The sequence below is a fragment of the Streptomyces phaeoluteigriseus genome (assembly GCF_001896135.2).
In the GTDB taxonomy this organism is placed as follows: Bacteria; Actinomycetota; Actinomycetes; order Streptomycetales; family Streptomycetaceae; genus Streptomyces; species Streptomyces phaeoluteigriseus.
The window spans coordinates 205,753-263,423 of record NZ_MPOH02000009.1; the positions used below are offsets into that span (position 1 = coordinate 205,753).

The 57,671-nt window shown below is 70.9% G+C and carries 42 protein-coding genes, 7 pseudogenes and 1 riboswitch (1 of these 50 running past the window's edge); of the genes and pseudogenes, 17 read left to right on the forward strand and 32 right to left on the reverse strand.

The genetic code is table 11. The annotated features are described in order from the left end of the window. Positions 1-313 precede the first annotated feature (313 nt). Positions 314-985 (forward strand): potassium channel family protein, encoded by a 672-nt coding sequence (locus tag BM536_RS08715; protein WP_073492324.1) that lies wholly within the window; start codon positions 314-316, stop codon positions 983-985. Then, positions 982-1,650: a potassium channel family protein gene (locus BM536_RS08720; RefSeq protein ID WP_073492326.1), complete on the forward strand. Its 669-nt coding sequence runs from the start codon at positions 982-984 to the stop codon at positions 1,648-1,650. The genes BM536_RS08715 and BM536_RS08720 overlap by 4 nt, the downstream gene beginning before the upstream one ends. A gap of 143 nt (positions 1,651-1,793) precedes the next feature. On the opposite strand, the gene BM536_RS08725 is transcribed toward BM536_RS08720, so the two are convergent. The 7 genes from BM536_RS08725 to BM536_RS08755 form a co-directional block, all read right to left on the reverse strand. Beyond that, the gene (locus tag BM536_RS08725) at positions 1,794-2,576 is read right to left on the reverse strand and encodes a DUF3159 domain-containing protein (protein WP_073492328.1); all 783 of its coding nucleotides are present in this window, start codon (positions 2,574-2,576) and stop codon (positions 1,794-1,796) included. A 3-nt stretch (positions 2,577-2,579) separates the two neighbouring features. Beyond that, positions 2,580-2,978 (reverse strand): OB-fold nucleic acid binding domain-containing protein, encoded by a 399-nt coding sequence (locus BM536_RS08730; protein ID WP_073492330.1) that lies wholly within the window; start codon positions 2,976-2,978, stop codon positions 2,580-2,582. Between the two features lie 121 nt (positions 2,979-3,099). After that, the gene (locus tag BM536_RS08735; RefSeq protein ID WP_094102773.1) at positions 3,100-6,405 is read right to left on the reverse strand and encodes a response regulator; all 3,306 of its coding nucleotides are present in this window, start codon (positions 6,403-6,405) and stop codon (positions 3,100-3,102) included. A 280-nt stretch (positions 6,406-6,685) separates the two neighbouring features. After that, the gene (locus BM536_RS08740; protein ID WP_094102774.1) at positions 6,686-7,843 is read right to left on the reverse strand and encodes an alginate lyase family protein; all 1,158 of its coding nucleotides are present in this window, start codon (positions 7,841-7,843) and stop codon (positions 6,686-6,688) included. Between the two features lie 196 nt (positions 7,844-8,039). Beyond that, positions 8,040-8,813 carry a DUF3710 domain-containing protein gene (locus BM536_RS08745; RefSeq protein WP_073492337.1) on the reverse strand — a complete coding sequence of 258 codons (774 nt, stop codon included), beginning with the start codon at positions 8,811-8,813 and terminating at the stop codon, positions 8,040-8,042. 1 nt (position 8,814) lies between these two features. After that, entirely contained in the window at positions 8,815-9,366 is a 552-nt protein-coding gene (dut, locus tag BM536_RS08750; RefSeq protein WP_073492339.1) for a dUTP diphosphatase, read from the reverse strand. Continuing rightward, the gene (locus BM536_RS08755; protein ID WP_073492341.1) at positions 9,363-9,947 is read right to left on the reverse strand and encodes a PaaI family thioesterase; all 585 of its coding nucleotides are present in this window, start codon (positions 9,945-9,947) and stop codon (positions 9,363-9,365) included. The genes dut and BM536_RS08755 overlap by 4 nt, the downstream gene beginning before the upstream one ends. Before the next feature lie 112 nt (positions 9,948-10,059). Between BM536_RS08755 and BM536_RS08760 the strand changes: the two genes are divergently transcribed. Next, positions 10,060-10,524, forward strand: coding sequence for a DUF3093 domain-containing protein (locus BM536_RS08760; protein ID WP_073492343.1), 465 nt, complete (start codon positions 10,060-10,062; stop codon positions 10,522-10,524). Between the two features lie 78 nt (positions 10,525-10,602). On the opposite strand, the gene BM536_RS08765 is transcribed toward BM536_RS08760, so the two are convergent. The 4 genes from BM536_RS08765 to BM536_RS08780 all read right to left on the reverse strand — a co-directional run bounded on the left by BM536_RS08765 (position 10,603) and on the right by BM536_RS08780 (position 14,134). Continuing rightward, complete coding sequence (locus tag BM536_RS08765) at positions 10,603-11,538, reverse strand: hypothetical protein (protein ID WP_073492344.1); 936 nt, start codon at positions 11,536-11,538, stop codon at positions 10,603-10,605. A 13-nt stretch (positions 11,539-11,551) separates the two neighbouring features. Next, a complete protein-coding gene (locus BM536_RS08770; RefSeq protein ID WP_003993510.1) occupies positions 11,552-11,848 on the reverse strand; it encodes a DUF4193 domain-containing protein in 297 nt (98 codons plus the stop codon). A gap of 395 nt (positions 11,849-12,243) precedes the next feature. Beyond that, the gene (locus BM536_RS08775; RefSeq protein ID WP_073492346.1) at positions 12,244-13,476 is read right to left on the reverse strand and encodes a sensor histidine kinase; all 1,233 of its coding nucleotides are present in this window, start codon (positions 13,474-13,476) and stop codon (positions 12,244-12,246) included. Positions 13,477-13,480: 4 nt separating this feature from the next. Continuing rightward, positions 13,481-14,134, reverse strand: coding sequence for a response regulator transcription factor (locus BM536_RS08780; RefSeq protein WP_020125132.1), 654 nt, complete (start codon positions 14,132-14,134; stop codon positions 13,481-13,483). Positions 14,135-14,550: 416 nt separating this feature from the next. Between BM536_RS08780 and BM536_RS41155 the strand changes: the two genes are divergently transcribed. Then, positions 14,551-14,724, forward strand: coding sequence for a hypothetical protein (locus BM536_RS41155; RefSeq protein WP_170109890.1), 174 nt, complete (start codon positions 14,551-14,553; stop codon positions 14,722-14,724). 109 nt (positions 14,725-14,833) lie between these two features. On the opposite strand, the gene BM536_RS08785 is transcribed toward BM536_RS41155, so the two are convergent. Next, entirely contained in the window at positions 14,834-15,649 is an 816-nt protein-coding gene (locus BM536_RS08785; protein ID WP_073492348.1) for an inositol monophosphatase family protein, read from the reverse strand. Between the two features lie 8 nt (positions 15,650-15,657). Then, positions 15,658-16,785 carry a ferrochelatase gene (locus tag BM536_RS08790; RefSeq protein ID WP_073492350.1) on the reverse strand — a complete coding sequence of 376 codons (1,128 nt, stop codon included), beginning with the start codon at positions 16,783-16,785 and terminating at the stop codon, positions 15,658-15,660. A gap of 246 nt (positions 16,786-17,031) precedes the next feature. Between BM536_RS08790 and BM536_RS08795 the strand changes: the two genes are divergently transcribed. Together BM536_RS08795 and BM536_RS08800 are read left to right on the forward strand one after the other, a co-directional pair. Beyond that, complete coding sequence (locus BM536_RS08795; protein WP_073492352.1) at positions 17,032-18,270, forward strand: MFS transporter; 1,239 nt, start codon at positions 17,032-17,034, stop codon at positions 18,268-18,270. Then, positions 18,230-19,549 carry a D-arabinono-1,4-lactone oxidase gene (locus BM536_RS08800; protein ID WP_073492354.1) on the forward strand — a complete coding sequence of 440 codons (1,320 nt, stop codon included), beginning with the start codon at positions 18,230-18,232 and terminating at the stop codon, positions 19,547-19,549. The genes BM536_RS08795 and BM536_RS08800 overlap by 41 nt, the downstream gene beginning before the upstream one ends. On the opposite strand, the gene BM536_RS08805 is transcribed toward BM536_RS08800, so the two are convergent. After that, positions 19,473-20,258 (reverse strand): hypothetical protein, encoded by a 786-nt coding sequence (locus BM536_RS08805; protein ID WP_094102775.1) that lies wholly within the window; start codon positions 20,256-20,258, stop codon positions 19,473-19,475. The two genes, BM536_RS08800 and BM536_RS08805, sit on opposite strands and share 77 nt — an antisense overlap. A gap of 482 nt (positions 20,259-20,740) precedes the next feature. Between BM536_RS08805 and sepH the strand changes: the two genes are divergently transcribed. Then, positions 20,741-21,772, forward strand: a complete 1,032-nt coding sequence (gene sepH, locus BM536_RS08810) for a septation protein SepH (RefSeq protein ID WP_073492361.1) — start codon at positions 20,741-20,743, stop codon at positions 21,770-21,772. A 135-nt stretch (positions 21,773-21,907) separates the two neighbouring features. Here the strand turns inward: sepH and BM536_RS08815 are convergent, their stop codons facing one another. Further along, on the reverse strand, positions 21,908-22,756 hold the full coding sequence (locus BM536_RS08815) for a sulfurtransferase (RefSeq protein ID WP_094102776.1): 849 nt from the start codon (positions 22,754-22,756) through the stop codon (positions 21,908-21,910). 298 nt (positions 22,757-23,054) lie between these two features. Between BM536_RS08815 and BM536_RS08820 the strand changes: the two genes are divergently transcribed. Beyond that, positions 23,055-23,858 carry a VOC family protein gene (locus BM536_RS08820; protein ID WP_073492363.1) on the forward strand — a complete coding sequence of 268 codons (804 nt, stop codon included), beginning with the start codon at positions 23,055-23,057 and terminating at the stop codon, positions 23,856-23,858. A 54-nt stretch (positions 23,859-23,912) separates the two neighbouring features. Here BM536_RS08820 and BM536_RS08825 read toward each other — a convergent pair. The 4 genes and pseudogenes from BM536_RS08825 to BM536_RS08840 form a co-directional block, all read right to left on the reverse strand. Further along, positions 23,913-24,559, reverse strand: a pseudogene (locus BM536_RS08825) (thymidine kinase). Between the two features lie 55 nt (positions 24,560-24,614). Then, on the reverse strand, positions 24,615-25,805 hold the full coding sequence (locus BM536_RS08830; RefSeq protein WP_094102777.1) for an alkaline phosphatase family protein: 1,191 nt from the start codon (positions 25,803-25,805) through the stop codon (positions 24,615-24,617). Next, positions 25,805-26,392: a DUF5998 family protein gene (locus BM536_RS08835; protein WP_386709914.1), complete on the reverse strand. Its 588-nt coding sequence runs from the start codon at positions 26,390-26,392 to the stop codon at positions 25,805-25,807. Before BM536_RS08835 ends, BM536_RS08830 begins: the two co-directional genes overlap by 1 nt. A 52-nt stretch (positions 26,393-26,444) precedes the next feature. Further along, positions 26,445-29,337 (reverse strand): annotated as a pseudogene (locus BM536_RS08840) (bifunctional acetate--CoA ligase family protein/GNAT family N-acetyltransferase). Positions 29,338-29,515: 178 nt separating this feature from the next. On the opposite strand from BM536_RS08840, the gene BM536_RS08850 reads away from it, so the two are divergent. Beyond that, positions 29,516-29,797, forward strand: coding sequence for an HPr family phosphocarrier protein (locus BM536_RS08850; protein ID WP_073492738.1), 282 nt, complete (start codon positions 29,516-29,518; stop codon positions 29,795-29,797). A gap of 214 nt (positions 29,798-30,011) precedes the next feature. On the opposite strand, the gene BM536_RS08855 is transcribed toward BM536_RS08850, so the two are convergent. From BM536_RS08855 to BM536_RS08870, 4 genes and pseudogenes are all read right to left on the reverse strand, one after another. Continuing rightward, a complete protein-coding gene (locus BM536_RS08855; protein ID WP_073492740.1) occupies positions 30,012-30,704 on the reverse strand; it encodes a GntR family transcriptional regulator in 693 nt (230 codons plus the stop codon). Between the two features lie 188 nt (positions 30,705-30,892). Continuing rightward, on the reverse strand, positions 30,893-31,648 hold the full coding sequence (locus tag BM536_RS08860; RefSeq protein WP_094102778.1) for a M23 family metallopeptidase: 756 nt from the start codon (positions 31,646-31,648) through the stop codon (positions 30,893-30,895). 13 nt (positions 31,649-31,661) lie between these two features. Continuing rightward, positions 31,662-31,830: riboswitch (cyclic di-AMP (ydaO/yuaA leader) on the reverse strand. A gap of 296 nt (positions 31,831-32,126) precedes the next feature. Continuing rightward, positions 32,127-33,514, reverse strand: a pseudogene (locus tag BM536_RS08865) (M16 family metallopeptidase). After that, complete coding sequence (locus BM536_RS08870; RefSeq protein ID WP_073492746.1) at positions 33,511-34,866, reverse strand: M16 family metallopeptidase; 1,356 nt, start codon at positions 34,864-34,866, stop codon at positions 33,511-33,513. Before BM536_RS08870 ends, BM536_RS08865 begins: the two are co-directional and overlap by 4 nt. Positions 34,867-35,206: 340 nt before the next feature. Here BM536_RS08870 and BM536_RS08875 point away from each other — a divergent pair, with 340 nt between their 5' ends. Continuing rightward, positions 35,207-37,663 carry a DNA gyrase/topoisomerase IV subunit A gene (locus BM536_RS08875; protein WP_073492748.1) on the forward strand — a complete coding sequence of 819 codons (2,457 nt, stop codon included), beginning with the start codon at positions 35,207-35,209 and terminating at the stop codon, positions 37,661-37,663. Here the strand turns inward: BM536_RS08875 and BM536_RS08880 are convergent. Beyond that, a pseudogene (locus BM536_RS08880) lies at positions 37,660-38,827 on the reverse strand (CobW family GTP-binding protein). The gene BM536_RS08875 and the pseudogene BM536_RS08880 sit on opposite strands and share 4 nt — an antisense overlap. 351 nt (positions 38,828-39,178) lie before the next feature. Between BM536_RS08880 and BM536_RS08885 the strand changes: the two are divergent. Next, positions 39,179-39,700, forward strand: coding sequence for a DUF6082 family protein (locus tag BM536_RS08885; RefSeq protein WP_342748790.1), 522 nt, complete (start codon positions 39,179-39,181; stop codon positions 39,698-39,700). Positions 39,701-39,849: 149 nt separating this feature from the next. Then, entirely contained in the window at positions 39,850-40,086 is a 237-nt protein-coding gene (locus BM536_RS08890) for a hypothetical protein (RefSeq protein ID WP_086772214.1), read from the forward strand. A 221-nt stretch (positions 40,087-40,307) separates the two neighbouring features. Here BM536_RS08890 and BM536_RS08895 read toward each other — a convergent pair whose 3' ends face one another. Then, positions 40,308-41,471: a citrate synthase/methylcitrate synthase gene (locus BM536_RS08895; protein ID WP_073492752.1), complete on the reverse strand. Its 1,164-nt coding sequence runs from the start codon at positions 41,469-41,471 to the stop codon at positions 40,308-40,310. Positions 41,472-41,571: 100 nt separating this feature from the next. Between BM536_RS08895 and BM536_RS08900 the strand changes: the two genes are divergently transcribed. The 4 genes and pseudogenes from BM536_RS08900 to BM536_RS08915 all read left to right on the forward strand — a co-directional run bounded on the left by BM536_RS08900 (position 41,572) and on the right by BM536_RS08915 (position 46,379). Continuing rightward, a complete protein-coding gene (locus BM536_RS08900; protein ID WP_073492754.1) occupies positions 41,572-42,837 on the forward strand; it encodes a citrate synthase in 1,266 nt (421 codons plus the stop codon). A 126-nt stretch (positions 42,838-42,963) separates the two neighbouring features. Then, positions 42,964-43,905: a ferredoxin family protein gene (locus BM536_RS08905; RefSeq protein ID WP_094102779.1), complete on the forward strand. Its 942-nt coding sequence runs from the start codon at positions 42,964-42,966 to the stop codon at positions 43,903-43,905. A 127-nt stretch (positions 43,906-44,032) separates the two neighbouring features. Then, positions 44,033-45,702 (forward strand): annotated as a pseudogene (locus BM536_RS08910) (ATP-binding protein). Next, positions 45,699-46,379 (forward strand): response regulator, encoded by a 681-nt coding sequence (locus BM536_RS08915; protein WP_073492758.1) that lies wholly within the window; start codon positions 45,699-45,701, stop codon positions 46,377-46,379. Before BM536_RS08910 ends, BM536_RS08915 begins: the two are co-directional and overlap by 4 nt. 198 nt (positions 46,380-46,577) lie before the next feature. Here the strand turns inward: BM536_RS08915 and BM536_RS08920 are convergent, their stop codons facing one another. The 3 genes and pseudogenes from BM536_RS08920 to BM536_RS08930 all read right to left on the reverse strand — a co-directional run bounded on the left by BM536_RS08920 (position 46,578) and on the right by BM536_RS08930 (position 51,603). Beyond that, positions 46,578-48,170, reverse strand: a complete 1,593-nt coding sequence (locus BM536_RS08920; RefSeq protein WP_073492760.1) for a solute symporter family protein — start codon at positions 48,168-48,170, stop codon at positions 46,578-46,580. Further along, the gene (locus BM536_RS08925; protein WP_073492762.1) at positions 48,167-48,727 is read right to left on the reverse strand and encodes a DUF485 domain-containing protein; all 561 of its coding nucleotides are present in this window, start codon (positions 48,725-48,727) and stop codon (positions 48,167-48,169) included. The genes BM536_RS08920 and BM536_RS08925 overlap by 4 nt, the downstream gene beginning before the upstream one ends. A 753-nt stretch (positions 48,728-49,480) precedes the next feature. Beyond that, positions 49,481-51,603, reverse strand: a pseudogene (locus tag BM536_RS08930) (DNA gyrase/topoisomerase IV subunit B). Positions 51,604-52,046: 443 nt separating this feature from the next. Here BM536_RS08930 and BM536_RS08935 point away from each other — a divergent pair. Beyond that, positions 52,047-52,271 carry a DUF7455 domain-containing protein gene (locus BM536_RS08935; protein WP_073492764.1) on the forward strand — a complete coding sequence of 75 codons (225 nt, stop codon included), beginning with the start codon at positions 52,047-52,049 and terminating at the stop codon, positions 52,269-52,271. A gap of 99 nt (positions 52,272-52,370) precedes the next feature. Here BM536_RS08935 and BM536_RS08940 read toward each other — a convergent pair whose 3' ends face one another. From BM536_RS08940 to BM536_RS08955, 4 genes and pseudogenes are all read right to left on the reverse strand, one after another. Continuing rightward, positions 52,371-53,237, reverse strand: a complete 867-nt coding sequence (locus BM536_RS08940) for a S1 family peptidase (RefSeq protein WP_073492766.1) — start codon at positions 53,235-53,237, stop codon at positions 52,371-52,373. Positions 53,238-53,371: 134 nt separating this feature from the next. Further along, entirely contained in the window at positions 53,372-54,916 is a 1,545-nt protein-coding gene (locus BM536_RS08945; RefSeq protein ID WP_073492784.1) for an RNA polymerase sigma factor, read from the reverse strand. 426 nt (positions 54,917-55,342) lie between these two features. Next, on the reverse strand, positions 55,343-56,230 hold the full coding sequence (locus BM536_RS08950; protein ID WP_094102780.1) for a FadR/GntR family transcriptional regulator: 888 nt from the start codon (positions 56,228-56,230) through the stop codon (positions 55,343-55,345). A gap of 162 nt (positions 56,231-56,392) precedes the next feature. Next, positions 56,393-57,671: pseudogene (locus BM536_RS08955) on the reverse strand (ABC transporter ATP-binding protein) (it continues 993 nt past the right edge of the window).

Sequence of the window (57,671 nt, forward strand, 5' to 3'; positions counted from 1 at the left end):
TCACGGGTGAAATCAGCCACGGCGCGGCTGCGGATTCCGTGGCCGCGCCGATCGTCATGCCTATATGACGATTCCCGTACGCTGCCGCCCCGTCGGAGGTTCCATGCACACGACCGCCGAGCTGATCGGAGCCGTCGGCACCCTCGTCGGCCTCGGAATCCTCACCCTCCTCAGCCTCTGGAGCATCAGCCGTCGCTGACACCGTCGACCGTGCACAGGGGTGCCCTCCGCGGACCGCGCGTGTGTAGCTTGGTCGGCGGTCTGAGACCCTGTTACAGCCAAGTCAGCAACATTTGACCTCGGAAGGACGGTCGTGCACATCGTCATCATGGGCTGCGGCAGAGTGGGTTCCGCTCTCGCCCAGACCCTGGAGCAGCAGGGGCATACGGTCGCCGTGATCGACCAGGACCCCACCGCCTTCCGACGTCTTGGCTCCTCGTTCGGCGGCCGCCGGGTCACCGGGGTCGGCTTCGACCAGGACACCCTGCGCGAAGCGGGCATCGAGGAGGCCGGGGCCTTCGCCGCCGTCTCCAGCGGCGACAACTCGAACATCATCGCCGCCCGCGTGGCCCGGGAGATGTTCGGCATAGAGAACGTCGCCGCCCGCATCTACGACCCCCGCCGCGCCGAGGTCTACCAGCGCCTGGGTATCCCGACGGTGGCCACGGTCCGCTGGACGGCCGACCAGATGCTGCGCCGACTGCTTCCCTCGGGTTCCGAGCCGCTGTGGCGCGATCCCACCGGTGGCGTCCAGCTGGCCGAGGTACACGCCTCCGCCTCCTGGGTCGGACACAAGATCAGCAGACTTCAGGAGGAGACGGGCGTCCGCGTCGCGTTCCTCACCCGCCTCGGCGAGGCGATCCTGCCCAGCTCGCAGACGGTTCTGCAGGAGGGCGACCTGGTGCACGTCATGATGCGCGCCGACGACGTGGAGAAGGTCGAGGCCTCGTTCGCCGAGGGCCCGAAGGAGGACGGTCACCGATGAGGGTCGCCATTGCCGGAGCCGGCGCAGTCGGCCGCTCGATCGCGGGCGAGCTGCTGGAGAACGGCCACGAGATCCTGCTGATCGACAAGGCGCCGACCGCCATCTCGGTCGAGCGCGTCCCGCAGGCGGAGTGGCTGCTGGCCGACGCCTGCGAGATCACCTCCCTCGACGAGGCGGCCCTCCAGCGCTGCAACGTCGTGATCGCCGCCACGGGCGACGACAAGGTCAACCTCGTCGTGTCCCTGCTCGCGAAGACGGAGTACGGCGTCCCGCGCGTCGTCGCCCGGGTGAACAACCCGAAGAACGAGTGGCTGTTCAACGAGTCCTGGGGTGTCGACGTCGCCGTCTCCACGCCGCGCCTGATGTCGGCCCTGGTGGAGGAGGCGGTGAGCGTCGGCGACCTGGTCCGCCTGCTCCGCTTCAGTCACGGCGACGCCAACCTCGTCGAACTGACCCTCCCCGAGGAGTCGGCCCTGGCCGGCACCCAGGTGGGCGACGTGGAGTGGCCCGAGGACACCTCGCTGGTCACCATCATCCGCGGCACCCGGGTTCTCACCCCGTCCCGCGAGGATTCCCTGGAAGCAGGCGACGAGCTCCTCTTCGTGGCCGCCCAGGCCCGAGAGGAGCAACTGGAGGACCTGCTGTCGGTACGCCGCGAGGACTGAATCCCCAGCCCGTCCGGCTCTTGCGGACGAGGCCCCGCTGACGAGGCCCGTTCAGGGCCGAAGCGGGGGTCTGGGGGCGGCGGCCCCCAGGGACGGGAAGGGCAGGGAAGGGGCGGCGGGGGGCGAAGCGAACCCCGCCGAACCTACCCGTCCCGCCGATGCCGCGGACCGGAGTCCGCGGACTCCGTCGCCGCGACACCAGGCGACTGCGCACCCTTCGACTCCGCGGCCTTCAGCTCCGCAGCCTTCTCCTCCGCCTCCATCTCGGCGAAGACGTCGATGGGCGCGGGCGCCTTCGCCAGGAACACCCACGTCAGCCACACGGCCAGCAGGAACGGCGGAATCTTCAGCGCGATCAGCACCCACCCGAGCTGAGTGGTGTCGGCCCACCAGTACAGCGGAAAGAGAATCGCGCACTTGGCCAGCAGAATCAGCCCCCAGGCGTAGCTGGCCTTCGCGTACGCCTTCTTGCGGCCGGGGTTGCGGGTCCGCCAGGAGAGGTTCTCCTTGAACACCGGCCCGAGGATCAGCCCGAGCAGCGGCACCCCGCACAGGGTCGTGATGATGTACGCCAGCGACAGCCCCAGTGTGTAGAGCATGCCGGGCAGGTAGAAGTCCTTCGCGTTGCCCGTCATCATCGCGAACACGACACCGAAGGCGACACCGAAGACACCGCTGAAGGCGTGCTTCACGGTGTCCTTCATGGCCAGGCGGACCACGACCAGGACCAGCGACACCGCCAGCGCGGCGATCGCCGACATGTGCAGGTCTTTGTTGATCGTGTAGATCGTGACGAACAGCAGGCCGGGCACCACCGTCTCGACCATGCCCCGCACTCCGCCGAACGCCTCGAACAGCGCGGCTTCCGTCACCGCCCGGGGATCGTCCTGCTGAGCTTCTTCGGTCGGCTTGTCGAGCGACGTCACCGGCTACTCCCTACCAAGGGGTCTCAGTTCGTACTTGGGGTTGAACAGCACCCGGCGGCCTCGGCTGAGCGAGATCCGGCCCGATGCTATGAGCTTGCGTCCCGGCTCTATGCCGACTATGGAGCGTCTGCCCAGCCACACCACGTCCAGCGCGGCGGAGCCGTCGAACAGCTCGGCCTCCAGGGCCGGGACTCCGGCCCGCGGCCGCAGGGTGACCGTGCGCAAGGTACCAGTAACCGTCACGACCTGCCGGTCCTGGCAGTCTCCGATCCGCGTGCAGCCCGCGGTCTCGGCGTCCTCGCGCAGCTCCTCGGACTCCAGGTCCTCCTGCGAGGAGGAGAGCCGATCGAGCATGCGCCGGAACCGGCCGGCCGGCTTCTCGGAACGAGGAACACCACTCATACCTGAAGCGTACCGGGAGGCCCCTCCAGGCCCGAAGCCGCGTGCCGACGCCTGTCATCCGCCCGCCCCCCTCACCGCTCCAGCTCCTCTGCGGCTCACACCTCGTGGCTCACCTGCTGGCTCACTTCTCGAATCGATACCCCATCCCCGGCTCCGTGATGAAGTGCCGCGGATGCGACGGATCGACCTCAAGCTTCCTGCGCAGCTGCGCCATGTACACCCGCAGGTAGTTCGTCTCCGTCCCGTACGACGGCCCCCACACCTCTTGGAGCAGCTGCTTCTGGCCGACCAGGCGGCCGGTGTTGCGCACCAGCACCTCCAGCAGATGCCACTCGGTGGGGGTGAGCCGTACGTCCTTGCCGTCCCTGTTGACCTTCTTGGCGCCCAGGTCGACCGTGAACCCGTCGGTTTCGACCAGGGCCTCGTCCTCATCCCCGCCCGCGGGTTCGGCCCGGCGGACGGCGGCCCGCAGCCGGGCCAGCAGCTCGTCCATGCCGAAGGGCTTGGTGACGTAGTCGTCGGCGCCCGCGTCGAGCGCCTCGACCTTCTCGTCCGAGGAGTGCCGGGCGGACAGCACCAGGATCGGCACCCGGGTCCAGCCGCGCAGACCCTTGATCACCTCGACGCCGTCCATGTCGGGCAGTCCCAGGTCGAGCACGATCACGTCCGGGTGGCGGGCGGCGGCGACCCGGAGGGCGGTGGCCCCGTCGTGGGCCGCGTCGACCTCGTACTTGCGGGCCTGGAGGTTGATCACGAGGGCGCGCACGATCTGCGGTTCGTCATCGATCACGAGCACCCTCGTGGGGCTCTGCGGGGTCCCCCCGGTCGAGCTCATGAAGCCTGCCTTTCGGGTTGTGCGGGGTGTTTCGGGGACGGGCCGCCGGCGGTGGGGGGCGCGGGCCGGCGGACGGCCCCGGCGCGCAGTCCCGGTCCTCCGGCCGCGACGCACGGTGAGCACCATGGTCAGTCCCCCGCCCGGTGTGTCCTCGGCGTCGAGCGTCCCGCCCATCGCCTCGGCGAAGCCACGCGCGACCGCGAGGCCCAGGCCCACCCCGGCTCCCCGGGGAGCGTCACCGTACCGCTGGAAGGGCTCGAAGATCCGCTCCTTGGCCTCGTCGGGCACGCCCGGCCCACGGTCCACGACCCGGACCTCGACCCGGCCGGCGAGGGCACTGGCCGAGACGAGCACGGGGGTGCCGTCCGGGCTGTACTTCACCGCGTTCTCCACCAGGTTGGCGACCGACCGCTCCAGCAGTCCGGCGTCCACGGCGACCATCGGCAGCGTCTCCGGGATGTCCAGCGTCACGCTGTCCGCCGGAACCCCGCCCAGCGCCATCGGTACCACCTCGTCCAGGTCGGTCTCCCGGATGATCAGCGTGACCGTGCCGGTCTGGAGACGGGACATGTCCAGGAGGTTCCCGACCAGGTGGTCGAGCCGGTCGGCGCCGTCCTCGATGCCTTCGAGCAGTTCCGCCCGGTCCTCCTCGGACCAGGCCACGTCGTCGGATCTGAGGCTCGACACCGCCGCCTTGATCCCGGCCAGCGGAGTGCGCAGGTCATGGCTTACGGCGGCCAGCAGTGCCGTACGGATCCGGTTGCCCTCGGCGAGGGTGCGGGCCCGGTCGGCCTCCTCCTGAAGACGACGCCGGTCCAGCACGACGACCGCCTGCGCGGCGAAGGCGGCCAGCACCCGCCGGTCCGCCGCGGGCAGTACCCGTCCGGTGAGCGCCAGTGCCAGGCGGTCCCCGACGGGCACGTCCACATCAGCGTCCTCCGGCCGCTCGACGGGCGGCCCCACGCCGACCCGGCCCGCGCAGGTCCACGGCGCCTGGTGGTCCCCGCGCTCCAGCAGGGCCGCCGACTCCATGCCGAAGGTCTCCCGGACGCGCTCCAGCAGCGCCTCCAGGCTGGTCTCGCCGCGCAGCACATTGCCCGCCAGGTAGGAGAGGATCTCCGACTCCGCCCGGAGTCTGGCCGCCTGGTGGGTGCGCCGGGCGGCGAGGTCGACCACCGACGCCACGGACACCCCGACCCAGACGAAGATCACGATGGCCACGATGTTCTTCGGATCGGCGACGGTCCAGCGGTGCAGGGGCGCTGTGGAGAAGTAGTTCAGCAGCAGGGACCCGAGGGCCGCCGAGGCCAGCGCCGGCAGCAGGCCACCGAGCAGCGCCGCCGCGACCGTCACGGTGAGAAGCAGCAGCATGTCGTTGGCGAGGCCGAGGTGGACCGTGCCGAGCAGCACCGTCATCAGCGGGGGGCCGGCCAGCCCGACCGCCCAGCCCCAGATGATCCGGGCCCTCCCGAGCCGCGCGCCCCGGGCCACCGGCAGACCCCGCCCCTTGGCCGCCCCCTCATGGGTGACGATGTGCACGTCGAGGTCGGGTCCCGACTCGCGCGCGATCGTCGCGCCGACGCCGGGCCCGAAGACGTACTGCCAGGCCTTGCGGCGCGAGGAGCCGAGGACGATCTGGGTGGCGTTGGCGCCCCGGGCGAAGTCGAGGAGGGCGGCCGGGACGTCGTCGCCGACGACATGGTGGAAGGTACCGCCGAGGTCCTCCACGAGCGTGCGCTGGACCGCCAGTTCCTTGGGCGAGGCGGAGGTCAGGCCGTCCGTGCCCGCGACGTAGACGGCCAGTACTTCGCCACCGGCGCCCTTCTCCGCAAGCCGCGCCGCCCGCCGGATCAGTGTCCGCCCCTCCGGGCCGCCGGTCAGCCCGACCACGATCCGCTCCCGCGAACCCCAGATCGCCGACACCCGGTGCTCGCTGCGGTACTGCTTCAGGTACTCGTCGACCCGGTCGGCCACCCACAGCAGGGCCAGCTCCCGCAGGGCGGTGAGATTGCCCGGCCGGAAGTGGTTCGACAGGGCCGCGTCGACCTTGTCCGGTGCGTAGATGTTGCCGTGCGCCATGCGGCGGCGCAGGGCCTGCGGCGACATGTCGACCAGCTCGATCTGGTCGGCCCGGCGTACGAACTCGTCCGGGACCGTCTCCTGCTGCCGCACCCCAGTGATCGACTCCACCACGTCACCGAGGGACTCCAGGTGCTGGATGTTCACCGTGGAGATCACGTCGATGCCCGCGGCGAGCAGATCCTCCACGTCCTGCCAGCGCTTGGCGTTGCGCGAGCCCGGGACGTTCGTGTGGGCCAGCTCGTCCACCAGGGCGACCTGGGGGCGGCGGGCGAGCACCGCGTCCACGTCCATCTCGGTGCGGGCGGCACCCCGGTACTCCAGCCGCCGTCGGGGGACCTCCTCCAGGCCGTGCAGCATCGCCTCGGTACGCGGCCGGTCGTAGTGCTCGGCGAACGCCACCACGCAGTCCGTGCCCCGCTCGACGCGCCGATGGGCCTCGGACAGCATCGCGTACGTCTTGCCCACGCCCGGTGCCGCGCCGAGGTGGATCCGAAGCTTGCCGCGTGCCATGGCCTCATTGTCTTCCGCCGACTCCTGCCTGCGCAGCGTCGACCTTACGGCCGACGACACGGACAAAGGGGACGAGGGGGAGGGCGCGGGACTCCTTTGACGCAACCCTGACGCGGCGGACACCCCGCAGGTCGACCCGGTCATACGCCCTCCCCCTCGCTCCCTCGCCGCTTCCCCCTCACCCCTACATCGGACGGGACCCCCCGATCGGTTCACGTCGGAGGGTCCCGATTTCCGCCCGCCGTGCGGATGCCGTCTCCGGCACCCCGCGGCGCCACTCTCACACCGTGCTGTCCCCGTGCGTGAGCGTCTCCCAGGCGACGAAGAGGTTGTTGCTGCCCGCCGGGCGGTTCTGGAGGGTCAGCGTCTGGGTGTTCGTCATCGCGATGCCGAGCCGGTTGTGCAGCGCGTTGTAGCCGACCTCGGTGACCGGGCCGAGGCCCAGTTTCAGGGAGCCGCCGCACAGCCAGCCCGGTGCGGCGGTGCCGAGCTGGTAGGTGGCGTGCAGGCCGAGGGCGTGCCGCAGCCGTTCGCCGACGTCGGTGCCGTACAGGTCCTGGCCCTGGATGCGGCTGGTCTCGGCGATGTGCGCGATGGCTGAGATGCCGTACCCGGTGTGGGTGAAGTCGCGGCAGGTCTCCTGGCTGAGACCGTTGACGAAGGTGGACTGGCCCTGCCAGTAGGCGACGATCTTCGCCCGGGTGTCGAGGTTCTGGCTCGGGACGGTCCTCGGCAGGTCGCCGTCGGACGCGAGGTAGACGTAGGCGGCGGTGCGGGTGCGGAACTTCGCCATGGCCTTGTCGTACGACGTCTTGTCCTCCAGGAAGACGGAGATGCCGACGGCGGCCTCCATCATCGACAGTTCCCAGTTGCCGTTGGAGTTCGAGCCGTTGATGACCTCGGGGAGGTAGACGTCGCGCAGCATGCCGGCGAAGCGCCCGGAGCCGGCCCAGGTGCCGGAGTACGTGTGCTTGATGATCTCGGCCGCCTTGGGCCAGGACGAGCCCGCCCAGCCGGCCTGGAGGGGCGCGTTGCTGTTGGTGTGGTCCTTGATCACCGCGGACCAGGCGTCCATCAGCTCGATCGCCTTCCTCGCGTGCCGCTCATCGCGCGTCACGTACCAGGCCAGGGCCTGCGTGTAGGCGGCGATCGCGTCCTCGCGCTCGTCCGTACAGCCGTTGTTGGGATTGGAGTACGAGCCGCACTCGACGATCGCGCGCGGCTTGGGGACGCGGTTCAGGTCGGCGTACTTGCTCGCGAGCAGCCGGTCGAACGCGCCCTTCCAGGGCTGGGCACCGGCATCGACCTGTCGGCGGGCGAAGTCGAGCTGGGCCCGGGAGACGGTGACGCCGGGGTGGGCGAAGGCGGCGGGGGCGGCCTCGGCGCGGGTGACGGCGGGCGAGGCGAGGGCGCCCAGGAGCAGGGCGGCCACGGTCACAGGCAATGCGGGACTGCGCACAGCGACTCCGTTCTCGTACGTGAACAAGGAGCGCCCTTATGAACCAGGCGTTGAGCGGAGACCGTAGGTACAGACCAATGAGCCGTCAAGGGTGCGCGCATGCCGAAAGGGCCGCACCCCCGGGAGGGGATGCGGCCCTTTTCTCCGACTGTCTGCCGAGTGCGTCCGCTGCCGGCTAGCGGACTTCCGTGATCTCCGGCCCGCGCTGCAACTGGCCCATGCCGCCGGAGAAGCGGGAACCCGCGTCCTCCTGCTGCACCGTCTCGGGAACCATCTGGGCGTCGTTGGGCAGCTTCAGGACGATCGGGTCACGGGGCGCCATCGGGCCCTCACCGCGGACCACGACCGTGTCCCGGAAGATCTGCTCCAGCAGACCCGCGGCCTGCGGCTGCACCGCGCCCTGTCCCGAGATCACCCCACGCAGGAACCAGCGGGGACCGTCCACGCCGACGAACCGCACGACATGGAACCCGCTCGTGCCGTCCGGCAGCTGCACGGGCACCTGGGCCCGCAGTTCCCAGCCCAGCGGGCCCTCGACCTCGTCGATGATGCCGCCCTGCTGGGTGATGCCGGAGCCGATCTCCTCGCGCACCTCGCCCCAGATGCCCTCGCGCTTGGGAGCGGCGAAGGCCTGGAGCTGGATGGCGCTGTCGCGCAGCACGACGGTGGCCGCGACGATCGCGTCACCGGCGACCTCGACCCGCAGCTCCATGCCGTCGACCCCGGGCACGAAGAGGCCGCCCAGGTCCACGCGGCCCTCTGCGGGGTCGCGCACCTCCGAGCTGTCCCAGGGTCCGTCGGGCCGCGGCTCCGGCTCCAGCCGTACGCGCTCGCGTCCGCCCTCTGCCTCGTCCGTCTCGTCCGCCTCAGTGTCGACGCTGTCGACGACCTGCTCGGCCTCGCCGGCCGCGTCCTCGGCGGCACCCTTCTTCTTGCGACGTCCGAACACGTCACTGTCCTTCCCGGTCGGATACGACCGAAGCGTATCGATTCCCACCCGTCGCGCCGCCCACGGCGGCTTGACCGTTTGTGCCGCTTCCGCCGTCCACGGCGGCGTGGCCACCGGTGGACCCGAAGCCCCCCTCGGCCCGCACCGAATCGGGAAGCTCCGCGACCTCCTGGAAGCGGACCTTCTCGACCTGCTGGACAACCAGTTGGGCAATCCGGTCGAAGCGCTCGAACCGCACGGACTCGCGCGGGTCGAGATTCACCACGATCACCTTGATCTCCCCACGGTACCCGGCATCAACCGTCCCCGGGGCATTCACGAGGGCGACGCCGCATCGGGCGGCCAGCCCCGACCGGGGATGCACGAAGGCCGCGTACCCGTCGGGAAGCGCGATGGACACCCCCGTGGGCAGTACGACCCGCTCCCCCGGCGCCAGTTCACGGCTCTCGGTGGTCCGCAGATCGGCTCCCGCGTCACCGGGATGCGCGTACGTCGGGAGCGGTACGTCAGGGTCCACCCGCCGGATCAGCACGGGCACGGGCTCACGGCTCACGGGTTCACCTCGAAGGCGCGGGTGCGCCGGACCTGGTCCGGGTCGCTCATGGCGGCGTCGATCTCCGCCTGGCGGCCGTGCTCGACGAAGTGCTTCACGTCGACCTCGACGAAGAGCGCGTCCGCGCGGACGGCGACGGGCCCCTCGGGGCCGCCGATCCGACCGGTGGCGGTGGAGTAGATCTTCCGTCCGGCCACGGCGGTCACCTCGGCCTCGAGATGCAGGGTCGTGCCGACGGGCACGGGCCGCGCGAAGTCGGTCTCCAGCCGTCCGGTCACGGCGATCGTGCGCAGCAGCCAGTTCAGCGAACCGAGCGTCTCGTCGAGGGCGGTGGCCAGGACCCCGCCGTGCGCCAGACCGGGCGCCCCCTGGTGAGCGGCCTGGACGGTGAACTCCGCCGTGACGGTCACTCCCTCGCCGGCCCGAGCCTCCAGGTGCAGCCCGTGCGACTGCCCGCCACCACACCCGAAACAGTGTTCGTAGTGCGCGCCGAGCAGGTCGCCGGGCGCGGGCGCATGGGGGTGCCGAACCGGTTTCACGGCGCCGGCCGGAGGCTCAAGAGCTGAGGAAGTACCACTCACAGCCGCAGACCTTACCCGCCCGCCGGTCGCCCACCCGCACCCCGACCGGCAGCGCTGCGCGCGGGCCACCCTGGCCCGGGCGGGGTCCGGACACCGTGCCAAGCTTGGTTCCATGCAGCTCTCCGCCACCCCGTACGACGAACGCCTCACCGCTCCCCGCTCCTGGTGGTTCATCTCGTTCCTCGTGGGCGTCGCCTTCGCCCTGATCCTGCTGCCGTTCGGCACCCTGCCGTCGCTGGGCGGCCTGGTCGGCGGCACCGCGGTCGCCGCGGTCGCCGCCAGTTCCTACGGCTCGATGCGCATCCGCGTGGTCGGCGACTCCCTGATCGCGGGCGAGGCGAAGATCCCGGTCGCGGCGCTGGGTGAGGCACAGGTCCTGGACGCGGAGGAAGCGCGGGCCTGGCGCACGTACAAGGCGGACACCCGGGCGTTCCTGCTGCTGCGCGGGTACATCCCCACCGCGCTGCGCGTGGAGGTCACCGACCCGGCCGACCCGACGCCGTACCTGTACCTGTCGACGCGTGAACCCCAACGGCTCGCCGAGGCGCTGCGGGCGGCACGGGAGACCGCGGCGTAGGCGCACTTCGCGGGAACACGTCGGGCGGGCGACCGCGGCGCAGGCAGAAGTTCCGCCTCCGCCGCGTGAAGACCTCGCTCAGCCCTCGATCTCCCGATCGTCCCGCAGGGGCAGCGGGTTCTCCGGCTTCTCCAGAGGCGGCAGTTCGGGCAGCGCGTCCCACGGCACCTGCATCCTGCGCAGGTCGGCCCGGACCTTGACGGCCAGCTTCTTGGTGTCCCGGCGGTTCATGAGCGCGCCCACGGCGGCACCCACCAGGAAGGGCATGAGGTTCGGCAGGTCGCGGACCATGCGCTTCATGATCTGCTGCCGCAGTTCGCGCTTCATCTGGCCGCCCAGCGCGGAATTGAACGAGGCGGGCTTCAGTACGTCCACCCCGCGTTCGCCCGACCACGAGCGCAGATAGGCGGAGCTGCGTTCGACGAGGTTCCCGGCGGGTCGTACGCCGTAGACCTCATGCAGTTCGGCGATCAGTTTCAGCTCGATCGCCGCCACGCCGGTGATCTCCGCGGCGATCTCGGCCGGCATCGCCGGAGGTACGGGCAGCATGGCCGCCGCGCCGACGCCCGCGCCCACGGTGGAGGTGGCCTTCGCCGCGCCCGCCACGAGCTTGTCCGCGAGCTGCTCCGGCCCGAGCCCGGGGAACTGCCGACGGAGCGTCCGAAGATCCCGTACGGGGATCCGCGGGGCCATGTCGATGATCCGGTCCGCGAGGTGGGCGATGCCCGCCCTGGCGCGGCTGCCGCCCCTGCGGGCGCCTTCCTTGGCCAGGTCCACCGCCTTGTGGCGGATCGCCGCAGCCCGTCGCCTGGCGACGGGCGCGGCGCCCTGAGCCGGTGCCGGGACGTCACCCCGGTCACCCGCCACTTCGAGCGAGGCCGATCCCGCAGGGACAACTCCCCTGCCGGATGAGCCTCGCTCGTCGTCACGCACGCCGTGAGGGCCGTCGGACGGCCCCTTGTCCGCTCCCGACAGGAGGAAGCGGCGCTTCCGAGGAGGGGTCGAGCCAGTCACGGCCGACCCGCCCTCAGTCGCAGTCGCGGCAGATCGGCTGGCCGTTCTTCTCACGGGCCAGCTGGCTGCGGTGGTGCACCAGGAAGCAGCTCATGCAAGTGAACTCGTCCTGCTGCTTGGGCAGAACCCGGACAGCCAGCTCCTCGTTGGAGAGGTCTGCGCCGGGCAGCTCCAGGCCTTCTGCGGCCTCGAACTCGTCGACATCGACTGCGGAGGCGGACTTGTCGTTCCGCCGGGCCTTCAGTTCTTCAAGGCTGTCTGAGTCAACGTCGTCGTCGGTCTTGCGTGGGGTGTCGTAGTCGGTTGCCATTTCGCCTCTCCCCCTCTGGGTATCTGCGGTGTCTCCAGCGCACGTAACGCGTGAGAGGCCGGACTTGTGCCCGCCTCGAGGCGGAGATTTTGCCTCACATCAAGGTCTGTTACTCAATCGACACCCAACCGGACTCATCGAGAGTGATCGGCTTGGATGGCGATCGGGACCGTACACGGTCCGAACGCCGCACTTCAAAAGCGCCTCACCGTGTACTTCCCGTGATCAGGACCCCGGAAAACCCGGTGTTTCCGGGCTTTCCGGCAGCATTGATGATCACGGAGCGTAGAGGGCCGGAAATTCGCCCTTGTGATCGATCACACACGGGGAAGCCCGATCAAGGGCCCAAAAATTCCGCGTAAAGCGAACAAGCCCACGTAGGTAGCGGCATGTTCTCAGAGCGGCAGGCTGACTCGCATCACGAGCCCTCCTCCCTCGCGCGGCTGGGCCGCGATATGGCCGCCGTGCGCCCGTGCCACTGAGCGCGCGATCGACAGGCCGAGCCCGACGCCCTTGTCACTGCCCGTACGTTCCGTGCGCAACCGCCGGAAGGGCTCGAAAAGATTGTCGATCTCGTAAGCGGGGACCACCGGGCCCGTATTGGACACGACGAGGACCGCCTGGCCGTGCAGGACCTCAGTGGTCACCTCGACCCAGCCGTCCTCGGGGACGTTGTAGCGCACGGCGTTCTGCACCAGGTTAAGCGCGATCCGCTCCAGCAGGACGCCATTGCCCTGCACGACGGCGGAATCCCGCTTCCCGCGGATCTTCACGCCCTTCGCCTCCGCCTCGCCGTGCACCTGATCGATGGCCTGCCCTGCGACCTCCGCCAGGTCGACCGGCTTGCGCTCGACGATCTGGTTGTCGCTGCGGGCGAGCAGCAGCAGGCCCTCCACGAGCTGCTCGCTGCGTTCATTGGTGGCCAGCAGCGTCTTGCCGAGCTGCTGGAGCTCCACCGGCGCGTTCGGGTCCGAGAGGTGCACTTCGAGCAGCGTGCGGTTGATCGCCAGTGGCGTTCTCAGTTCGTGCGAGGCGTTCCCGACGAAACGCTGCTGCGCGGTGAACGCGCGCTGCAACCGCTCCAGCATGTCGTCGAAGGTGTCGGCCAGTTCCTTCAGCTCGTCGTCCGGCCCGTCCAGTTCGATACGGCGGGACAGGTCCGAGCCCGCCACGGAGCGCGCGGTACGAAGGATCCGGCCGAGCGGGGCGAGCACACGGCCGGCCATCGCGTAACCGAAGGCGAACGCGATCACGGCGAGTCCGAGAAGGGCCAGCAGGGAGCGGCTGAGCAGGTCGTCCAGGGCGTGCTGGCGCTGCTGATTGGCACACTCGTTCATCGCGCGGTTGAGTTCGCTGGCGGTCGGCTCGTTCGGGAAGTTGCAGATGTCGCTGGCGACCTGTCCGGCGAGGATCTTGAAGGGCAGATCACTGCCCACGTTCAGCGCGTTCGCCGCCAGCAGATAGATGATCGACAGCAGCAGGATGCCGGCGATCAGGAACATTCCGCCGTACAGCAGCGTGAGCCGTATCCGGATGGTGGGCCGCAGCCAGGGGAAGGGGGCCTGCGGCCGCCTCGGGTCCCAGGTGGGCTTGGGCGGCGCCTGGGGAGGCGCTGGAGTCGTGGCCACGGGCTCAGATCCGGTAGCCGGAACCGGGGACGGTGACGATCACCGGCGGTTCGCCGAGCTTGCGGCGCAGGGTCATGACGGTCACGCGCACGACGTTGGTGAACGGGTCGGTGTTCTCGTCCCACGCCTTCTCCAGCAGCTGCTCCGCGGAGACGACGGCACCCTCGCTGCGCATCAGCACCTCCAGGACGGCGAACTCCTTCGGGGCCAGCTGCACCTCCTTGCCGTCACGGAAGACCTCGCGGCGGTTCGGGTCGAGCTTGATGCCGGCGCGCTCCAGGACGGGCGGCAGCGGCAGGCTGGTGCGCCGGCCCAGGGCACGCACGCGTGCGATCAGCTCGCTGAAGGCGAAGGGCTTCGGGAGATAGTCGTCGGCGCCGATCTCCAGGCCCTCGACGCGGTCGCTGACGTCGCCGGAGGCAGTGAGCATCAGCACGCGGGTGGGCATGCCCAGCTCCACGATCTTGCGGCAGACGTCGTCGCCGTGCACGAGCGGGAGGTCACGGTCGAGGACGACCACGTCGTAGTCGTTCACGCCGATGCGCTCCAGGGCGGCCGCACCGTCGTACACGACGTCGACGGCCATGGCCTCCCGGCGCAGTCCGGTGGCCACCGCATCGGCGAGCAGCTGCTCGTCCTCGACGACGAGTACGCGCACGTCGCTTGTCCTTCCTGTGTCCACCCGCGTAGCGCTCCGAGGGCGCACGCGGGCAGGGGGTTCGGTGAGTGTGTGCTTCCATCCTGCCCTTTTCGGCCATAAGTCGGCGGTAAGACGGGTGGGAGGGCCCTGAAGGACGGGTGTGAGGCCCGGGAATGCCAGATTTTCTCGTCGGGTTGAGGTTTCTGCGAAAGGGAGCGGGGGGAGGACGGCTTTACACCCCGCGATCACGCTCTGCATGTGCCGCAGCACCATGCGGCATTCCGCGATCCGCTCGCCGCAGAGTGGGCGTGGGTGTCCGGCACCGTCGCCGCCCGGCTGGGCAGCGCTGGGCACCTATGGGAGACGTGATCGCCCCTTCCCAACCGGCACACCCCCGTGCCACAGACCCACGACCCAGGACGAGGGGGCGCAGCATGGACGCATTCACCGCAGGACTTCTGCAGCGCATAAGGGCAACCGAGTCCGACCTGACGCGGGCTCTCGACGAGGGCGACGACTTCCTCGTGGAGGTCGAGCAGGGCGAGCTCGACGACCTGCGCCGCCTCGCCGCCGAGCACGGTGTGCAGGTCGGTGTGACGGCGGCCTGAGCAGGTCGCCCGTACGACGGAGGGGCCCCGGCGAATCCAGCGCCGGGGCCCCTTCGTGTGTTCGCGCCGGACGCCCGGTCGAAAGCCCGGTCGCCGCGGTGCGGTGCGCTCAGTCGTGCCAGGCGCCGAAGTCCTCCAGGAGCCGCTGGAGGGGCTCGAAGACGCCAGGGGTGCCGGCGATCGCCAGCTCGTGTGAGGGCCCCTCTCCGGGGCGTCCACCGGTCAGGGCGCCCGCCTCCCGGGCGATCAGGTCGCCCGCCGCGAGGTCCCAGGGGTGCAGACCGCGCTCGTAGTACCCGTCGAGGCGCCCGACGGCCACGTCACACAGGTCGACGGCCGCGGAGCCGCTGCGCCGGATGTCGCGCAGCAGCGGGATCAGTCGCCGGGCGACCTCGGCCTGGTGGGCGCGGACCGAGGTGACGTAGTTGAAGCCGGTGGAGACCAGGGCCTGCTCGAGCGGTGCCGCCGGCCGGCAGGCGATGCTGCGTTCGCCCTCCCAGGCACCGGTCGCCCACGCGCCGCCACCGCGTACCGCGCGGTACGTCTCGCCGCGCATCGGGATCGCCACGACCCCGGCGACGGTCTCGCCGTCCTGCTCCGCGGCGATGGACACCGCCCAGGTGGGCAGCCCGTAGAGGTAGTTCACGGTGCCGTCGAGGGGGTCGATCACCCAGCGGATGCCACTGCTGCCCTCGCTCGAGGCGCCCTCCTCGCCCAGGAAGCCGTCGTCGGAGCGGTGCTCGGAGATCAGGCCGGTGATCAGCTTCTCGGCCGCGATGTCCATCTCGGTGACGACGTCGATGGGGCTCGACTTGGTGGCGGCGACCGCGAGGTCGGCCGGGCGCCCGTCCCGCAGCAGTTCGCCGGCCCGGCGGGCGGCTTCCGCGGCCAGTTCGAGCAGTTCGGTGTGCAGGGGGTCGGTCACGGGGCTCCTCACGCGTACGGGCTGTCGGCGCCCGCGGCGGCGGGCTTCGGGGCACGGGACGGACAGCAGCCGACGGGACAGAGGTGGTGGCTCGGGCCGAGGGCGCCCAGGGCGCACGGGGTGACGGACCGGCCGCTCTCGACGGCGGCGCGCTCCAGGACGAGTTCGCGGATCGCGGCGGCGAAGCGCGGGTCGGCGCCGACGGTGGCCGAGCGGCGCACCGGCAGGCCCAGTTCCCCGGCCTTGGCCGTGGCCTCCGTGTCGAGGTCGTAGAGGACCTCCATGTGGTCGGAGACGAAGCCGATGGGGGCCATCACGACGGCCGGCGCCCCGGCGGCGTGCCGCTCCTCCAGGTGGTCGCAGATGTCGGGCTCCAGCCACGGGATGTGCGGGGCGCCGGAGCGGGACTGGTAGACGAGCTGCCAGGGGTGGTCGACGCCGGTGCGCTCGCGGACGGCGTCGGCGACGAGCCGGGCCACCTCCAGGTGCTCCGCGACGTACGCCCCACCGTCGCCGTGGCTCTCGACGGGGCCGGAGGTGTCCGCGGCGGCCGTCGGGATGGAGTGGGTCGTGAAGGCGATGTGGGCGCGGTCCCGAACGTCCTCGGGGAGGTCGGCGAGGGAGCGGAGCACGCCGTCGATCATGGGCTCCACGAAGCCCGGGTGGTTGAAGTAGTGCCGCAGTTTGTCGATCTTCGGCGGCTCCAGCCCTTCGGCCTCCAGCGCGGCCAGCGAGTCGGCGAGGTTCTCGCGGTACTGACGGCAGCCCGAGTACGAGGCGTACGCGCTGGTGGCGAGGACGAGGATGCGGCGGCGGCCGTCGGCGACCATCTCGCGCAGGGTGTCCGTCAGGTACGGGGCCCAGTTGCGGTTGCCCCAGTAGACCGGCAGGTCGAGCCCGTGGTCCGCGAAGTCCTTGCGCAGAGCGTCCAGCAGGGCTCGGTTCTGGCCGTTGATGGGGCTGATCCCGCCGAACAGGAAGTAGTGCTGCCCGACCTCCTTGAGGCGTTCCTTGGGGATGCCGCGACCGCGCGTCACGTTCTCCAGGAACGGGACCACGTCGTCCGGGCCTTCCGGTCCGCCGAAGGAGAGCAGGAGCAGGGCGTCGTAGGGGGTGGCGTCGAGCGCGTCTCGCATGTCTCGATCCTGCCACCCGTCACCGACAGCCCGGAAACGCCGGGTGGCGTGGCGGGCGGCTCCCGCGCGAAGAGGCGAACGGGAGGTGCGTTAGGGTTGCCTAACTCGTAAGCTGTATCAGCTGCGTACACGCCTTACCGGGCCCGCAGCACGCGTCGCATGCCTTACCGAGCCCCGCAGAGCCACCTCTTCCTCGCGCCGTGCCGAGCCGAAACGCACGCGTGACCGGACCCGACGGAGACTTCCGTGCCCAGCCCCTACCGCGCCCTGTTCGCCGCCCCCGGCTCCAGGAGTTTCTCCGCCGCGGGGTTCCTCGGTCGGATGCCGCTGTCGATGATGGGCATCGGCGTGGTCACGATGGTCTCCCAGCTCACCGGGCGCTACGGCCTCGCGGGCGCCCTCTCGGCGACCATCGCGCTGTCGGCGGCGGCGATCGGGCCGCAGATCTCGCGCATGGTGGACCGGCACGGGCAGCGCAGGGTGCTGCGGCCGGCCACGCTGGTGGCGCTCGTCGCGTCGGCGGGGCTGCTGCTGGCCGCGCACTTCGAGTGGCCGGACTGGGTGCTGTTCGTGTGCGCCGCCGCGATCGGTTCGGTGCCCTCGCTCGGCGCGATGATCCGGGCCCGCTGGGCGGCCGTGTACCGGGGGACTCCGCAGTTGCACACCGCGTACTCCTTCGAGTCCGTGGTGGACGAGGTCTGCTTCATCTTCGGCCCCATCATCTCCATCGGCCTCTCCACGGCCTGGTTCCCCGAGGCCGGCCCGCTGCTGGCGGCCTGCTTCCTCGCCGTCGGCGTCTTCTGGCTGACCGCGCAGCGGGCCACCGAGCCCGAGCCCCACCCGCAGGATCGGAAGGGCGGCGGTACGGCGATGCGCTCGCCCGGTCTGCAGGTGCTGGTGGCGACGTTCGTGGCGACGGGGACGATCTTCGGGGCGGTCGACGTGGTCACCGTCGCCTTCGCCGACGAGCAGGGGCACAAGGCCGCGGCGAGCCTGGTCCTGGCCCTGTACGCGGCCGGTTCCTGTGCGGCGGGCCTGGTCTTCGGTCTGCTGCGTCTCCGAGGAGCCCCGGAGCGACGCTGGTTGCTGGGCGTGTTCATGATGGGCGTGAGTATGATCCCCCTCCTACTGGTCGGGAACTTGCCGTTTCTGGCCGTGGCGCTCTTCGTCGCGGGCCTCGCCATCGCTCCCACGATGATCACGACGATGTCCCTCATCGAAGAGCACGTACCACGCGCGCAGCTGACCGAGGGCATGACCTGGGTGAGTACCGGGCTCGCGGTCGGGGTCGCGCTGGGCTCCGCGATCGCCGGCTGGGTCATCGACTCGGCGGGTGCGCGGGCCGGGTACGGGGTTCCGGCGGTGTCCGGGGCCGTCGCGGTCGCGGTCGGTTTCCTCGGGTACCGCCGGCTCAGCAGGCCGGCGCCGGGTCGTGGAGGCACCGTTGAGCAGCACAGCGAGCGGGAAGAGCGGCACGTGGCGTAACTGGGGCGGCAATGTCGCCTCCCGGCCGGCGCGGGAGGTCACGCCCGCGTCCGTCGACGAACTGACCGCGGCCGTGCGCCGGGCGGCCGAGGACGGGCTGACGGTCAAGGCGGTCGGCACGGGCCATTCCTTCACGTCGATCGCCGCGACGGACGGTGTGTTGATACGCCCTCAACTGTTGACCGGCATCCGCGACATTGATCGCGACGCCCTGACCGTCACCGTCGAGGCGGGCACCCCGCTGCGGAGACTCAACCTGGCGCTGGCGCGCGAGGGGCTGTCGCTCACCAACATGGGCGACATCATGGAGCAGACCGTCTCCGGAGCCGTCAGTACGGGCACCCACGGCACGGGCCGCGAGTCGGCCTCCATCGCCGCGCAGATCAAGGGACTGGAACTGGTCACGGCGGACGGCTCGGTCCTGACCTGCTCGGAGAAGGAGAACCCGGAGGTCTTCGCGGCGGCCCGGATCGGTCTCGGCGCCCTCGGTATCGTCACCGCGATCACCTTCGCCGTGGAGCCGATCTTCCTGCTCACCGCGCGCGAGGAGCCGATGCCGCTCGACAGGGTCCTCGCCGACTTCGACGAACTGTGGGCGGAAAACGAGCACTTCGAGTTCTACTGGTTCCCGCACACCGGCAGCACCAACACCAAGCGCAACAACCGCAGCGCGGGCCCGCGCAGGCCGGTGGGGCAGCTGGCCGGCTGGTTCGAGGACGAGTTCCTCTCCAACGGCGTCTTCCAGGCGGCCCAGTGGGTCGGCCGGGCGGTACCCGCCACCATCCCGGCGATAGCCCAGGTGTCCAGCAAGGCGCTCTCCGCGCGCACCTACACGGACATCCCCTACAGGGTCTTCACGTCGCCGCGCCGGGTCCGGTTCGTGGAGATGGAGTACGCCGTGCCGCGCGAGGCGGTGACCGAGACGCTGCGCGAGCTGAAGGCCATGGTCGAGCGCTCCCCCCTGCGGATCAGCTTCCCCGTCGAGGTGCGCACGGCGCCGGCCGATGACATCACCCTGTCCACCGCCTCCGGCCGCGACAGCGCGTACATCGCCGTCCACATGGTCAAGGGTGCTCCGTACCAGGGCTACTTCACCGCGGCCGAGCGCATCCTCACCGCGCACGAGGGCCGGCCGCACTGGGGCAAGATCCACACGCGGGACGCGGAGTACTTCGCCGGGGTCTACCCGCGGTTCGGCGAGTTCACGGCGTTGCGGGACCGGCTGGATCCTGACCGGCGGTTCCAGAACGACTACTTGCGGAGGGTTCTGGGGCAGTAGCGGCCCCCGTGGGCGTGGGCGTCGCCTCCGCTCCGGTTTCCGTCTCCCGGGTCGCACTCGCGCTCGGCGTGGGCTCCGGCGAGGCCGTACCGCCGTCGTCGTCCTGCGGGGACTCCGAGGCCGTGCCGTCGGCGGAGGGGGTGGCGGCTCCGGTGGCCGCGCTCTCCGGGGAGGTGGGTGCGGTGCCGGTGCCGTCGGTGGCCGGGGCGTCGTCCGGGTCGGGGTCGGTACCCGAGGACGAGGCGGTGGTGCCGGAGAGGGCGTCGCCGACGGTCGTACCGCCGTCGCCGCCGGCGGTCAGTTCGTAGGCGGTGATGCCGCCCATGGTGACGCCGAAGACCAGCGCCGCCGCGACGACCGGCCGTCTCCAGCTCCGCACGCGCGCGCGGTGGACCGTCCCCGCGGAGTACTCGCCGGGTGCGAGGGCGTTCGCCCCGCTGGGCCGGGGAACCACGGCCGCTTCCCGGAACTGCTCGCCGGTGCGGCTGAAGAAGTGCTGGAAGACGGTGCCGCCGCAGGTGGCGACGACACTCACGACGCCCACGCCGAGGATCGTGCCGTAGACACCGAAGTACGAGGCGAGCTCGGCGGCCACCACGGCGGCGACGGCGCTGCCCGCGACCTGGGGGACGCTCAGGTCGATCCGCTTCTTCCCCTTCACCTCCTCCTCGACACTCGACTCCTGGTCGGCAACGGACTGTTCACGCATTCCTGGACCTTGCCTGCCTTTCCCGTACTTGATCGACCTTCCCTACTTGATCAACCAACTGCACGAGAAAAGGGACGTACGAACGAAACCGATAGTTCCGTTTCTGGCGTTCGCGTGAAGTACGCCACGTCCAAGATCACGGAAAGCGCTTGCCAAGTCGCCAAGTCGCACCCCTTGCCTGAAGTTGGGCGGCGAGCCAATCCACGCACGTGGCCCGAATGGAGTACTGTTGCGAGCCCTGGGTCCGGTCTCCCACCAGGATGTCCGGAGCCTTGACAGGAGGGGGCCGGTTGCACAGGGTTACCGAGTTGGTCACTCAGCGTGGCGAATTGATAACCGTGCCATAACGGCGATCAAGGACCCTCGCGCGACACGCCGGGCAACTCGGCAAGGTTGTGGCAGGCTGCACCCGGGCAGGCCACACTCGACTAGCGGAAGCAGCGACGCACGTGACGTCGGCAGGCACCACCCGGGAGGTCCCCATGCCCGAACTGCGTGTCGTGGCCGTCTCGAATGACGGCACACGGCTGGTGCTGAAGGCTGCGGACAGCACGGAGTACACGCTTCCGATCGACGAGCGTCTGCGCGCCGCGGTCCGCGGCGACCGTCCCCGCCTCGGCCAGATCGAGATCGAGGTGGAGAGCCATCTCCGCCCCCGCGACATCCAGGCGCGTATACGTGCCGGCGCGACCGCGGAAGAAGTCGCGCAGATGGCAGGCATCCCCGTCGACCGCGTACGCCGTTTCGAAGGCCCCGTGCTGGCCGAGCGCGCGTTCATGGCCGAGCGGGCCCGCAAGACTCCGGTCCGCCGGCCCGGAGAGAACGCCGGGCCGCAGCTCGGTGAGTCCGTGCAGGAGCGGCTGACCCTGCGCGGAGCCGAGAAGGACACCGTCCAGTGGGACTCCTGGCGCCGCGACGACGGCACCTGGGAGGTCCTGCTCGTCTACCTGGTCGCGGGCGAACCGCACTCGGCGAGCTGGACGTACGACCCGCCCCGGCGGCTCGTCCAGGCCGTCGACGACGAGGCGCGCTCGCTGATCGGCGAGTCCGACGACCTCGCCGCGCCGGAGCCCAGCTTTCCCTTCGTCCCACGCATCGCCCGGCTGCCCCGCGACCGCACGATGGACCGTGCGCTCGATCGGCAGAGTCTGCCCGCGCCGCCCTCCGAGCCGGCCGAGGAGACCACCGGCGAGCGGGAGCGGGACTCGCTGACCAGCCTGCTGGAGGCGGTACCGAGCTTCCGGGGCGACATGGTGGTCCCGGAGATCCCCTCGGAGGAACCGGAGGAGCCCGCGGAGGAACCGGCCGTCGAGGAGCCGCCCGCGCCTGCCGCGTCCGCCGGTTCCGCCTACGCGGACGTCCTCATGCCCCGTTCCGTTGGCAGTCACCGCGACCGTCTCATCGGCTCCACCGACCGCCAGGCCGAGGCCGACGGTGTCCGCCCCGGCCGCCGCGCCGCGGTGCCCAGCTGGGACGAGATCGTGTTCGGCACCCGGCGCAAGAAGCAGGAGTGACGGGAGCGGGCAGCCGTACGGCAACCCGCCCCCCGCAGCCGCCGGTTCGCATAAGTCGGTTCGCATACAGCTTCATACGTGAGAAGGGGCCGCACCTGTTCGGTGCGGCCCCTTTTCGTGTCGCACGCGACAGGGTCACCGGGGGTCCGGGCCCACGGCGACCGGACGGGACGGGTCCGAGGACCACTCCGACCACGAACCGACGTACAGGGCCGCCGGAATCCCCGCCACCGCGAGCGCCAGCACCTCATGGGCGCCCGAGACGCCGGAGCCGCAGTACACGCCCACCTCCCTGCCGTCGGACGCCCCCAGCGACCTGAAGCGGTCCCTCAGGTCCTCGGCGGGCAGGAAGCGGCCGTCCGGGCCGACGTTGTCCGTCGTCGGCGCCGACACCGCACCGGGAACGTGTCCACCGATCCGGTCGATCGGCTCCACCTCGCCGCGGTACCGCTCGCCCGCGCGCGCGTCGAACAGCACTCCCGAGCGGGCCAGCGCCGCCGCCGCGTCCGCGTCGAGCAGTCCCGCGCCCGGGCGCGGCTCGAAGTCGCCCTCCGTGCGCACCGGAACGTCGACCGACAGCTCCCCCTGCCACGCCGTCAACCCGCCGTCGAGGACTCGCACATCCGGGTGACCCGTCCAACGCAGCAGCCACCACGCGCGGGCCGCCGCCCAGCCCTGACCGCCGTCGTACGCGACCACCGGGCGGGCGGCCGACACGCCCGCCCGGCGCATCGCGGCCCCGAAATCCGCCAGGTCCGGCAGCGGGTGACGGCCGCCCGCGCCGGACGCCCCGGCCAGTTCCCGGTCCAGGTCGACGTACACGGCGCCCGGTACGTGGCCCGACGCGTAGGCGGCCCGGCCGTCGAACGACGGCTCGCCGGCCGCCTTCGCCACGCTGAGCTGCCAGCGGACGTCCAGTACGACCGGCGGATTCTCCCCCGCCAGGGCGCTCGCGAGTTCGGATGCGGAGATGATGGCGTTCATGGCCCCCATCCTCGCGCACGTGGTGGCCAGGCCCTCCAGGTCCGGCTACTCTGCTCGGCCGGACAGGCTCGATCACGAGGCGTACGGGATCGGGCACATGCTGTTCAGCCGATCAACATCCTTCGGCAATCGCACAGAAACGGATGAGGATCCGCACACCGGGAATCTTCCCGACATGCCCGCCACGGTGCGGCGGCGCGCCCGGAGCGCGCGGCACCGTGAGTGGTGCGAGCATCGGCCCGGGGGCCGGAGTGCGGAAGCGACGCGGCCACCGCGAGTGGCCGAGGAGAGAGTGACGATGCCCGAGGCACGTGGGCCGGCCGGCCTGAACGGCGAAGCACACACTCGGTACGCGCCCGGCACACCCTGCTGGGTGAGCCTGATGGTGCATGGACTGACGGCGACCCAGGAGTTCTACGGCGAGCTGTTCGGCTGGGAGTTCCACCCCGGTCCCCAGCAACTCGGCCCGTACGTGAAGGCCCTGCTCGACGGCCGTGAGGTGGCCGGCATCGGTCAACTCCCCCCGGACCGCCATCTTCCCGTGGCCTGGACGCCCTACCTCGCCTCCGACGACGTGGACACCACCGCCGAGACGGTGCGCCTGAGCGGCGGCACGATCGGCGTCGGTCCGCTGGACGCCGGCGAGGCCGGACGCCTGGCCATCGGCTCCGATCCGGCCGGCGCGGTCTTCGGCATCTGGCAGGCGGCGGAACACCTCGGCACGGACATCACGGGCGTGCACGGCACCCCCGCCTGGAACGAGCTGCTGACCTTCGAGTCCGCGGGCGTCGTCAAGTTCTACGAGACGGTGTTCGGCTACCGCCGGGAGACGGTGGGTTCCGACGACGTCGACTACGTCACGCTGCACGTCGCGGACCGGCCGGTCGCCGGAGTCCACGGGCTGGGCAACGCGCTGCCCCGGGACCGGGGACCGCACTGGATGACGTACTTCGAGGTGGGGGACGCGGACGAGGCGGCAGCGCGGGTGGTCGGCCTCGGTGGGCTGATCCTGGCACCGGCGCACGACAGCGCGCACGGGCGCGTGGCGACGGTCACCGATCCCGAAGGAGCCCGCTTCGCCCTGATCCAGGAGCCTGCCTGAGGTGCCGGAGGCCCGCCTGACGCCTGCCGGAGGCCCGCCTGAGGCCCGCGGTGCCTAGACCTGCTGCATCGGCAGCACGTCCGGGGACAGGACCGCCGCATGAGCCGACGCGGCCGTCATACGGCGACGGTGGTGGCGTCGGCACAGGACCTCGTAGCCGACGGTGTCCGCCTGGTCGACGTCGCCGATGACGACCTGGGCCCCCTCGACGACCATCACTCCCCCGACCGTGCGGGCGTTGTGCGTGGCGCGCGCGCCGCACCAGCACAGGGCCTCCACCTGGAGGACCTCCACCCGGTCGGCCAGCTCGACGAGCCGCTGCGAGCCGGGGAACAGCTTGGAGCGGAAGTCGGTCGTGATGCCGAAGGCGTAGACGTCGATCTCGAGGTCGTCGACCACGCGCGCGAGCTGGTCGATCTGCTCCTCCGCGAGGAACTGCGCCTCGTCCGCGATCACGTAGTCCGCGCGGCCGCCCTGCGAGAGGTGGTCGACGAGATAGCCGTACAGGTCCTGGCCGTCCTGGACCTCCACCGCGTCGGTCACCAGGCCGAGGCGGGAGGACAGCTTGCCCTCGCCCGCGCGGTCGTCGCGGGTGAAGATGATGCCCTGGAGTCGCGCGCGGAGCGGTTGTGCTCTATCTGGAGAGCCAGCGTGGACTTCCCGCAGTCCATGGTTCCGGAGAAGAACACCAGCTCGGGCATGGGGAGTCGAGCACCTTTCGGTGGGGTTTCGGTGGCACGGGCGGGGCGACGGGCTTCAGGAGCGTACTTCGAGCAGGGGCACGAACTGCTCCGCCGGGGTCATGGAGCCGTGGTTGCCGACCATGGCCGATTCCTTCGGCTCGCGCTCCGAGGCGATGAGCAGGACGTCGTCCCGGGCTGCCGCGATCACGTCGCCGAGGCGGCCGTACACGCGCTCGTCGATGTGCGGGCCGAACCAGCCCGCGGCGATCGCCTCGTCCCGCGAGGCCACCCAGAACTGCTCGCCGAGCACCTCGCGCCAGCAGGTCAGGACGTCGTCCTGGGCGCCCGGTACGGCGTAGACATGGCGGGCGCGGCCCTCGCCGCCCAGCAGGGCGACGCCGGCGCGCAGCTCCCAGTCCGCGTCGAAGTCGATGCGGTGGTCCTCGTCGAAGGGCACGTCGACCATGCCGTGGTCGGCGGTGACGTGGAGCGCGCTGCGCGGCGGAAGCTGCTCGGCGAGGCGCTGGACGAGCCGGTCGACGTACATGAGCTGGCCGCGCCAGGTGTCGGAGGCGACTCCGTAGCGGTGTCCGGCCCCGTCGAGTTCGGCGTAGTACGTGTAGACCAGGGAGCGGTCGCCGGCCGCGAGCTGCTCGGCCGCGAAGTCCATGCGCTCCTCGCCGGTGAGGCGTCCGTGGAACGTGCCGCCGCTGAGCGCGACCTTGGTGAGCGGGGTGTTCTGGAAGTGGGGCGAGGACACCTGCGCGGCGTGCACCCCGGCCGCCTCGGCCAGCTGGAAGACGGTGGGATACGGCTGCCAGGCCTGCGGCGAGGTCCAAGGCTGCCAGCGGAGCTGGTTCATCAGCTCGCCGGTGGCCGGATCACGCACGGTGTAGCCGGGCAGGCCGTGCGCGCCCGGCGGGAGGCCGGTGCCGACGGAGGCGAGGGAGGTCGCGGTGGTCGCCGGGTAGCCGGCGGTGAGCGGGCGCCCGGTGCCGCCGCGGGAGCTGCCGAGGAGGCTGTGCAGGTAGGGCGCCTCGTCGCGGTGGGCCTTGATCTGCTCCCAGCCGAGGCCGTCGATCAGGAAGACGCAGTTGCGGTCGGCCGGGGTCAGCTCCGGGATCGCCGCGGTCATGCCCGGGACGCCCATACCGGCGGCCAGCGTGGGCAGCAGGTCGGCGAGCGAGCCGGAGCCGTACTCGGGGACGGGTGCGGAGGAGACGGCGAGGGGTTCCGGGTCGTCCCAGACGGCGGGCTGGGCCATTACGCGGTCAGATCCGCGGTCGCCTCGGAGAGCGACTGGGCGAAGGCGAGGGTCTGGCGCACCGTGTCCGGGCCGTCCCCGGCCTCGCTCACGCGCAGGCTGAGGTCGTCAGCCGTCGAGCTGCCGGTGTAGCCGTGGTCGGCGTCGCAGTTGGGGTCGCCGCAGGCGGCGGGCTCCAGGTCGATGCGGGAGACCGCGCCCCAGCCGATCGTCAGCACGACCTCGCGCGGCAGGCTGCCCGGCGTGTACGACTCCGGGTTGGCGACCACGCGGCTGAGGACGACCGACGAGATCCGGCTGAGCTTCACGGACTCGGTGGACGTGGTGGCGTACGGCGTCGGTGAGGTGGTGTCGGCGGCCTGCTCGTCGGTGTGGCTGACGATGAAGCGGTTGCCGGTGAGCACCAGCACGGTCACATGCCGGCGCACTTCGTTCTGATCGAACGTGGTCTCCTGGTGGACCAGGTACGACCGGATGGGCTCGCCGCCGACGGCGGCCTCCACCGCCTCGGCCACGAGGGCCGGGTAGTAGCCGCTGCGCTCGATCGCCGCACGCAGCCCCTGGGTCGTCGTACTGGTCTTGGCCATGCCCTCCATCCTACGGGGACCCACTGACTGCGAGGGACCGGTGACGGCCCCTTCAGTAGGCGGGAAGCGTCCGCGGGCCGAGGTCGTCGCGGACGGGCGGGGGCGCGAGGCGGACGGAGGCGCCGAGAACGCTCAGGCCGTGCGGGGCGACGACGACCGGCTCCAGCGTGACCGCGGCCACCTCCGGATGGTCGTCGACCAGGCGGGACACCCTGAGCAGCAGCTCCTCCAGGGCCGGGGTGTCGACGGGCGTCGAGCCGCGCCAGCCGAACAGGAGGGGGGCCGTCCGGATCGACCGGACCAGGGAGGTCGCGTCCCGGTCGGTGACCGGGATGAGGCGGTGCGCCATGTCACCGAGCAGCTGCGAGGCGGCCCCGGCGAGCCCGAACGACAGTACGGCTCCGGCCGCCGGGTCGATGACCGCCCGGACGACGGTGTCCACCCCGCGCGGGCCATCGCCTGCACCACCGGGCGCAGCTCCTGCGGGGCACCGAACAGCTCGGTCAACTCGGCGTACGTCCGCCGCAGTTGCTCCTCGTCGGCGAGGTCGAGGCGGACGCCGCCCAGGTCGGCACGGTGGCGCAGGTGCGGTGCGGTGGCCTTGAGGGCGACGGGGTAGCCGAGGGCGGAGGCGGCCTGTACGGCCTCGTCCGGGGTGGGCGCGGGGAGGGACCGCCGGACGGGGACGCCGTACCGGCCGAGCAGCTCGCAGGTCTCGTCGGTACCCAGGGTGAGACCCTGCCCGCGCGCGAGGAGCCTGCCGATGAGCGCGGCGGCGCCCCTCTCGTCGATGTCCTCGTGCTCGGGCACCTTGCCGGGGTCGGCCGCCTCGCGCCGCCACTGCGCGTACTTCACGGCCTCGGCGAGGGCGCGGACCGCGCGTTCCGCGGCGGGGGTAGGGCGGGGATGAGGTGAGCACCCTCGGGGCCTCGACGGCCCGTCGTCCCGGTCGCCGTCGTTTCGGAGGCCGTCGTTTCGGAGGCCGTCGTTTCGGAGGCCGTCGTTTCGGAGGCCGTCGTCCCGGTCCGGGGCGGCCCGGGCTCGGCCGCTTCCGCGCCCGGCGTCGCCGTGCGCGCGCGGGGGGCCGTGCTCGTCGCCGCCGACAGGGCCGCCGCGAGGCCGCCCAGCTCCACGTGCACCACGAGCACCGGCTTGGCGGGGCCGGCGGCCGCGGCCGAGCGCAGGGCCTGTGCCAGTTCCGCGTCGCCGGGGGACGCCTCGCCGATCGCCGGGATCGCGGTCACCACGACCGCGTCGCACGTCTCGTCGGCCAGGGCGTGCGCCAGGGCGGCGTGGAAGTCGTCCGCCGACGCCTCGGTGGTGAGGTCCAGGGGCGACTGCGGGCGCAGTCCTTCGGAGAGGCACGCGTCGTACGTCAGCAGCCCCAGCGACTCCGAGTTGCCGAGGATGCCCACGCGCGGTCCTCGCGGCAGCGGCTGGCGTGCCAGCAGCAGGCCCGCGTCGACCAGTTCGGTGATGGTGTCCACGCGGATCACGCCGGCCTGCCGCAGGAGGGCGGACACCGTGGCGTGGGGCAGCCGCGTGGCCCGTACGGCGTGCCCCTGGGGGGCGGAGCCGGCGCCCTGGACCACCACCAGCGGCTTGACCGCCGCCGTGCGTCGTGCGAGACGGGTGAACTTGCGCGGGTTGCCGATGGACTCCAGGTACATCAGGGCGACGTCGGTGTCGGGGTCGTCGTACCAGTACTGGAGGACGTCGTTGCCGGACACGTCCGCGCGGTTGCCGGAGGAGACGAACGTCGACACACCGGTGACCCCGGTGACGCCGCCACCCCGCCGGTGCAGCCGCGACAGCAGGGCGACGCCGATGGCGCCGGACTGGGCGAAGAGGCCGATCCGGCCGGGCCGTGGCGTCTGCGGGGCCAACGACGCGTTCAGCCGTACCTGCGGGGAGGTGTTGATGACCCCGAAGGCGTTGGGGCCGATGATCCGCATCCCGTACGCGCGCGCGTGCCGCACGAGTTCGCGCTGGCGCTCGCGTCCCTCGGGGCCGCTCTCGGCGTATCCGGCGGCGAGGACGACGAGTCCCTGCACGCCGTGCTCGCCGCACTCGGTGACGACTTCGGGCACGTGGTCGGCCGGGACGGCGACGACCGCGAGGTCGACGTGTCCGTCGATGTCGCGCACCGAGCGGTGGGCGGGCACGCCGTCGAGTTCCGTCAGGCCCTCGGGGAACGCCTTGTTCACCGCGTGGAGGTCCCCGGTGAAGCCGGCCTCCCGGAGGTTGCCGAGGACGCTGCGGCCGACGCCGCCGGGCGTGCGGCCGGCGCCGATGACGGCGACCGAGCCGGGCACCAGCAACCGCCGTACGGAGTGGGCCTCGGCGCGCTGCTCCCGCGCGCGCTGCACGGCAAGGGAGCGTTCGGTGGGTTCGAGGTCGAACTCCAGGCGGACGACGCCGTCCTCGAAGCTGCGCTTCTGGGTGTAGCCGGCGTCCGTGAACACCTTGATCATCTTGTTGTTGGCGGGGAGCACCTCGGCGGCGAACCGTCGGATGCCGCGCTCGCGCGCGACGGCCGCGATGTGTTCGAGGAGGGCGGAGGCGACGCCCCGTCCCTGGTGGGCGTCCTGCACGAGGAAGGCGACCTCGGCCTCGTCGGCGGGGGCGGTGGCGGCCATCCCGTCGGCGCCGATGCGGTCGTAGCGTACGGTGGCGATGAACTCGCCGCCGACCGTGGCCGCGAGTCCCACCCGGTCCACAAAGTCGTGGTGCGTGAAGCGGTGGACGTCCTTCGCGGACAGTCGCGGGTAGGGCGCGAAGAAGCGGTAGTACTTCGACTCGTCCGACACCTGCTCGTAGAAGCTGACCAGGCGCTCGGCGTCATCGACGGTGATGGGGCGGATGCGCGCGGTGCCGCCGTCGCGCAGCACCACGTCGGCTTCCCAGTGGGCGGGATACTCGTGGCGGTCCGACGCGCTCTGCATGGGGCCCAGAGTACGGCTCGCGTACGACAACGGCGCGAGGCAGTCTGTGGTGGGACGGAGGTCGGATCGAGGCCGCGATCCGACGACCGCACCGGGACGGGACACACGGACCGTCCTCACACGCTTCACGTGTGGAACACTGGTCTAGACAACCTGAGACACTGAAGGGCAGCATCACATGGCTGAGCGCCGCGTCAACGTCGGCTGGGCCGAGGGCCTCCACGCCCGCCCCGCTTCCATCTTCGTCCGAGCCGCCACGGCCGCAGGCGTCCCGGTGACGATCGCCAAGGCGGGCGGCAACCCCGTCAACGCGGCCTCCATGCTGGCCGTCCTCGGCCTGGGCGCCCAGGGCGGCGAGGAGATCGTTCTCGCCTCCGAGGCCGAGGGTGCGGACGCCGCCCTCGACCGGTTGGCCAAGCTGGTCGCCGAGGGTCTCGAGGAACTGCCCGAGACCGTCTGAGCCGGTTGCCGCCCACAGCGGCCGAGGAGCCGCGTCGCCCGATCCGGGTGGCGCGGCTCCGTTGTTTCCGGGCCCGGATGGAATAGCCGGAGCCATGGCGGAAATAGTCCGCGGGCACACGAAGGGCGCGCCAACCGAAATGCGGGGCGCGCCGGAAAATGAGCAGCGAAAATACCTCTCCGCCGAATTCCCTTCTTTGTATACGGCCCTCTTGTTAATGCCGGAGGCCGGACATGTTTACGACGTGTTGCGAAGTCCTCACACGGTCCTGACGGTCGCCGCTGGAAAAACGCAGCCGGTGCGCGGAGGTCGCGCGCTCGGCGTGCAGCGCCGTGACCGCCCGCGCGCGCTCCGCGTCGCCGCGCGCCACCGCGTCCACGATCGCGCCGTGTTCCGCCCAGGACTCCACCGGACTGGCCGGCGCCTCCACCACGTACATCCAGGAGATCTTGTGGCGCAGTTGGGTGAGCGTCGAGGTCAGGGCGTGGCTGCCGGAGGCCTGTGCGAGGGTCTCGTGGAACCAGCCCCCCAGGGAGCGCAGATCCTCGCTGTTGCCGCGCCTGGCGCGCTCCTGGCCCAGCCGGACGAGGCCGCGGAGCACCTTGAGGTGCGCCTCGGTGCGCCGCTGGGCGGCCCGCGTGGCGCCGAGCGGCTCCAGCAGCATGCGCATCTCCAGCAGGTCGGCGGCCTCCTGCTCGGTCGGTTCGGCGACGCACGCTCCCGCGTGCCGCCGCGTGACGACGAAGCCCTCCGCCTCCAGCGTGCGCAGCGCCTCCCGGACGGGGACGCGTGAAACGCCGTAGCGGCGTGCGAGGAGTTCCTCGGTGAGGCGGCCGCCACGCTCGTAGACACCCGCGACGATGTCGTCCCGGATGGCCGTGCACACCGAGTGCGCCGGAATACGCATGACCGACCTCCGCCTTAATCCCCGTGAAACGTCGACGATTGACGTGTGTTCCGTGACTCTATTGCAATCAGCGGGAATTTCCGATGGCGGGCCGGAATCCATGGATATTTTTTGGACAGCACGGTCACTGAAACGACGAAAGCCCCGGCCACGAGGGCCGGGGCCGTACGAGCTGTGGCCGTACGTCGTCAGATGTTCACGCCGTGCGCGCGGAGGTAGGCGGCCGGATCGATGTCCGAGCCGTACTCCGCGCCGGTGCGGACCTCGAAGTGCAGATGCGCGCCGGTGACGTTGCCGGTGGCACCGGACAGGGCGATCTGCTGGCCCGGAGCGACCTTCTGCCCCACCGATACGCCGATGGACGAGAGGTGGCCGTACTGGGTGTACGTGCCGTCGTTCATCCGGATCACGACCTGGTTGCCGTAGGCGCCGCCCCAGCCGGCCTCGACCACGGTACCGAGGCCCACCGCGCGCACGGGGGTGCCGCTGGCGGCGTGGAAGTCGATGCCGGTGTGGCTGCCGGAGGACCACAGGGAGCCGCCGGACCGGTAGCCGGTGGAGATGTGGGAGCCGCTGATCGGCGACACGAAGGCGTTCAGGCGCTCGCGCTCGGCCGCGCGGGCGGCACGGACCCTGGCCTCGCGCTCCGCCTTGGCCTTCGCCGCGGCCTGGGCGGCGGCCTCCTCGCGCTCGGCCTCCCGCTGGGCGGCCTGCTTCTGCGCGGCGGCCTGGCCGTCGATCTGGGCGGCGACCGTGTCACCGATGGTGACGACCGGGATGAGACCGGTCTGCTCGGCCGGGTTCGCCGCGGCGAGGGCGGGGCTGGAGGCGACGGTGCCGATGACACCGGTGGTGGTGAGCGCCGCGATGCCCGCCGCGCGGGCGGTGGTGCGCTTCATCCGGCTGGGACGACGGTGCTTCCCGGTGGCGCAAGTGGACGCCATGTAGTTGAGCGGTCCTTTCCTTCCCTCTCGCCTACCGGGTTAGCTGACGGGTTCGGAGCAGGAAGGTCTCCTACGGACCCCCTCGCGAAACGCGCGGGCGTCCGATTCACCCCAGGGACTGCCTAGTTTGGGTCCCCGGCTCCCCTGGCTCGCGCCATGCGGGGACTCGGCGATGACTGTCCGGTGCCGCGGTTGCGGCGCACTGCCTGACGAACAGCCCGGTTGAAACTAGACGCGGCGGCCGTCAATCCCCAAACAGAACGCGGCTTTTGTAGTGCATGCCACAGGGCAGACAGGCAACCTTTCCCCCAATTCGGACATCAAAGGGCCCTGGTGACACATCCGTCCACCAGGGCCCCTTCACGCGCGTGCGGCGCCGCGCGCCGGCGCCACGGACCCCGATCCGCGATCCGCGATCCGCGATCCGCGATCCGCGATCCGCGATCCGCGATCCGCTCAGCGTTCCTGCTCCGCGGTGCTACTCCGCGGAGACGACCTTCACCTCACCGATGCCGAGGGCCTCGACCGGCGCCTTGATCGCGGCCGCGTCACCGACGAGAACCGTCACCAGACGGTCCACCGGGAAGGCGCTCACGACCGCCGCGGTGGCCTCCACGGTGCCGGTCGCGGCGAGCTGCTGGTACAGCGTCGCCTGGTAGTCGTCGGGCAGGTGCTGCTCGACCTGGTCGGCCAGTGTGCCCGCCACGGCGGCGGCCGTCTCGTACTTCAGGGGCGCCACCCCGACGAGGTTCTGCACGGCGACGTCACGTTCCGCGTCGGTCAGGCCGCCCTCGGCGAGAGTGCGCAGCACCTTCCACAGGTCCTCCAGCGCGGGACCGGTGTTCGGGGTGTCGATGGAACCGCTGATGGCGAGCATCGCGGCGCCCGAGCCGTCCGGCGCGGACCTGAGGACCTGCCCGAAGGCGCGCACGCCGTAGGTGTAGCCCTTCTCCTCGCGCAGGACGCGGTCCAGCCGGGAGGTGAGGGTGCCGCCGAGGCAGTACGTGCCGAGCACCTGCGCGGGCCACACGCGCGCGTGCCGGTCGGCGCCGATGCGGCCGATCAGCAGTTGCGTCTGGACGGCGCCGGGGCGGTCCACGATGACGACCCGTCCGGTGTCGTCGGCGGTCACCGGCGGCACCGGACGCGGCTGGCCCGCGGAGCCCGTCCACGCGCCCAGGGTGTCACCGAGGAGCGCTTCGAGGTCGACTCCGGTGAGGTCGCCGACGACCACGGCGGTGGCCGTCGCGGGGCGGACGTGCTTCTCGTAGAAGGCGCGTACGGCGGCGGAGTCGATCTTCTCCACGGTGTCCGCGCTGCCCTGGCGCGGACGCGACATGCGTACGCTCGCCGGGAACAGCTCCTTGGAGAGTTCCTTGGCCGCACGCCGGGACGGGTTGGCCAGCTCGTGCGGGATCTCGTCCAGGCGGTTGCGGACGAGCCGCTCGATCTCGTTGTCGGCGAACGCGGGCGCCCGCAGCGCGTCGGCGACGAGGCCGAGGGCCTTGGCCAGGCGGGAGACCGGGACCTCCAGGCTGAGGCGGACTCCGGGATGGTCGGCGTGCGCGTCGAGGGTGGCGCCGCAGCGCTCCAGCTCGGCGGCGAAATCCTCGGCGGAGTGCTTGTCGGTGCCCTCGGAGAAGGCCCGCGCCATGATCGTGGCGACGCCGTCGAGGCCGGTCGGCTCGGCATCCAGGGGCGCGTCGAGGATGACCTCGACGGCGACGACCTGCTGGCCGGGGCGGTGGCAGTGCAGGACGGTCAGGCCGTTGTCGAGCGTCCTCGCTCGGGGGCCGGGAACGCCCAGGGCCTGGCCTCGCCCGCCCGGGGCTGGGGGTGGAAGTCCATCGCGGCGAGCTCGGTCACTGGGCCGCCTCCTCGTTCTGGTCCTCGTCGGCGGGGTTCTCGGCGGGCTCGGTGGGCTCGGTGGGCTCGTAGACCAGCACGGCGCGGTTGTCGGGGCGCAGGCGGGCCTTGGCGGCCTCCCGGACCTCCTCGGCGGTGATCTCCAGCACTCGCTGGACGGCGGTCAGGGCGAGTTGCGGGTCGCCGAACAGCACCGCGTACCGGCACAGTTCGTCGGCGCGGCCGGCGACCGTGCCCAGGCGGTCCAGCCACTCGCGCTCCAACTGGGCCTGGGCGCGCTCCATCTCCTCGTCCGTGGGGCCTTCCTCGGCGAACCGGGCCAGCTCCTCGTCGATGGCCGACTCGATGACGGGCACCTCGACGTCGCCGGACGTCTTGACGTCCAGCCAGCCCAGGGAGGGCGCGCCGGCCAGGCGCAGCAGGCCGAAGCCGGCCGCCACGGCCGTACGGTCGCGACGGACCAGGCGGTTGTAGAGGCGGGAGGACTCGCCGCCGCCGAGCACGGTGAGCGCCAGGTCGGCCGCGTCGCACGCGCGCGTGCCGTCCTGCGGCAGCCGGTAGGCGGCCATCAGCGCGCGGGCCGGGACCTCCTCCTCGACGACCTCGCGCAGCTGCTCGCCGATGATGTCGGGCAGGGAGCCGTCACGGGGCTCGGGCTTGCCGTCGTGGGCGGGGATGGAGCCGAAGTACTTCTCGATCCAGGCGAGCGTCTGCTCCGGGTCGATGTCGCCGACGACCGACAGAACGGCGTTGTTGGGCGCGTAGTAGGTGCGGAAGAACGCGCGCGCGTCCTCCAGCGTCGCCGCGTCCAGGTCGGCCATCGAGCCGATCGGCGTGTGGTGGTAGGGGTGGCCCTCCGGGTAGGCGAGGGCGGTCAGCTTCTCGAACGCCGTGCCGTAGGGGACGTTGTCGTAGCGCTGGCGGCGTTCGTTCTTGACGACGTCGCGCTGGTTCTCCATCGACTCGTCGTCCAGCGCGGCGAGCAGGGAGCCCATGCGGTCGGCCTCCAGCCAGAGGGCGAGCTCCAGCTGGTGGGTGGGCATGGTCTCGAAGTAGTTGGTGCGCTCGAAGCTCGTCGTGCCGTTGAGCGAGCCTCCCGCGCCCTGGACCAGCTCGAAGTGGCCGTTGCCCTTGACCTGGCCGGAGCCCTGGAACATCAGGTGCTCGAAAAGGTGAGCCAGGCCGGTACGGCCCTTGACTTCATGGCGCGAGCCGACGTCGTACCAGAGGCACACCGCCGCGACGGGGGTCAGGTGGTCCTCGGAGAGCACCACGCGCAGGCCGTTGGCCAGGCGGTGTTCGCTCGCTGTCAGGCCCCCGGAGCCTGCCTGGGCTGTGGCCGTGTGACCCATGGGCATGTACGTCCTTCCGATCGCGGACGCGGTCGTCGAAACCGCGGTTTTCCTGCCGGTCCTGCCACTGTATGCAAGCGTGCGGAGCCGCGGCGAAGTTCCCGGGCGGCGTACGCCGAGAGCGAGATCGCGTAGCCTGCGGACAGCCGTGGACGAGGTGGCTCTCCGGCCGCCCGGTCGCCGACGCCCGGGCCCTGGGACGCGCTGTCAGTGCCACGGTCCACAATGGTCCGCGAGATCCCGTCACACGCCTCAGCAAGAGTGAGCCGAAGGGCGCGCGTCGACACCGACGTGAGCGCCCCGCAGGCGAGCGACCAGGAAACAGGAGGAGCCGGCAGCGATGGCCCGCCGCAGCACGAAGACCCCGCCGCCCGACGACTCGTACGAGGAGCGGATCCTCGACATCGACGTCGTCGACGAGATGCAGGGCTCCTTCCTCGAGTACGCGTACTCGGTCATCTACTCCCGCGCCCTGCCGGACGCCCGCGACGGCCTCAAGCCGGTCCACCGCCGCATCGTCTACCAGATGAACGAGATGGGCCTGCGCCCCGACCGCGGATACGTGAAGTGCGCGCGCGTCGTCGGCGAGGTCATGGGCAAGCTGCACCCGCACGGCGACGCCTCGATCTACGACGCCCTGGTCCGCATGGCCCAGCCGTTCTCCATGCGCGTTCCCCTGGTCGACGGCCACGGCAACTTCGGCTCGCTGGGCAACGACGACCCGCCGGCCGCCATGCGGTACACGGAATGTCGTCAGGCCGCGGCGACGAGCCTGATGACCGAGTCCATCGACGAGGACACGGTCGACTTCACCCCGAACTACGACGGCCAGGAGCGGGAGCCGGTGGCACTGCCCGCCGCCTTCCCGAACCTCCTGGTCAACGGCTCCTCGGGCATCGCGGTCGGCATGGCCACGAACATGCCGCCGCACAACCTGGGCGAGGTCATCTCGGCCGCCCGCCACCTGATCCGCTTCCCGAACGCGGATCTGGACACGCTGATGAAGCACGTCCCGGGCCCCGACCTGCCCACCGGCGGCCGGATCGTCGGCCTCTCCGGGATCAGGGACGCCTACGAGACCGGCCGCGGCACCTTCAAGATCCGCGCCACGGTGTCGGTGGAGACCGTGACGGCCCGCCGCAAGGGCCTCGTCGTCACCGAACTGCCCTTCGCCGTCGGCCCCGAGAAGGTCATCGCCAAGATCAAGGACCTGGTCGGCTCGAAGCGGATCCAGGGCATCGCCGACGTCAAGGACCTCACCGACCGCGCGCACGGGCTGCGCCTGGTCATCGAGATCAAGAACGGCTTCGTGCCGGAGGCCGTCCTGGAGCAGCTGTACAAGCTGACGCCCATGGAGGAGTCCTTCGGCATCAACAACGTGGCGCTGGTGGACGGCCAGCCGCTCACGCTGGGCCTGAAGGAGCTGCTCGAGGTCTACCTCGACCACCGCTTCGAGGTCATCCGGCGGCGCAGCGAGTTCCGTCGGACCAAGCGCCGCGACCGCCTGCACCTGGTGGAGGGCCTGCTCACCGCGCTCGTCGACATCGACGAGGTCATCCGCCTGATCCGCTCCAGCGACAACAGCGCGCAGGCCAAGGAGCGCCTGATCGAGCGCTTCTCCCTGTCGGAGATCCAGACCCAGTACATCCTCGACACGCCGCTGCGCCGGCTGACCAGGTTCGACCGCATCGAACTGGAGGCGGAGCAGGGGAAGCTCAACGAGGAGATCGCCGAGCTGACCCGGATCCTGGAGTCGGACGCGGAGCTGCGCAAGCTGGTCTCGGCCGAACTGGCCGCGGTGGCGAAGAAGTTCGGCACCGAGCGTCGTACGGTCCTGCTGGAGTCGGCGGGCACACCGGCCTCCACCGTGCCGCTCCAGGTCGCCGACGACCCGTGCCGGGTGCTGCTCTCCTCCACGGGCCTGGTGGCCCGTACGGCGAACCGCGAGCCCTTGGCGGAGGACGCGGACGCCCGGCGGACCAAGCACGACGTGATCGTGTCGGCGGTGCCGGCCACCGCGCGCGGGGAGATCGGCGCGGTCACCTCGACGGGCCGGCTGCTGCGGATCAACGTCGTCGACCTGCCGCAGCTCCCGGAGACGGCGTCGGCGCCGAACCTCTCGGGCGGCGCCCCGCTGACGGAGTTCGTCCCCGTGGAGGGCGACGAGACGGTGGTCTGCCTGACCACGCTCGACGAGTCCTCCCCGGGCATCGCGCTCGGCACCGAACAGGGCGTCGTCAAGCGGGTGGTGCCCGACTATCCGACCAACAAGGACGAGCTGGAGGTCATCACCCTCAAGGAGGGCGACCGCATCGTCGGCGCGGTCGAGCTGCGCACGGGCGACGAGGACCTGGTCTTCATCACGGACGACGCCCAGTTGCTGCGCTATCAGGCCGCGCACGTCCGTCCGCAGGGCCGCCCGGCCGGCGGTATGACGGGCATCAAGCTCACCGAGGGCGCGAAGGTGATCTCCTTCACGGCCGTGGACCCGGGTGCGGACGCGGTGGTGTTCACGGTCGCGGGCTCGCGCGGCACGCTGGACGACTCCGTCCAGACGACCGCCAAGCTGACCCCGTTCGACCAGTACCCGCGCAAGGGGCGGGCGACCGGCGGCGTGCGCTGCCAGCGGTTCCTGAAGGGCGAGGACTGCCTGTCCCTGGCCTGGGCGGGGCCCGTCCCTGCGCGAGCCGCGCAGAAGAACGGCACCCCGGTCGACCTGCCGGAGATCGACCCGCGCCGGGACGGCTCGGGCATGTCGCTGGGGAAGACGGTGTCGGTGGTGGCCGGACCGGTCTAGGCCTCCTCCCCGACCTCTTCGTCGGTCTCCTCCACCGTCCCTTCGACGGTCCGCTCCTCGGGGTCCTGCACGTAGCGAAGGACGCCCCACATGCCGCGCTCGTCGGCGTGCGGGGGCGTCGTTCTCGCACGCCCCCAGTTCCTTGGCGAGGGCGGCGGTGTCGATGCCGGAGCCGATGAGGACGAGCTGGGTGCGGCGTTCCTCGGTGGGGCCCCAGGCTTCCGGGTAGAAGCGCAGGAAACGCCCCACGGCGTGTACGGCGTACCGGTTGGCGGGGTCGTACGGCCCGAAGTCGACGTACCCCTTGATGCGGTACAGCCCCTCGGGCCGGCTGTCGAGGAACGGCATCAACCGGCGCGGGTCCAGCGGGACTTCGGCGACGAAGGACAGGCTGTCGTAGGCGGTGTGCAGATGATCAACATGATCAATGTGATCGCCGGGAGCGTCATGCCCGTCGTGGCCGGCGCGGCTGGTGCTGCCGTCGTTGCCGTCGTTGCCGTCGTTGCCGTCCTGTCGGTGCAGGTCGTCGAAGGAGAGCTGCCCGACACGCTCCTCGCTCGGTCGGCAGTCGAAGAGCAGCTCGGGGTCGACACGGCCGTAGGTGGCCGGTACGACGGCTGCCCGGTCGGTGAGGGAGCGGACGAGACCGAGGACACGGTCCGCGTCGGGCGTCCGGTCGAGCTTGTTCACCACGACGAGGTCGGCGAGGTCGAGGTGCCGGTCGATCTCGGGGTGCCTGGCGCGGGTCTCGTCGAACTCGGCGGCGTCGACGACCTCGACGAGCCCGCCGTACACGATCCCCGGATGCTCGCTGGCGAGGACCATCCGGACGAGTTCCCCCGGTTCGGCGAGCCCGCTGGCCTCGATGACGATGACGTCGATGCCGGCGGAGGGGCGGGCGAGGCGTTCGAGGTAGACGTCCAGCTCACCGGCGTCGAAGGCGCAGCACAGGCAGCCGTTGCCGAGGGAGACCGTGGAGTCGCCGAGCGCGCCCGCCACGGCCATGGCGTCGATCTCGATGGAGCCGAAGTCGTTCACGATCGCGCCGATACGGCTGCCTCCGCTGCGATGGAGGAGGTGGTTGAGCAGCGTCGTCTTGCCGGAACCCAGGAATCCGGCGAGTACGACGACCGGGATCTGCTGCGGAGTGCTGCTCTGCGTCAACGTGCGACCTCTCTGACACCTACGCGTGCACCGGCTCGCGGCCCGGCGCACGGTCGAGGATTGAATGCGCAGTCAGGATACGAGCCGGAGGAATCGCCGCGAAGTGAACGATTGTTAGCAGCGTCGGCTGGGCAGACGTTGGGCAAGGCGCCGTGGTGTGCGACCCTCACTTCCCTCCGTGCGCCTCCTCTCCGCCTCCCCCGCCGATCAGAGCCGCTCGGCACTCTGGGAGACGGCAAGCGCCGCCCACCCGCTCGCCGGTCCCCGTCAGCCGACCCGCAACCGACGACCGGCTGACGGTCGTTTGATTCGGGGGTTGACATGGCCACACGAAAGCACGCTGCGGGGAAGTTGGCATCCGCCACGCTCGGCCTGCTGCTCACCGCCGGCACGGCGGTGCTGGCAGCCCGGCACCGGTATCTCGAGACGGCCCGCCTGGACCAGCGCCGACTGGAACTCGAGGAGCTGGCGTTCCGTCGCAAGGCGCTGGCTCATCAGCAGCGCATGCACTGGGAACTGCTGGCCAGGGCGATCGACGACCCGTCCCTCGCCTCGGTGATCGACACCTACGACAAGAGCATCCCGGCGGAGAAGCGCCGCCAGTTCCTGTACGCCAACGCGTGGTACGCCCATCTGTACCACCTCTACCGCGCGGGCATCGTGGACCGGGAGGAGCTGTACACGTATCTGCGCGAGTTCTTTCAGAGCCCGCTGTTCCGGGAGTACTGGGAGGCGTCGCGGAGCCAGCGCGCGACCCTGAAGCAGTCGTCCGACGAGGCCAGGATCGGACGCATGGTGGACGGCCTCGTCAAGGATCTCGACGAAGCGGACACGGACGAATGGTGGGTGGTGGGCAACCCGCCGACCGAGTGAGTGCGGACCGTACCGCCGATCGGGTCAACTCCTGAGCGACGGCAATACAACTGAGTGACTTTGAGCGATGCTGACCCAACGACACCACCGGTCCCGGTACTTTTTGCTCTGCACTCTGCCCAGACCCTTCTGAAGGACCGGTACCCCTCTTGAAGATCGTGCGCCGCATCGGTGTGCCTCCGAGCGCCCGAGGCAGTAACTCGGGAGCCAACTGCCCGGACGTGTTCGAACTCAGTGACGGCAACTTCGCCGTCATCGGCACCGAGGCCACCGAGGCGCTGGACGGTGAACTGCCCGCGGACGCCGCACGCGCCGACTACGAACGCATCGTCGTCGTGAGCAGAGAGACCCTGATCCGCGCCAAGGCGGACATCCCCGACGCCTGATCCCACCGCACGAGCACGGTCCATCCGAAGACCCGTCCCGTCGCCCACCACCACGGCCGCGCACAACCGTTGAGCGAGCCGGCGGTCACCCGGCGAGCAGCTCGGCACCCCGTCCCTGCTCGATCACCACCGATGAGGCCTGGCGCCAGAACGGCACCAGGCCGCACGCGTTCTCCGGGCGCCGTCAGGCGGCAGCCACACCGGGACGGTCGCACTTCGGCTCAGGTCACCGGCACGGGGACCGGCGCCCGGGGCCCCACATAGCGCGCCGCAGGTCGGATGATCTTCCTGTCCTCCGCCTGCTCCAGGATGTTGGCGCTCCAGCCGACGACACGGGCCGCCGCGAAGGTGGGGGTGAACATCTCGCGGGGCAGCCCGCACAGTTCCATGACGACGCCCGCGTAGAACTCCACGTTCGCGTGCAGTTCCCGGCCCGGCTTCAGCTCGGCGAGGATCGCCTCGACCTGCCGCTCGACCTTCACGGCGAAGTCGACGCGTGGTCCCCCGAAGCGCTGGGCGATCTCGCGGAGCATGCGCGAGCGCGGGTCCTCGGTCCGGTAGACGGCGTGACCGAATCCCATGATGCGATCACCGGCCAGAACCCGCTCACGGATCCACGAGTCGATGCGGTCGGGCGTGCCGATCGCGTCCAGGGTGTCCAGCGCACGGCTGGGGGCACCGCCGTGCAGGGGTCCCGACAGCGCCCCCACGGCGGCGACCAGACACGCGGCCACGTCCGCGCCTGTCGAGGTGACGACGCGGGCGGTGAAGGTGGACGCGTTGAAGCCGTGATCAATGGTGGAGATCAGATATTGCTCGACGGCACGCGCCCGGTCCGGTTCCGGCTCGGCGCCGGTCAACATGTACAGGTAGTTCGCCGCGTACGAGAGGTCCTCACGCGGCTCGACGGGATCGAGGCCCTTGCCCAGCCGGTACAGCGCGCTGAGCAGCGTCGGTACGGCGGCGGCCGCGGCGAGGGTGTCCCTCCGGCGCCGGTCGGCGTCGGTGTCGTACACCGGCCGGAAGCCCTTCGCCGCGCCGAGCAGTGACAGGGCCGTCCGGAGCCCGGCGAGCGGGCCGGTGCCAGCGCCCGCCTCCGCGATGGCCGGCAGGGCTGCCGCCACCTGGTCGGGGAGGCTCCGGAGAGCCGCGGTCTCGGCGGCGAAGACGGCGGCGCCGCGCGCGTCCGGCAGGTCGCCGTGGATGAGGAGATGCCAGACGTCCTCGAACGGGCGGCTGCGGGCTAGGTCGACGGCCGAGTACTGGCGGTAGTGGTAGAAGCCCTCGCGTCCCCGGACGTCACCGACCTCGGTGTCGGCGACGACGACACCGGCAAGTCCTCGCGGTACCTCGACGACTGTGGCTGCGGACCTGTTGACGGACATGGTTTCCTCCTTGAACTTGATTTCGACTGTCCATGATTGACTAAATCTCTGTCAATATTGATTCAGTCAATGTATATGTTCTGTGGATACGGTGACCCTCATGCGCGATCAGGAACCCGGCCCCGGCCACCCGGAACGACGGTTGACCACCAAGGAGGCCGCCGAGCTGCTCGGCGTGAAACCCGAGACCGTGTACGCGTACGTCAGCCGCGGACAGCTCAGCAGCCGGCGCGTACCGGGCGGCCGGGGCAGCACCTTCGACGCCCAGGAGGTCGACAGGCTCGCGCGGCGCAACAGGCGGGAGAGCAACGGGAGTCCGGGCACGGGCGCCGAGCAGTCCGTACGCACCCGCCTCACCCTCATCGACCAGGACCGGTACTACTACCGGGGCGTCGACGCGACCGAACTGGCCGCCCGGCATTCGTACGAAGAGGTCGCCGAGTGGCTGTGGACCGGCCGACTGCGGACCGGAGCCACCTTCACCGCCCCCCGGGCCTCCGTCGAGGCCGCCCGCCGCGCGGTCGACGCGCTGCCCGAGCACACCGGTCCCACCGACCGGCTGCGCGTCGCCGCGATCTCCGCCGCGGTGGCGGACCCGCTCCGCTTCGACCTCTCCCAGGACGCCGTGCTCGGCGCCGCCCGCGGCCTCATCCCGACCCTCGTCGCCGCCCTGCCGCCGAAACTGCCCTCCCACCGGGACTGCGGCTCCCTGGCCCAGCGGCTGTGGGGACGGCTCAGCTGGCAGCCCGCGGCGGAGGCGCCACTGCACGTCCTGGACACCGCACTCGCCTTGCTCGTCGACCACGACCTGGCCGCGTCGACGCTCGCGGTGCGGGTGGCGGCCAGCGCCCGCGCACACGCCTACGCGGCCGTCACCGCCGGTCTCGGAGTGATCGAGGGCCCCCTGCACGGTGCGGCCAGCGGGCTCGCGCACCGGCTGGTGCTCGAAGTGCTCGACCAGGGCTCCGCGGGACCCGTGATCGCGGAGGAACTGCGGGCCGGCCGCCGCATCCCCGGCCTGGGACACCGGCTCTACACGCAGGAGGACCCCCGCGCGCGTGCCCTCTTCGCTCTTCTGGAGGAGATCCCCGAGGCGGCGCCCGCACTGGCGGCCGCCCGCGACATCGTGGCCACGACCGCCCGGCACACCCCGCTGCACGCCAACGTCGACCTCGCGCTGGCCGTCCTCACCGCGTCCTGCGGGATGGAGGCGTCGGCGGGCGAGACCGTCTTCGCCGTCGCCCGGACGGCGGGCTGGATCGCGCACGCACTGGAGGAGTACGGCGAACGCCCCCTGCGCATGCGGCCGAGCGGCCTCTACGTGGGCCCGAAACCTCCCCGACCGCTCCCGCGACAGGGCCCATGACACCGCGCTGAACGCAGGCGATGCCCCCGGCGTCCGGACCCGCGCGGCACGCGCGCGTGTGCCGCCCGTCGGGACACACGCCTCACCGGAAGTCGATGCGGGCGAAGTCAGGTTAGGCTCACCTCTGTGAGTACGTGCACGACCGTCTCGCGGGACCTCGACGAGCCCATGGCCGGGACCGCGGCCACGGCGACGACCTGGCTGCTGCTGGAGCAGCCCGGCCCCTGGGGCGCCAAGGCGCTCACGTCGAGTCACCTGGACCCGGCGCTGGGCCGCGCGCTCGAGGCCGCGGCGCAGGGCACCGGCGTTCGTGTCGCGCTCATCCGGCGCCCCGGGCCGCACGCCGACCTCGGCACCACTCGCCAACGCCAGGTGTACGCGGCCCACACCGTTCCCGGCAGGGTGTGGCTGCGCAGCGCCACCACCGACGACCCCGGCCGGCTGGCGGACCTCGACTTCGCCGCGCTCGGCCGAGGCGAGCACCACACCTTCGACACCGCACTCCACGGCCGCCCCCACACCGGCGACCCGCTCGCCCTCGTCTGCACCAACGGCAAGCGCGACCGCTGTTGCGCCCTTCTGGGCCGCCCTCTCGCCGCCGAACTCTCCTCGTCGGGCGTCGACGGGATCTGGGAGGTCACCCATCTGGGCGGTCATCGCTTCTCACCGACCGTGCTCGTCCTGCCGTACGGCTACGCGTACGGCCGCGCCCAGGCCCACTCCGTCAAGGAAGTGCTGCACGGCGCCCAGGAGGGTCGCGTCGTCGTGGAGGGCTGCCGCGGGAACTCGGCGTGGGAACGGCCCGGTCAGGCGGCGGAGCTGGCCGTGCGGACGGCGACCGGCGAGTACGCGGCCGAGGCTCTCACCGTCGTCCTCACGCGGGGCGAGGCGCCCCGCTGGGAGGTGACCGTCGCCCACGTGGATGGTCGGCACTGGCGGGTGGTCGTGGCCCAGGGCGCTTCCCTGCCGCCCCGACCGGAGAGCTGCGGGGCGGCCGTCCTCGGGTCACCCGCGCGGATGGAAGTGGTGGCGGTGCACGCACTCAGGCCGGCGGCTCTGGTCGGCTGACCGGCCGATCCCTCATGATCGATCTTGCCCTGAGACGATCGCTGAACCGTTTCCTCTTGAGCCGATCAAGAGATCCACACAACACACCCCCTACGGATCCGCGGGCCCGCCCACGTACCGTCGGGGTATGAGCCCCACTCCCCCCGCCCGTCGCCTGCGCCTCGGGATGCCCCGGCGCGTCTTCTCCCAGATCCTGCTGATGCAGCTGGCGATCGCCGCGGGAGTCGTCGTGCTCGCGACCGGACTCTTCCTGGCCCCGCTCAGCGACCAGCTCGACGACCAGGCCATGCGCCGCGCGCTCGCCGTCGCGCAGACCACCGCGGCCGTACCGCAGATCGCCGAGGACCTCCGGCGCACGCCGCCGTCGGTCGACGGGCCCGTGCAGCAGGCGGCGGAGCGGATCCGCAAGGCGAGCGGGGCCGAGTACGTGGTGGTGATGGACCTCCGCGGCACGCGCTGGTCCCACACCGAGCCCCAGGAGGTCGGCGGCCACGTCTCGACGGACCCCAGCGAGGCCCTGGCCGGCCGGGACGTCATGGAGATCGACAACGGCACACTGGGCCGCTCGGCCCGCGGCAAGGTGCCCCTGCGCGACGGCGACGGCAGGATCGTCGGAGCGGTCTCGGTCGGCATCGAGTACGACAGTGTGCGCGCCCGGCTCATCCACGCCATCCCGGGGCTGTTCGCCTACGCGGGAGGCGCGCTCGCCGTGGGTGCGCTGGCCGCCTGGCTGATCTCCCGGCGGGTCCAGCGACAGACCCGCGACCTCGCGTTCTCCGACATCTCGGCGCTGCTCTCCGAGCGCGAGGCGATGCTGCACGGCATCCGGGAGGGCGTCGTGGCCCTGGACCGGGCCGGCCGCGTCCGCCTGCTCAACGACGAGGCACAGCGCCTCCTGGGCATCGGTGAGGAGGCCGTGGGCCGGTCACCGGACGAGGCTCTCGGCGAGGGCCGTACGTCCGACGTTCTGGCCGGCCGGGTGACCGGCACGGACCTGGTCGCCGTCCGCGGACAGCGTGTGCTCGTAGTCAACCGGATGCCCACGGACGACGGCGGTGCCGTGGCCACCCTCAGGGACCGCACCGAGCTGGAGCAGCTGGGGCGGGAACTCGACTCCACGCACGGGCTGATCGACGCCCTTCGCGCCCAGGACCACGAGCACGCCAACCGCATGCACACGCTCCTGGGGCTGCTCGAACTGGAGATGTACGACGACGCCGTGGACTTCGTCGACGAGGTGGTCGGCGATCACCGGGCCACCGCGGAGCAGGTGACCGAGAAGATCGGGGATCCGCTGCTCGCCGCCCTGCTCGTCGGCAAGGCGACCGTGGCGGCCGAACGAGGTGTCGCCCTGTGGATCTCGGACGGCACGCGGCTGCCCGACCGGCTGATCGACCGCGCGGGCTGGTGACGGTCGTCGGCAATCTGGTGGACAACGCGCTGGACGCCGTGGCCGGCACCGCGCACGCGCGCGTGGAGGTCGAGTTGCGGACCGAGGGCCGTAGCGTCGTGCTGCGGGTGCGGGACACGGGGCCGGGGGTGCCGGCCGAGCATCATGAATCGATCTTCACCGAGGGTTGGTCCACGAAGAAGCCTCCGGCCCACGGCAAACGCGGCATCGGCCTCTCCCTGGTGCGCAGGCTCGCCGAGCGGCAGGGCGGCGGCGCGTCCGTGCGCGACGCGCTCGGCGGGGGTGCCGAGTTCACCGTCGTACTGCCCGAAGCCCTGACCGAGGCCGAGCCGGAGCCCGCCCTGGCCGCACCCGCGCAGGGCACCGTCGAGGAGGAGTCGCGATGATCGAGGTCCTGATCGTGGACGACGACACCAGGGTCGCCCGGGTCAACGCGGCCTACGTCGAGAAGGTGCCGGGCTTCCACGTCGCCGGCGAGGCGCACAGCGCGGCCGAAGCGCTCCGCCAGGTGGAACTGCTGCCGCGGCTCGACCTGATCCTGCTCGACCACTACCTTCCCGACGAGACGGGTCTTGAGGTCGTGCAGGAGATGCGCAGGCGTGGCCACCAGACCGACGTGATCATGGTGACGGCCGCCCGGGACGTCACGACGGTGCAGGCAGCGATGCGGCAGGGCGCTCTGCAGTACCTGGTCAAGCCGTTCAACTTCGCGGGCCTGCGCGCCAAGCTGGAGGCGTACGCGGAACTGCGCCGCACGCTCGACAGCGGCGGCGAGGCCGAACAGGCCGACGTCGACCGCATCTTCGGCGCCCTGTCCGCGCCCTCGGAGCCCGGGCTGCCCAAAGGGCACTCCCCCACCACGGCGGCGCTCGTGCGCCAGTCCCTGATGCAGGCGGAAGGGCCGTTGTCCGCCCAGGAGATCGCCGAGCGCACCGGGGTGAGCCGCCAGACCGCACAGCGGTATCTGAAGCTTCTGGAGCGCACGGGCAGAGCCCGGCTCACCTTGAAGTACGGCGACGCGGGCCGCCCGGAACACCGTTACGTGTGGGCGACCCGCGGCTGAGGACAGGGCCCTGCTGTGGCGGAGAAGGACCGTGGAGCCGGCCCGTCGACCGAAGCATCAACTTGTCGCTTTGTCGATGCCTTTCCTTGTGCAGGTGCTGCCCACGCGGCACGAGGTGACCGAGCGACACCGCTCGCGAGACCGGCGTGACGCGCACAACAGGTCCAACGCGGCCCGGCGTGACGCGCACAACGGGCCCTACACGGCCCCCGCCCCCGTCAGCGACCGGACCTCGGTCTCCGCGTGCTTGGCCTCGTCCGCCACCTCCGCCGAGGTGACCGTGCCGAGCCAGCCGGCGAGGAAGCCCAGGGGGATCGAGACCAGTCCGGGGTTCTGGAGCGGGAAGACCTGGAAGTCGACGTCGGGGAAGATCGACTGGGAGCTGCCCGACACGACGGGTGACAGGGCGACGAGCACCAGGGCAGGGACCAGCCCGCCGTAGACGGCCCACACGGCGCCCCGCGTGGTGAAGCCCCGCCAGAACAGCGAGTACAGCAGGACCGGCAGATTCGCCGACGCGGCGACGGCGAAGGCGAGTCCCACCAGGAAGGCGACGTTGAGATCGCGGGCCAGCAGACCGAGACCGATCGCGACGACGCCGATGCCGACGGCGGCGATCCGCGCGACCGTCACCTCGCTGCGCGGTGCGGCATGCTTGCGTCGCAGCGAGGCGTACAGGTCGTGGGCCACCGACGCGGAGGAGGCGAGCGTGATCCCCGCGACCACGGCGAGGATCGTGGCGAAGGCGACGGCCGCCACGATCGCGAACAACACGGTCCCTCCCGTGGAGCCGGCTCCACCTCCCAGGTCGAGGGCCAGGAGCGGAACCGCCGTGTTCCCCGAGGCGCTGGAGCCGCGTACGGCGTCCGGGCCGACGATCGCCGCCGCGCCGAAGCCGAGGACGATCGTCATCAGGTAGAAGCCGCCGATGAGTCCGATCGACCAGACGACGGATCGCCGGGCGGCCCGCGCCGTCGGCACGGTGTAGAAGCGCGACAGGATGTGCGGCAGGCCCGCCGTGCCCAGCACCAGCGCGAGCCCCAGGCTCATGAAGTCGAAGCGGGCGATCCAGTCCCCGCCGTATTTCAGGCCGGGCGCCAGGAACGCGGCACCGTGCCCGCTGCGCTCGGCCGCCGTACGCAACAGCCGGTCGAAGTCGCCGTGGAAGCGCACCAGGACGAGCACGGTGAGCACGATCGTGCCACCGAGCAGCAGGACCGCCTTCACGATCTGGATCCAGGTGGTGGCCCGCATCCCTCCCAGCGACACATAGATCACCATGAGGGCGCCGACGCCGATCACGGCCCCCGTCCGGGCCGCCTCTCCGGTGTCGCCGAGCAGGAGCGCAACGAGGCTGCCGGCACCCACCATCTGCGCCACCAGGTAGAGAACGGACACGGTGACCGAGGCCGTCCCCGACGCGATCCGCACGGGGCGCTCGTTCATCCGTGCGGCAATGACGTCGGCGAGCGTGAAGCGCCCGCAGTTGCGCACCAGTTCGGCCACGAGGAACAGCACGACGAGCCAGGCCACGAGAAAGCCCACCGAGTACAGCAGGCCGTCGTAGCCGACGAGGCAGATGAGCCCCGAGATGCCCAGGAAGGAGGCGGCCGACATGTAGTCGCCCGCGATGGCAAAACCATTCTCCATGGGGGAGAACAGCCGCCCCCCCGCGTAGAACTCCTCCGCCGAACCCTGCCGGCTGCGGCTCACCCACGTCGTGATTCCCAGCGTGATCGCGACGAAGACACTGAACAGCAGCAACGCCAGCGCCTGATGGTTGCCGGTCACGCCGCACCGCCCCGGGCCTCACGCGTCAGTTCCTGGGTGTCCCAGCGCAGTTCGAGCGCCGCGCGGTCCCTGTGCAGCCGCGCGTGGCGCGAGTAGGCCCAGGTCAGCAGGAACGTACTGACGAATTGCCCGAGCCCCGCAAGGAGCGCCACGTTCACAGCGCCCCACACGGGACGGGCCATGAACCCGGGCGCGGCGGTCGCCGTCACGACATAGGCCGCATACCAGAGGAAGAACCCGATGACCGCGGGAATCACGAACCGCCGGTATCGGCTGCGGACTTCCCGGAATGCCTCGCTGCTCTGCACCTCGACGTAGACCTGAGCCGCCGCCGCGGCCCTGTCCGTACGCTCCCGACGCGCTGCCGGAACCTCGGCCACGGGCGGGTCCAGGGTTCCCGCCTCGCCCCACCCCGAGGCGAGCGCGTCGTACCAAGGGTCCTCGTACCGCATGCCCCCCGGTGTCTCGACGGACGCCGGGCCCATGCCTTGCCGATGGTCGCCCGAACTCTTGGAGCCGCGCTCGCCGCCGCGGGCACGGCCGTTGCTTGACTGCATGCCCAAGGATGGACAGAACGGGAAGTTCCCTGACTCTTCTTCCCCCCACGCTTCACCCCATCAGGTGACGGAAGGCCCGTTCACACCGTCGCCGACCGCACCAGCCCTCTCCTGCATGCGTGAGGCACCGCCTGCGCCCGGTCGTTGATCCCGGTCTGCGGGACTCCCGTGCGGTCAGCCCGGCGGACGGGCCGTCGCGCCGGCCCCGCCGCCAGCTCGGGTTCGGGGGCCGAGAGACGCTTCAGGCGCTGCCCGCTGCATTCGGATGCTGGGTGAGCCTCCCGCGTCCTCAGACAGGAGCCTCGGCGACAGTGCCGTGCCCCTCCGACAGGACGCTTCTGCACGGCCCGCACGATCTCGTCGCCGCCGGCGTCCTCGGTGACGTCCTCGGTGAGGTACCCGCGCGCCCGCTCGGAGGCGGGGTGGCAAGGCCTCGGCGTCGCCGCGGGTCGGGAGTACCACGGCGGGCGTGCCGGGATGCTCGGCCCGGATGCGCCCGGTGGCCTCGACGCCGTGTCAGCGGGACCTTCACAGGTCCATGAGCACCTCATCCGGGGCGGGCTCCAGCGACCGGCCGCACCGCCTCGTCCCCACCTCCGGCGGCACCCATCACGGGTGGATCTCAGCGTGCCGCGCTCTCCGCCCATGGGTGAGGACGGCCCGGAACCCGGGTGGGGCCGACCTGGACACCAGGTCGGCCCCACTCCGCGAACACCACCCGGCCCAGCCGCAGGGCCTACGCGTCGACAGGACCTACGCGTCGATCCGCGACCGGTCCAGCGTCGCCGCCGAGCTGGAGATGAACTCCTTCCGAGGCGCCACGTCGTTCCCCATGAGCAGATCGAACACCTGCTCGGCCGCCTCCAGGTCGGAGAGGTTGATGCGACGCAGGGTGCGGTGCCGCGGGTCCATCGTGGTCTCGGCCAGCTGATCGGCGTCCATCTCGCCAAGACCCTTGTAGCGCTGGATGGAGTCCTTGTACCGGACGTTCTTGCTCTGGAACTCCATGAGCTTGTCGCGCAGCTCCCGGTCCGAGTACGTGTAGACGTACTTGTCCTGGCCCTTCTTGGGCTGGACCAGCTCGATGCGGTGCAGTGGCGGCACCGCCGCGAACACCCGGCCGGCCTCCACCATGGGCCGCATGTAGCGCTGGAACAGCGTCAACAGCAGGCACCGGATGTGGGAGCCGTCCACATCGGCGTCGGTCATCATGATGATCTTGCCGTAGCGGGCCGCGTCGATGTCGAAGGTCCGCCCGGAGCCCGCTCCTATGACCTGGATGATCGCGCCGCACTCGGCGTTCTTCAGCATGTCGGTCACGGACGACTTCTGGACGTTGAGGATCTTGCCCCGGATCGGCAGGAGCGCCTGGAACTCGGAGTTCCGTGCGAGCTTCGCCGTACCGAGCGCGGAGTCGCCCTCGACGATGAACAGCTCGCTGCGCTCGACGTCGTCGCTGCGGCAGTCCGCGAGCTTGGCCGGCAGGGACGAGGACTCCAGGGCCGTCTTGCGGCGCTGGGCGTCCTTGTGCTGCCGGGCCGCGATACGCGTGCGTGCGGCGGCGACGGCCTTCTCCATGACGACCCGCGCCTGAGCCGCCGCGTCCCGCTTGGTGGACGTCAGGAACGCCTTGAGTTCCCTGGAGATCACGGTGTTCACGATGCGGCGGGCCGCCGAAGTGCCCAGGACCTCCTTGGTCTGCCCCTCGAACTGGGGTTCGGCAAGCCGGACCGTGACGACGGCGGTCAGGCCCTCCAGGGCGTCGTCCTTCACGATGTCGTCCTCGGCGACGCGCAGCAGCTTCTTGGAGCGCAGCACCTCGTTCATCGTCTTGACGACGGCCTGCTCGAAGCCCGCCACATGGGTGCCGCCCTTGGGGGTGGCGATGATGTTGACGAAGGACCGGAGAGTCGTGTCGTACCCGGTGCCCCAGCGCAGCGCGACATCGACGCCCAGCTCGCGGGTGACCTCCGTCGGCGTCATCTGGCCGTGGTCGTCCAGGACGGGGACCGTCTCCTTAAAGGATCCCTGACCGGTGAAGCGGAGGACGTCGCAGACGGGCTTGTCCGTGGCCAGGTACTCGCAGAACTCGCTGATTCCGCCGTCGAAGCGGAAGGACTCCTCGCCCTTGCTGCCCCCCTCCCCCAGCCCGTACTCGTCACGGACCACAATCGTCAGCCCGGGCACCAGGAAAGCGGTCTGGCGGGCGCGCTGGTGAAGGTGCTCCAGGGAGAGCTTGGCGTCCTTGAGGAAGATCTGCCGGTCGGCCCAGTAGCGCACGCGCGTGCCGTTGCGGGTCTTGGGGATCCGCTTGGTCTTGCGCAGGCCGCTCGCGGGCTCGAACTTCGCGTCGGCTCCGTCCCCGGCGAACACGCCCGGGACGCCGCGGCGGAAGCTGATCGCATGGGTGTGCCCACCTCGGTCGACCTCCACGTCGAGCCGGGCGGAGAGGGCGTTCACCACCGAGGCGCCGACGCCGTGCAGACCGCCGGATGCGGCGTACGAGCCACCACCGAACTTGCCGCCGGCGTGCAACTTGGTCATGACGACCTCGACACCGGACAAGCCGGTCTTCGGCTCGACGTCGACGGGGATGCCCCGGCCGTTGTCCCGCACCTCGACGGAGGCGTCGTCGTGCAGGATCACCTCGATGTGGTCGCCGTAGCTGCCGAGAGCTTCGTCGACGGAGTTGTCGATGATCTCCCAGAGGCAGTGCATGAGACCACGACTGTCGGTCGACCCGATGTACATACCCGGGCGCTTGCGTACGGCCTCGAGGCCTTCGAGGACGAGCAGGTGCGCGCGGTGTAGTTGGAACCGTCCCGGTCTGCTCCTGCCAGCAGCGCTGTGGACGGCACGGACGTATCGGCGGTCACGCGGTTCGCTCCTCGCTGAATTTCAGATGGGCCCTCATTGGGTAAGGGCGCGGCTTCGGTCGCCGCAAAGAGGGTACCGAGGCCTGGTAGAGCCGTTGTCACGCCACCCTCCCCCGAACTCACACTAGTCGAGCGTCGCATGCGTGTTCGATCCCTCGATGGAGTGAAGTACATATCACGTTCCCTTCGGGGCATGAACCATTTAGGCTCCGGGCACGTCCTCTTGAACAAACCGGCAATCCAGCCGGGAGGACCGGACCCTGACCGACAGCGCGAAACCGTACGACACAGCCAATACGTAATACGGCACATTCGCCGCCAAACCGGCAGCAGACGGCCGCCTCGGAAGATTTTTTCGAGGAGAAGCCACGAGCGGGAACGTTTTGGGGCTGGTTGGATGTTGACCCTGGTACGACAGCTCGTCGAGCTAGAGAAGAGGCGACGTGACTACTGTTCTGACCCCCGCGAGCCCGATGACGGCCGCTGACCGCTGCGACCGCTGCGGCGCCCAGGCGTACGTGCGCGTCGTCCTGCTCAGCGGCGGAGAACTGCTCTTCTGCGCCCACCACGGTCGCAAGTTCGAGCCGGAACTCAAGAAGATCGCCGCTGAGATACAGGACGAGACGGAGCGGCTGACTGCCGTTCCCGCCTCAGAAGAAGAGCGCTGACAGATCGCGTTCAACGACGAGCGACCACCGGCACAGGCTGGTAGCGGGCGGCCGCCCTGCGTCCCAGGCGGGCGCGCCCGCACTCGTTCGAATCCCGGCTCAGCTCCCGCCTGACGCCGATGCCGCGCCCGGCAGCGCGGCTTCCCAGCGCAGTGTTCTGACGATGTCGGACACCCGCGTGTAGACGCCGGGGCTCCCGGCCCGCCCACACCCATCCCCCCAGGACACCAGGCCGATCAGTCGACCCTGGGCGACCAGCGGCCCGCCGCTGTCCCCCTGACAGGAGTCGCGGCCTCCCTGGGCCTCCCCGGCGCACACCATCGTCTTCGCCCGGTACGAACCGTCGGCCGGCCCGGGGTACGCGTTCTGGCAGACGCTGTCCCGCAGCACATGCACACGAGCGGCCCGCAGCCCGTGGGCGTAGGAGCCGCCCCCCGTGGTGTCTCCCCAGCCGTAGACCATGGCTTCGGTACCGGGGACGTACGCCGGATCGCCGACGCCGGTCATAGCGATGACCGAGGCCGACGGGAGCGGCGTGGCCAGCTTGAGTACGGCGAAGTCGCCGGAATTGCTGTAACTGTCGTAGGCCGGGTTCACCCAGATCTCACTCACGGTGATCTCCTGACCCGCGTCCGAGTAGAGGTCCGTACGCCCCGCGACGACCTTCAGGTCGTGCGCCCGGCCCGGGGGCACCCCCAGGACTTCCTCGCCCATGCAGTGGGCCGCGGTGAGCACCGTGGTCGGGCCGACGGCCACTCCCCCGCAGAACTGCCCCGAGCGCATACGTCCGAACCGGTCACGGCTGGACAGGGCGACGGTCCAGGGACTGTCCGACACATCGACCGGGAAGCCACCCACGACGACACCGTCGGAGGCCGCCGGGGCGGCGGACACCAGTGGTATGGCCATGACCGCGGTCACCAGGACCAGCGGCCTGGTCAGCACCCGGACAAAGGGACGACGCATGCACGCTCCTCACTCAGGAGTGATCAATGGACACCCAGAGTGATGCAGCTCACGGCACCGCGCACCCGCGGGCCAAGCCGAAGGCCCGGCCCCCCGAGGGGGAACCGGGCCTTTCGCCGTCGTACGGAGTCGACTCAGTCGAGGTAGTCGCGCAGCACCTGCGAACGCGACGGGTGACGCAGCTTCGACATCGTCTTGGACTCGATCTGGCGGATGCGCTCGCGCGTGACGCCGTACACCTTGCCGATCTCGTCGAGGGTCTTCGGCTGACCGTCGGTGAGACCGAAGCGCATGGAGACCACTCCGGCCTCGCGCTCGGACAGGGTGTCGAGGACGGAGTGCAGTTGCTCCTGGAGGAGCGTGAAGCTGACCGCGTCGGCCGGGACGACGGCCTCGGAGTCCTCGATGAGGTCACCGAACTCGCTGTCGCCGTCCTCGCCCAGCGGGGTGTGCAGCGAGATGGGCTCGCGGCCGTACTTCTGGACCTCGATGACCTTCTCCGGGGTCATGTCGAGCTCCTTGGCCAGCTCCTCCGGGGTGGGCTCGCGGCCCAGGTCCTGGAGCATCTGGCGCTGCACGCGCGCGAGCTTGTTGATGACCTCGACCATGTGCACCGGGATACGGATGGTGCGGGCCTGGTCGGCCATGGCGCGGGTGATCGCCTGACGGATCCACCAGGTGGCGTACGTGGAGAACTTGTAGCCCTTGGTGTAGTCGAACTTCTCGACCGCGCGGATCAGACCGAGGTTGCCCTCCTGGATGAGGTCCAGGAAGAGCATGCCGCGGCCGGTGTAACGCTTGGCCAGGGAGACCACCAGGCGGAGGTTGGCCTCCAGGAGGTGGTTCTTGGCCCGGCGGCCGTCCTCGGCGATGATCTCCAGCTCGCGCTTGAGCTTGGGGGCGAGCTTGTCCGCGTTGGCCAGCTTGTCCTCGGCGAACAGGCCGGCCTCGATGCGCTTGGCGAGTTCGACCTCCTGCTCGGCGTTGAGCAGAGGGACCTTGCCGATCTGCTTGAGGTAGTCCTTGACCGGGTCTGCGGTGGCGCCGGCGGCGGCGACCTGCTGGGCGGGCGCGTCGTCCTCGTCCTCGTCGGAGAGGACGAATCCGGCGTTCTCCGTGCCCTCGGGCTCGTCGCCCGTCTTGGGGGTCGTCTCCTCGGCGGCCTCGTCCTCGACCAGCTCGGCGTCGTCCTTCTTGCCTGCGGTCTTCTTCGCAGCCGTCTTCTTGGCGGGCGCGGCCTTCTTCGCGGTCGCCTTCTTCGCGGCCGTCTTCTTGGCGGCTGCCTTCTTCTCGGTGGCGGCTTCGTCTGTGGGGTCGTCCACAGCGGGCGCGGCCGGAGCGGCGGGGGAAGTGGCGGTGGCCTTCCTGGTGGTCACCGTCTTCGCCGCGACCGTCTTGGTGGCGGTGCGCTTGGCCGGACTCTTCGCTGCGACGCTCTTTCGGGTGCGCTTGGGCTCCGCGGCACTGACCATCAGCGTCACACCCTCTTCCTCGAGGATCTGGTTGAGGCTGCGCAGTACGTTCTTCCACTGAGTGGCCGGAATCTGGTCAGCTTCGAAGGCCCGACGCACATCGTCGCCGGCGATCTGCCCCTCAGCCTTTCCCCGCTCAATGAGCGCCATGACAGAGACGGACTCGGCGATCTCAGGCGGGAGCGTACGGGATGTGCTGGCCGACACGAACAACCTCTCGGAACGTTGGAAAACGGCTTCCGGCCCCGTCCACTACGGACAGGAGCCGACCACCGGCCTTGGGGGTGGGCCGACGGTGCGGGCGGCGGCCGGGGAAGTTGCACAGCGCCTTGAACGGCGTCCGTATTCCCTCCGCGGCGGTACCTCTTAGGTCATCGCGCTGCTTCCATGAGCGTTACGCCCAATCTTCGTGGCCCGAGTCACACCCCGTAAACAATCAAAAACGGGCAGACAAGGGCAGATGAGGTCACCCGCAGTGTCTACCCACACCATTGCAACCCAATCGGCCTCGACGCGCGGTCGGACCCCGCAGGCCCATGGCGGGTCGTGCGGGGTCGACGGGGAGGGCGAGGAGGGCCAGGGACGACGCGGCAGGGGGAAGGCACCCCCGGCCGCCCCGGCCGCGGTGTGGGGTCAGTGTTCGCGGGGCGCCGGGACGACCCGCTCCACCTCGGGATGGACGGTGAGCAGCTGGCGCATGGCCGCTTCGGCGGCGGCGCCGTCTCCCGCCGCGAGCGCGTCGGCGATCCTGCCGTGGTGACCCAGGGACGCCTCGGTCGGCCGGTCACAGCCCGTGACCGGACCGCCGGACACCTGAAGGGCGGAGGAGACGATGCCGGAGAGGTGCTCCAGCATCCGGTTGCCCGCGATCTGGATGAGCAACGAGTGGAACTCGGCGTCGGCCCGGGAGTAGGTGAGCGCGTCACCCTGACCCATGGCGTGTCCCATGATCTCGACCATGTCCGACAGGCGCTGCTGGACGTCCTCGTGCCCGTGCCCGGCCGCGAGACGGGCGGCGAGCGGCTCGATCGTCCAGCGCAGCTCGCTCAGCTCGCGCCGCTGACTGTCGCGCTGCGGGCCGAAGGCACGCCACTCGATGATGTCCGGGTCGAGGAGGTTCCAGTCGCTCACGGGACGCACACGCGTGCCGACGTTCGGCCGGGCGCTGACGAGTCCCTTGGCCTCCAGGACCCGGAGCGACTCACGGACGACGGTGCGGGAGACCTCGAAGCGCTGGCCGATCTCCTCGGGCACGAGCGGGCGGTCGGCACCCAGATCGCCGGAAACGATCATCTGGCCGAGCTGCTGGACGAGTTGGCCGTGCAGCCCGCGCCCGCGGCTGCCCGCGCCACGCCGGCCGACACGGCCCAGCTCGGGTTCCGCACCCTCCCAGACAGGGTTGCCGACGCGGTCGGCGGCGGGGCCCTCCGCGAAGGGGTAGCGGTCGAGTTCGCCCGGGCCGGCCAGACCGGAGTCGGTGGAGCGGGCGGCGGTCATCATGGTGTGCGCAAGGGTACTCACGAATCTTTTGTCGGCGCCCCTTCCAACTCCCTTGAGGTCTTTGGTGAAAAGCACACGAAAGGGTGATCGCTCACCCCGTCGCAATTGACGCCTTATCGGAAAGAAATGGGCTCCATCCGGGGAGTTGCGCACAAATAGGCTCCAGATGGACATGGACGGTCATCATCGGACCCGACTGCGCAGCGTTGTGAGCAGATACGCACACAGCAGACCGCTCAGTGACAACGCCAGTGCCCCGCCCACGGGTTGGGTGACCACCCGCAACGCGGCTGCGAGATAGCGGTCTCCCCCGAAGGGCCACTGCGAGAGCAGCACCTCCCGCAGCCGCACCGACACCCCGGCGGCGGCTCGAACGGACGCGCTCTCCACGGCCCTTTGTACGAGCGGTACGACGGCCACCGGTACGGCGACCACCGCCGCGAGCCCTGCCGTGGTGGACCGGAAGACACCCGCGGCCAGGACACCGGCACAGGCACAGCCGACCGTGAGCGCGAGCCAACTCACGCTCAGGTGCAGCCAGTCGGCGGGAACCCGCGCGAGCTCCGGTCCGTAGAAGAGATAGAGCACTTCGGCATTGCAGCCCGCCGTGAGGAAGGCGAGCGACAGCGCGGTGAGGGCGGAGACGAGCAGCTTGGCGGTGAGCAGACCCAGCCTGCGGGGCACGCCCCCGCGATCCGCCGCCAGGGCGGGGTGGCGGAACTCGTCACCGAAGGAGAGCGCACCGAGCAGGCCCGCGCCGAGCGCGGCCGGGGGCAGCGGCAGTTGCACGGGCCAGGCGGCGAGCAGTCGCGCTTGCGGGGTGTGGCCGATACGGGCCAGAACGAGGGTCGTGAGGGCCGAGACGATCAGGACGACGGCGCCGGTGACGAAGCCGGTGCTGACGCCGCAGGCGCGGCGCAGTTCGTAGCGGAGAGGGCGGAGCGGCTGGGGCGGAACGAACTGCGATGGGCGGTGGCAGGGCGGGCAGGGCACCCTCGAGGGCGCGGGAAGGGCCCTTGGCCGGAGTGCTGGTGGGTTGGGCGGTGCCGACCGTTGAGTCGTCGGTCTGTTGACCGACGCTCTCCGTGACTCCGGGCGGGGTCTGTTGACCGGCGGGCTCCGGCGTGCCGGCGGCGGTGGGTCCTGTCCCGACGGCTCCGGGTCCGGTCGGCTCCCCGACGGGAGCTGTCGCGCCGGCGGGGGGATCCGGAACGGCGAGGGGATCTGGAACGGCGGGGGGATCTGGAACGGCCGAGGGTGACGGGGGCCGGGTTCCGGTGGGAGTGGAGGCCGCGTTCGGGTCGTCCGGGGTAGCGCCGTCGGCTGCTGCGACGGGTGTGTCAGCGCGGGGCACAACACCGTCGGACGCCTGGGAGTCACGAGCACCACGGGGGTCCACGTCATGGCAGTCACGGCCGCCACGGGGGTCGCGCGTGTCACGGGGGTCACGCATGTCACGGGG

What these genes read in the sequence shown, in the direction of transcription:
- BM536_RS08720 (WP_073492326.1), top strand. Translation starts at nt 982, where the DNA reads ATGAGGGTCGCCATTGCCGGAGCCGGCGCAGTCGGCCGCTCGATCGCG.
- BM536_RS08730 (WP_073492330.1), bottom strand. Translation starts at nt 2,978, where the DNA reads ATGAGTGGTGTTCCTCGTTCCGAGAAGCCGGCCGGCCGGTTCCGGCGC.
- BM536_RS08735 (WP_094102773.1), bottom strand. Translation starts at nt 6,405, where the DNA reads ATGGCACGCGGCAAGCTTCGGATCCACCTCGGCGCGGCACCGGGCGTG.
- BM536_RS08760 (WP_073492343.1), top strand. Translation starts at nt 10,060, where the DNA reads ATGCAGCTCTCCGCCACCCCGTACGACGAACGCCTCACCGCTCCCCGC.
- BM536_RS08770 (WP_003993510.1), bottom strand. Translation starts at nt 11,848, where the DNA reads ATGGCAACCGACTACGACACCCCACGCAAGACCGACGACGACGTTGAC.
- BM536_RS41155 (WP_170109890.1), top strand. Translation starts at nt 14,551, where the DNA reads ATGGACGCATTCACCGCAGGACTTCTGCAGCGCATAAGGGCAACCGAG.
- BM536_RS08790 (WP_073492350.1), bottom strand. Translation starts at nt 16,785, where the DNA reads ATGCGAGACGCGCTCGACGCCACCCCCTACGACGCCCTGCTCCTGCTC.
- BM536_RS08805 (WP_094102775.1), bottom strand. Translation starts at nt 20,258, where the DNA reads ATGCGTGAACAGTCCGTTGCCGACCAGGAGTCGAGTGTCGAGGAGGAG.
- sepH (WP_073492361.1), top strand. Translation starts at nt 20,741, where the DNA reads ATGCCCGAACTGCGTGTCGTGGCCGTCTCGAATGACGGCACACGGCTG.
- BM536_RS08815 (WP_094102776.1), bottom strand. Translation starts at nt 22,756, where the DNA reads ATGAACGCCATCATCTCCGCATCCGAACTCGCGAGCGCCCTGGCGGGG.
- BM536_RS08820 (WP_073492363.1), top strand. Translation starts at nt 23,055, where the DNA reads ATGCCCGAGGCACGTGGGCCGGCCGGCCTGAACGGCGAAGCACACACT.
- BM536_RS08830 (WP_094102777.1), bottom strand. Translation starts at nt 25,805, where the DNA reads ATGGCCCAGCCCGCCGTCTGGGACGACCCGGAACCCCTCGCCGTCTCC.
- BM536_RS08835 (WP_386709914.1), bottom strand. Translation starts at nt 26,392, where the DNA reads ATGGCCAAGACCAGTACGACGACCCAGGGGCTGCGTGCGGCGATCGAG.
- BM536_RS08850 (WP_073492738.1), top strand. Translation starts at nt 29,516, where the DNA reads ATGGCTGAGCGCCGCGTCAACGTCGGCTGGGCCGAGGGCCTCCACGCC.
- BM536_RS08855 (WP_073492740.1), bottom strand. Translation starts at nt 30,704, where the DNA reads ATGCGTATTCCGGCGCACTCGGTGTGCACGGCCATCCGGGACGACATC.
- BM536_RS08860 (WP_094102778.1), bottom strand. Translation starts at nt 31,648, where the DNA reads ATGGCGTCCACTTGCGCCACCGGGAAGCACCGTCGTCCCAGCCGGATG.
- BM536_RS08870 (WP_073492746.1), bottom strand. Translation starts at nt 34,866, where the DNA reads ATGGGTCACACGGCCACAGCCCAGGCAGGCTCCGGGGGCCTGACAGCG.
- BM536_RS08875 (WP_073492748.1), top strand. Translation starts at nt 35,207, where the DNA reads ATGGCCCGCCGCAGCACGAAGACCCCGCCGCCCGACGACTCGTACGAG.
- BM536_RS08895 (WP_073492752.1), bottom strand. Translation starts at nt 41,471, where the DNA reads ATGTCCGTCAACAGGTCCGCAGCCACAGTCGTCGAGGTACCGCGAGGA.
- BM536_RS08900 (WP_073492754.1), top strand. Translation starts at nt 41,572, where the DNA reads ATGCGCGATCAGGAACCCGGCCCCGGCCACCCGGAACGACGGTTGACC.
- BM536_RS08915 (WP_073492758.1), top strand. Translation starts at nt 45,699, where the DNA reads ATGATCGAGGTCCTGATCGTGGACGACGACACCAGGGTCGCCCGGGTC.
- BM536_RS08925 (WP_073492762.1), bottom strand. Translation starts at nt 48,727, where the DNA reads ATGCAGTCAAGCAACGGCCGTGCCCGCGGCGGCGAGCGCGGCTCCAAG.
- BM536_RS08940 (WP_073492766.1), bottom strand. Translation starts at nt 53,237, where the DNA reads ATGCGTCGTCCCTTTGTCCGGGTGCTGACCAGGCCGCTGGTCCTGGTG.